General features: G+C 54.6%; 40 protein-coding genes and 5 pseudogenes (1 of these 45 running past the window's edge). 22 read left to right on the top strand and 23 right to left on the bottom strand.

From position 1 onward, the window contains the following. Together PFY00_RS12970 and PFY00_RS12965 are read right to left on the bottom strand one after the other, a co-directional pair. Positions 1 to 716 carry the 5' end (the start) of a winged helix-turn-helix domain-containing tetratricopeptide repeat protein gene (locus tag PFY00_RS12970; protein WP_271432996.1) on the bottom strand. 964 nt of this gene lie to the left of the window's left edge, so 716 of the gene's 1680 nt are visible here — the first part of the coding sequence; its start codon is at positions 714 to 716; the stop codon falls past the left edge of the window. A gap of 146 nt (positions 717 to 862) precedes the next feature. Next, positions 863 to 1501: a hypothetical protein gene (locus PFY00_RS12965; protein WP_271432995.1), complete on the bottom strand. Its 639-nt coding sequence runs from the start codon at positions 1499 to 1501 to the stop codon at positions 863 to 865. A 435-nt stretch (positions 1502 to 1936) separates the two neighbouring features. Between PFY00_RS12965 and PFY00_RS12960 the strand changes: the two genes are divergently transcribed. The 3 genes from PFY00_RS12960 to PFY00_RS12950 all read left to right on the top strand — a co-directional run bounded on the left by PFY00_RS12960 (position 1937) and on the right by PFY00_RS12950 (position 14950). Beyond that, a complete protein-coding gene (locus PFY00_RS12960; protein WP_271432994.1) occupies positions 1937 to 2908 on the top strand; it encodes a hypothetical protein in 972 nt (323 codons plus the stop codon). Between the two features lie 92 nt (positions 2909 to 3000). Beyond that, positions 3001 to 3846 (top strand): hypothetical protein, encoded by an 846-nt coding sequence (locus PFY00_RS12955; protein ID WP_271432993.1) that lies wholly within the window; start codon positions 3001 to 3003, stop codon positions 3844 to 3846. Positions 3847 to 4579: 733 nt separating this feature from the next. Then, positions 4580 to 14950, top strand: coding sequence for a Hint domain-containing protein (locus PFY00_RS12950; RefSeq protein ID WP_271432992.1), 10371 nt, complete (start codon positions 4580 to 4582; stop codon positions 14948 to 14950). A gap of 83 nt (positions 14951 to 15033) precedes the next feature. On the opposite strand, the gene PFY00_RS12945 is transcribed toward PFY00_RS12950, so the two are convergent. After that, positions 15034 to 15495 (bottom strand): Lrp/AsnC family transcriptional regulator, encoded by a 462-nt coding sequence (locus PFY00_RS12945; protein WP_271432991.1) that lies wholly within the window; start codon positions 15493 to 15495, stop codon positions 15034 to 15036. A 104-nt stretch (positions 15496 to 15599) separates the two neighbouring features. On the opposite strand from PFY00_RS12945, the gene PFY00_RS12940 reads away from it, so the two are divergent. The 3 genes from PFY00_RS12940 to PFY00_RS12930 all read left to right on the top strand — a co-directional run bounded on the left by PFY00_RS12940 (position 15600) and on the right by PFY00_RS12930 (position 17512). Then, entirely contained in the window at positions 15600 to 15812 is a 213-nt protein-coding gene (locus PFY00_RS12940; protein ID WP_271432990.1) for a DUF6356 family protein, read from the top strand. Between the two features lie 8 nt (positions 15813 to 15820). Continuing rightward, positions 15821 to 16591 (top strand): class II glutamine amidotransferase, encoded by a 771-nt coding sequence (locus PFY00_RS12935; protein WP_271432989.1) that lies wholly within the window; start codon positions 15821 to 15823, stop codon positions 16589 to 16591. A 261-nt stretch (positions 16592 to 16852) separates the two neighbouring features. Next, on the top strand, positions 16853 to 17512 hold the full coding sequence (locus tag PFY00_RS12930; RefSeq protein ID WP_271433214.1) for a hypothetical protein: 660 nt from the start codon (positions 16853 to 16855) through the stop codon (positions 17510 to 17512). On the opposite strand, the pseudogene PFY00_RS12925 reads toward PFY00_RS12930, so the two are convergent. The 6 genes and pseudogenes from PFY00_RS12925 to PFY00_RS12900 form a co-directional block, all read right to left on the bottom strand. After that, positions 17470 to 17885, bottom strand: a pseudogene (locus PFY00_RS12925) (transposase). The gene PFY00_RS12930 and the pseudogene PFY00_RS12925 overlap by 43 nt on opposite strands. Before the next feature lie 200 nt (positions 17886 to 18085). After that, the gene (locus PFY00_RS12920) at positions 18086 to 18718 is read right to left on the bottom strand and encodes an aspartate/glutamate racemase family protein (protein ID WP_271432988.1); all 633 of its coding nucleotides are present in this window, start codon (positions 18716 to 18718) and stop codon (positions 18086 to 18088) included. 3 nt (positions 18719 to 18721) lie between these two features. Next, positions 18722 to 19558, bottom strand: coding sequence for an ABC transporter permease (locus PFY00_RS12915; protein WP_271432987.1), 837 nt, complete (start codon positions 19556 to 19558; stop codon positions 18722 to 18724). A gap of 1 nt (position 19559) precedes the next feature. Further along, the gene (locus PFY00_RS12910) at positions 19560 to 20408 is read right to left on the bottom strand and encodes an ABC transporter permease (RefSeq protein ID WP_271432986.1); all 849 of its coding nucleotides are present in this window, start codon (positions 20406 to 20408) and stop codon (positions 19560 to 19562) included. A gap of 55 nt (positions 20409 to 20463) precedes the next feature. Beyond that, positions 20464 to 21729, bottom strand: a complete 1266-nt coding sequence (locus PFY00_RS12905; protein ID WP_271433208.1) for an ABC transporter substrate-binding protein — start codon at positions 21727 to 21729, stop codon at positions 20464 to 20466. Positions 21730 to 21774: 45 nt separating this feature from the next. Beyond that, entirely contained in the window at positions 21775 to 22758 is a 984-nt protein-coding gene (locus PFY00_RS12900) for an ABC transporter ATP-binding protein (protein WP_271432985.1), read from the bottom strand. Between the two features lie 274 nt (positions 22759 to 23032). Here PFY00_RS12900 and PFY00_RS12895 point away from each other — a divergent pair, with 274 nt between their 5' ends. Then, entirely contained in the window at positions 23033 to 23704 is a 672-nt protein-coding gene (locus tag PFY00_RS12895) for a GntR family transcriptional regulator (protein ID WP_271433207.1), read from the top strand. A gap of 45 nt (positions 23705 to 23749) precedes the next feature. Here the strand turns inward: PFY00_RS12895 and PFY00_RS12890 are convergent, their stop codons facing one another. The 6 genes and pseudogenes from PFY00_RS12890 to PFY00_RS12865 form a co-directional block, all read right to left on the bottom strand. Then, positions 23750 to 24484, bottom strand: a complete 735-nt coding sequence (locus PFY00_RS12890) for a proteasome-type protease (protein ID WP_271432984.1) — start codon at positions 24482 to 24484, stop codon at positions 23750 to 23752. Positions 24485 to 24491: 7 nt separating this feature from the next. Beyond that, the gene (locus tag PFY00_RS12885; RefSeq protein WP_271432983.1) at positions 24492 to 25289 is read right to left on the bottom strand and encodes a transglutaminase family protein; all 798 of its coding nucleotides are present in this window, start codon (positions 25287 to 25289) and stop codon (positions 24492 to 24494) included. Positions 25290 to 25292: 3 nt separating this feature from the next. Then, positions 25293 to 26234, bottom strand: coding sequence for an alpha-E domain-containing protein (locus PFY00_RS12880; protein WP_271432982.1), 942 nt, complete (start codon positions 26232 to 26234; stop codon positions 25293 to 25295). Between the two features lie 4 nt (positions 26235 to 26238). Further along, positions 26239 to 27663: a circularly permuted type 2 ATP-grasp protein gene (locus PFY00_RS12875; protein ID WP_271432981.1), complete on the bottom strand. Its 1425-nt coding sequence runs from the start codon at positions 27661 to 27663 to the stop codon at positions 26239 to 26241. A gap of 509 nt (positions 27664 to 28172) precedes the next feature. Next, positions 28173 to 28793 (bottom strand): annotated as a pseudogene (locus PFY00_RS12870) (transposase); the annotation flags it as partial. Positions 28794 to 29075: 282 nt separating this feature from the next. Next, the gene (locus PFY00_RS12865) at positions 29076 to 30428 is read right to left on the bottom strand and encodes a GspE/PulE family protein (protein WP_271432980.1); all 1353 of its coding nucleotides are present in this window, start codon (positions 30426 to 30428) and stop codon (positions 29076 to 29078) included. On the opposite strand from PFY00_RS12865, the gene PFY00_RS12860 reads away from it, so the two are divergent. Genes PFY00_RS12860 through PFY00_RS12830 form a run of 7 tightly spaced genes read left to right on the top strand, consistent with a single transcriptional unit; the run spans position 30409 to position 36884 of the window. Beyond that, entirely contained in the window at positions 30409 to 31527 is a 1119-nt protein-coding gene (locus PFY00_RS12860) for a hypothetical protein (RefSeq protein ID WP_271432979.1), read from the top strand. The two genes, PFY00_RS12865 and PFY00_RS12860, sit on opposite strands and share 20 nt — an antisense overlap. Then, positions 31524 to 32063 (top strand): FtsB/FtsL family cell division protein, encoded by a 540-nt coding sequence (locus PFY00_RS12855; protein ID WP_271432978.1) that lies wholly within the window; start codon positions 31524 to 31526, stop codon positions 32061 to 32063. The genes PFY00_RS12860 and PFY00_RS12855 overlap by 4 nt, the downstream gene beginning before the upstream one ends. Beyond that, a complete protein-coding gene (locus tag PFY00_RS12850; protein WP_271432977.1) occupies positions 32060 to 32614 on the top strand; it encodes a hypothetical protein in 555 nt (184 codons plus the stop codon). Before PFY00_RS12855 ends, PFY00_RS12850 begins: the two co-directional genes overlap by 4 nt. A 33-nt stretch (positions 32615 to 32647) precedes the next feature. Continuing rightward, entirely contained in the window at positions 32648 to 34660 is a 2013-nt protein-coding gene (gene gspD, locus PFY00_RS12845) for a type II secretion system secretin GspD (RefSeq protein WP_271432976.1), read from the top strand. A gap of 7 nt (positions 34661 to 34667) precedes the next feature. Next, entirely contained in the window at positions 34668 to 35900 is a 1233-nt protein-coding gene (locus PFY00_RS12840) for a type II secretion system F family protein (RefSeq protein ID WP_271432975.1), read from the top strand. After that, positions 35854 to 36294, top strand: a complete 441-nt coding sequence (locus PFY00_RS12835; protein ID WP_271432974.1) for a prepilin-type N-terminal cleavage/methylation domain-containing protein — start codon at positions 35854 to 35856, stop codon at positions 36292 to 36294. The genes PFY00_RS12840 and PFY00_RS12835 overlap by 47 nt, the downstream gene beginning before the upstream one ends. Then, on the top strand, positions 36291 to 36884 hold the full coding sequence (locus PFY00_RS12830; protein ID WP_271432973.1) for a PulJ/GspJ family protein: 594 nt from the start codon (positions 36291 to 36293) through the stop codon (positions 36882 to 36884). The genes PFY00_RS12835 and PFY00_RS12830 overlap by 4 nt, the downstream gene beginning before the upstream one ends. On the opposite strand, the gene gspG is transcribed toward PFY00_RS12830, so the two are convergent. The 5 genes and pseudogenes from gspG to PFY00_RS12805 form a co-directional block, all read right to left on the bottom strand. After that, positions 36842 to 37267 carry a type II secretion system major pseudopilin GspG gene (gene gspG, locus PFY00_RS12825; RefSeq protein WP_271432972.1) on the bottom strand — a complete coding sequence of 142 codons (426 nt, stop codon included), beginning with the start codon at positions 37265 to 37267 and terminating at the stop codon, positions 36842 to 36844. The genes PFY00_RS12830 and gspG overlap by 43 nt on opposite strands. A gap of 7 nt (positions 37268 to 37274) precedes the next feature. Next, positions 37275 to 37781 (bottom strand): prepilin peptidase, encoded by a 507-nt coding sequence (locus PFY00_RS12820; RefSeq protein WP_271432971.1) that lies wholly within the window; start codon positions 37779 to 37781, stop codon positions 37275 to 37277. 515 nt (positions 37782 to 38296) lie between these two features. Beyond that, positions 38297 to 38425 carry a hypothetical protein gene (locus PFY00_RS12815; protein WP_271432970.1) on the bottom strand — a complete coding sequence of 43 codons (129 nt, stop codon included), beginning with the start codon at positions 38423 to 38425 and terminating at the stop codon, positions 38297 to 38299. 269 nt (positions 38426 to 38694) lie between these two features. Further along, the gene (locus PFY00_RS12810; protein WP_271432969.1) at positions 38695 to 45006 is read right to left on the bottom strand and encodes an RHS repeat-associated core domain-containing protein; all 6312 of its coding nucleotides are present in this window, start codon (positions 45004 to 45006) and stop codon (positions 38695 to 38697) included. 334 nt (positions 45007 to 45340) lie between these two features. Further along, positions 45341 to 45678: pseudogene (locus PFY00_RS12805) on the bottom strand (integrase core domain-containing protein); the annotation flags it as partial. A 155-nt stretch (positions 45679 to 45833) separates the two neighbouring features. On the opposite strand from PFY00_RS12805, the gene PFY00_RS12800 reads away from it, so the two are divergent. The 5 genes and pseudogenes from PFY00_RS12800 to PFY00_RS12780 all read left to right on the top strand — a co-directional run. Continuing rightward, positions 45834 to 46517 carry a tyrosine-type recombinase/integrase gene (locus PFY00_RS12800; protein ID WP_271432968.1) on the top strand — a complete coding sequence of 228 codons (684 nt, stop codon included), beginning with the start codon at positions 45834 to 45836 and terminating at the stop codon, positions 46515 to 46517. 34 nt (positions 46518 to 46551) lie between these two features. Beyond that, complete coding sequence (locus PFY00_RS12795; RefSeq protein WP_271432967.1) at positions 46552 to 46977, top strand: peptidoglycan-binding domain-containing protein; 426 nt, start codon at positions 46552 to 46554, stop codon at positions 46975 to 46977. A gap of 467 nt (positions 46978 to 47444) precedes the next feature. Next, positions 47445 to 48167 (top strand): annotated as a pseudogene (locus tag PFY00_RS12790) (IS256 family transposase); the annotation flags it as partial. A gap of 68 nt (positions 48168 to 48235) precedes the next feature. Next, positions 48236 to 48634, top strand: a complete 399-nt coding sequence (locus tag PFY00_RS12785; protein ID WP_333908212.1) for a transposase — start codon at positions 48236 to 48238, stop codon at positions 48632 to 48634. 18 nt (positions 48635 to 48652) lie between these two features. Then, positions 48653 to 48964: pseudogene (locus PFY00_RS12780) on the top strand (transposase); the annotation flags it as partial. A gap of 125 nt (positions 48965 to 49089) precedes the next feature. Here PFY00_RS12780 and PFY00_RS12775 read toward each other — a convergent pair. The 3 genes from PFY00_RS12775 to PFY00_RS12765 all read right to left on the bottom strand — a co-directional run bounded on the left by PFY00_RS12775 (position 49090) and on the right by PFY00_RS12765 (position 51320). Then, complete coding sequence (locus PFY00_RS12775; RefSeq protein ID WP_271432966.1) at positions 49090 to 49422, bottom strand: hypothetical protein; 333 nt, start codon at positions 49420 to 49422, stop codon at positions 49090 to 49092. Between the two features lie 242 nt (positions 49423 to 49664). Continuing rightward, positions 49665 to 50435, bottom strand: a complete 771-nt coding sequence (locus PFY00_RS12770; RefSeq protein WP_271432965.1) for a polymorphic toxin type 28 domain-containing protein — start codon at positions 50433 to 50435, stop codon at positions 49665 to 49667. Between the two features lie 45 nt (positions 50436 to 50480). Then, positions 50481 to 51320 (bottom strand): transglutaminase family protein, encoded by an 840-nt coding sequence (locus PFY00_RS12765; protein WP_271432964.1) that lies wholly within the window; start codon positions 51318 to 51320, stop codon positions 50481 to 50483. Positions 51321 to 52219: 899 nt separating this feature from the next. Between PFY00_RS12765 and PFY00_RS12760 the strand changes: the two genes are divergently transcribed. From PFY00_RS12760 to PFY00_RS12750, 3 genes are read left to right on the top strand one after another with little or no spacing between them, the layout of a single operon-like run. Continuing rightward, positions 52220 to 53917: a hypothetical protein gene (locus PFY00_RS12760; RefSeq protein WP_271432963.1), complete on the top strand. Its 1698-nt coding sequence runs from the start codon at positions 52220 to 52222 to the stop codon at positions 53915 to 53917. A gap of 4 nt (positions 53918 to 53921) precedes the next feature. After that, complete coding sequence (locus PFY00_RS12755) at positions 53922 to 55094, top strand: hypothetical protein (protein WP_271432962.1); 1173 nt, start codon at positions 53922 to 53924, stop codon at positions 55092 to 55094. After that, positions 55091 to 57385, top strand: coding sequence for a hypothetical protein (locus PFY00_RS12750; protein WP_271432961.1), 2295 nt, complete (start codon positions 55091 to 55093; stop codon positions 57383 to 57385). The genes PFY00_RS12755 and PFY00_RS12750 overlap by 4 nt, the downstream gene beginning before the upstream one ends. Positions 57386 to 57671: the final 286 nt, after the last annotated feature.

The following is a 57671-nucleotide window of genomic DNA, read 5'->3' as shown; positions in this document are numbered from 1 at the left end:
GCAAGAAATCCAGACAATACAAAATCAGCGTTTAACTTGCTGTGGACGTCGGAAAGCGCAAGCGGCTCACCCCCAAGCGTTCCGGTCGACATGCGCGAAATCACATTCACATCGTTGCCCAAACTGAGCAATCTGGAGACTTCGTCAGCCAGAAAGAAGCCGAATACATCCACGGTTTGGGTCGCAATCCCTTTGAACGGAAGCACAGCCAGTGTCGGAAGGACGTCACGCGGATCCAGTTTTGGAACGATTTTCCCCGGCTCGGCACCCGCACCGGCGGCTCTGGCAGGAACCGTGGGCAAAGGGATCTTCAGATCGACTTCGGCCCAGAATTCGGCGGCCTGATCCTGAGGCAACAAAGCACCAAACAGACGGAAGCCCTGCTTTGGAACCGTCATCAGGATTTTTCGGTCCGTGTCGCCCAGCGCCAAACGGATATCCCGGATGCATTGGGTCAAACTCGCATCGGTCACGATGATATCGGGCCAGACTCTTTGGATCAGGTCGTCTTTGGGAACCAACTGGCCCAGCTGTTCCACAAGAATATCTAGGACCAGCGCAGACTGGGCCCTGAGGTAGGTATGCTGACCTTCCGAGGACGTCAGTTGGCCGGTTCCGGCCCCATAAACCACGTCTCCGAACCTGACATAGGCGGGCCGATTAGGCTGGCCTTGCTGGTTCGCCGTGCCCGGCGTGGCGCTTTCATCGCTCGGCATGGCGATCAATCCCTGGACTGCGGAGACTGTCGAATACCCGGGCCGACGCCCTCCCCCCGTTTTTCGCCCACAAATAGTTGCGGACGTTACGTAAGGTTCGCGTAAAACGTGTCCCCTGTCCATAGGATTGTTAACCAATCTTAACATCACGCACTCCCCTGCAAGAACAGGGCAGACGTGTCGATGCGCGCGCAATAAAGGTTGGACAATCCAACGGTCTGCAATGTGCGTGCCGATGTCGCCGAAATTGAAATCTCAGAGGTACCCACAGCGCAGCTCAAAGGAAGTGTCGGATCTTCGATCAGCATCCCCATAAAACCCGGCATTGTCATGGCTGTCATGACCAACCAGCCCTTTTTACCAAGCCGGGCCTGAGACTGTGCATAGGGCGCGCTGGGGGTTGGTAGGGACGCGGAAATATCGGCCAGTTCTTCCAAATAGATCAATTCGGCCTTGGCATCGCTCATCAAGGGAAAGGTCGCCCCCTGACGAGACCAGTCACATATTGCCCCAAAGGCAGGTTTGGCCCCGGACGCCGTACAATACAGCCAATGTGAGGAAATGCGCGCGCCCGCCTCATCCCGGCCAACCCAGCTGAACGCCGCACCAACGCGGACCGCCTCCGCAAGTATTCCGTCGATCAGATCAAGGCGATATATTTGCTGTCCGAGGATAGAGCTGGTGACCAGCGTGCCTTTCCCTTGAACAACTATCGGGGCCACCTCAGTCGTGATGCCGGGATAATACGGATACATCTCAATATCTGTAACGGTCCTGCTTTGCATGTTGGTGCGGCGCTCTCTTAGGCTTGGGCAGCGGAGCGTCTGCCCGCCTGAAACCAGCATTAACGGCAGGTTAAGAAGCTGACCTGAAATCAATATGAAATCTGTCTGAAATTAACCTTTATCCTCTGCGGGAAATTGACAAAGCCCTCGCTCAGAAATGCTGGACTGCGCCAACCGCGCGCAAAGACCACCGCATTGGTTTAGGGCGCGTTAAGCATAGCCAAAGAAACGATATTTCGGGCTAAATGCGACGCCCTTGGCCCGATGCAAAGACCAACGAATGCACCGCTCCTGAACCGAGATTCCCCGAATATTAACTTCATTTAATAAGGCCTTAAGGACCCGGTCCACGGATCAAACCTAGAGTTGTGAGTGTCGATGCCCAAGCAGCCAATACGGGGCATCGGGAAACTCATTAACCCAAGGGAGACTATCATGTCTGCAAATCTGCCAAGCGCCACTGACGGAATGTACAACACGCTCTGTGACGCGCTCAAACTCAGCAACAAGCAATTCCAAATGATCCAGGGTGTTCTGCCCGTTCAATCCAATGCGTCGGGACTCTACAATTTTCTGGATGGCATTCCGCCAGAGTCTGTCGCCGTTCTTTACACCAGCAACCCGGTCAACAGCCTGAACGGCAACGTTCAGATCATGCTGAACGATGCGGTGCCCGGTTTCCTGACCACGTTGGCGACCAACAACTATATGAACTCGGCCTATTGGGTGAATGGCAATGTTGCGGTCGACCCGATCTATGCTCCTTCGTTCGCGGATCTGCAAAATCAGGTCAACGCCGGATCAAGCGCGACATTCTCGTTCGACTCTGAGACGTCAGACACAAATATTTCTGACTCTTGGGCAGACAGCAGCAGTTCGGCCGGCGTCGGTTTCTGGGGCACATCTTCCAGCAGCGTTTCCACCGAACTCAACTCCATGGCGTCATCCTCTCGTATTACGGTCGAAGGCAACTTTAACAAGTTCGCCTATCTGAACACACGCCCCGGCGGCTGGTTCACCCAAGGCTTCTTTACAAACCAGTATCAAAAGCCGAGCGACTGGAAAGAAGGTCAAACCGACTGGGACAAAGTGTTCGGCCCGAACGGTTCGGCGCAGCGGATCGCAAATCAGATCCTCTTGGTTGACGGTTATACAATCACGGTACGCTCTTACGCGAGCTACTCTGAATCCCAGTACTCCGAAGTCCAAAAGAGCTCGGAAACCAATGTCTGGCCGTTCTACACATCGTCTTCGCATTCGACCGCCGTGCAGTCGCATCATTACAACGACGACAAGTCGATCACGACAACGATCACTCAGGCGCCGGGTAGCTTGCAGATCTTTGGTGTCGGTGTCCTCCCCACCTCCGAAGCGATCCAAGGCGATTCTGTCAGCCGCATGATCTAAGGCCCCACCTTGGATCCTCGCCGCCACATGCTCTCTCCCGCGTGTGGCGGCTCCTTTTGCCAGAACTTGGAACGTCTTGATTGGAGGCTCACATGACAACCACATATGAGGAATTACTGGTCAACGGCCTCGCCGATGCGCTGCGCCTTTCCGGAAAGACACTCAAACCCGTGTTCTCAGAACTACCGAAAACCGATGCCGTTCTATTTTCGATATTCGACAGGCTACCGGATGATCAGAACCTGACGGACTTCAGCACAGTGTTTGGCCAAATCCTGACTGCGCAACAGCCGGGCATGATGGTCGACATCGCGGAACAAAACTATGCCAAGCCGCAAAACTGGTTAACCAAGGACGAACACAAGATTGCAAAATATACGCCGGACAGAACGGACATCACCACGGCGCTTCAGAATAGCCCATCCATCAGCTTTCAATCGGATGCGCAGGATATGACAACGGCACAGGCTTTGTCACAGCCACCACTGACAAGTTCCGGGGCTGGTTTGTTGCCGAAAGACGTGAACTGGACCAACACAAAGATCCAATCATTCAGTGTAAAGCTGGCGCATGCGTCCATGATGCCCATCCGGCAAGGCGGCTGGTTCACTCCTGGGGTTTTTGCATCCGCGTACAAAAACAAGGATTGGGTTCCCAACAAGGATGGCGTCACGTGGGACAGCGTTTTTGGCCCCGGTGGTTCGGCGACCAGCCTGTCCACGAATGTGTTGGTGGGCGCAGGGTTGGACATTGAGCTGACTGTTTCATCACGCGACAAAACCAATCTGTCAGACGATGTAGCGTGGCCGTTTTCCCAGCGCGTCGATGGCGGTGTCGCCAGCGCTGATCTGGCGTTGACCATTTCCTTGACCACGCCTGCCGATGTTCCTTTGCTGCTCGCAATCGAAGTGCAGCCCACAGCCGTTTTGTTTGGCTGACACTCAAATAGTGTTTGGCTTCAGGCGCGCGCAAGGTGTTCCACTTTGGCTCGCGCCGGCCGCTGCAAGTCTGGTCGAAGCAACCCCAGAATCGCATGGCCAAGACTGTTTCCCTTGGTTTTGATGCGCTTGTAAAACAGCATAAAATTCTGGCGTCTGAGCTGGAAAAACAGCCCTAGGCCCCGGAGAATGTGACTGGATTGTGAAAACGGCCGCCATATTCACGTTTCATTTTATTACCCGAGTCTACGCTTCCCAATAGGCCGAATACCGTCAGCGGTTGTAGCAATCAGCAATCACTGGCGACAATAAACCGCTTTCCATTTGATTGTTCGCAAAACGTGCAACGGTAGCGAGAGCCGCTCTTAGAACACATTTGGCTGTCGGCCTCCCGTTACCAATCCCAAAATTGCCCAAAGCGCCACCATTTGATGGCGCTTTTCTCCAGCATCTTGTTCCGACGCTCATCTGTTTGAGCGTGAAGAGTCGCACGGAGATAGCGGGTTCGCTCAATCCGTCTCGTGCAGGTCTTGAGTTAAAAAGGATGTCGGCGCATGTGCTTGGCCCGCAAAGAACGAACCAGACTTGAAATCTGGAATGGGGATGCCCCGTTCCAGAGCTTTTGCGTTTTCGGCGTCCCAGTTCTGACGAGTGGGGGACCAGCAGTTGGTTCCAAATTCACCACTTCCACCCCCGCTCCGCTCACACAGCGCTGATTTAAAAGGTTACCGAAATGCCCATCGCAAATGAACTGACGATCAATACCGCCGCAACCGCGGAGGACATGCTCAACGAAATTTTCGGTGACGGCATCACGCTTGTCGCTGGTACCGCAACCTATTCGGGCGATGCAGCCGCGTCGGGCATCTATTCTGACGCGATCACGACACTGGGTGGAATTTCGCCCACTGATTCCGGTGTGATCCTGTCGACCGGTAATGCCGTGGACTTTACCAATTCGGACGGCACGCTCAACACCAACACCGCCCCCGGTACCAGCACCGATTTGGTGGGCGGCATTGACGGCAACGCCAACATGGACGCTGTTTCGGGACAGGCGACTTTTGACGCCGCCATCCTCGAAGGCGATTTCATCCCAACCGGCGACACCATGACGATCCAGTTGGTATTCTCGTCCGAAGAATACCTTGAATACGTCAATGGCGGCGTGAACGATTCCCTCGGCCTGTACATCAACGGTGTCAAAGTCGATTTCGTTCTGGGTACCGGAAACGTTTCGATTGATGAAATCACCAACACTAACAACTCGAATCTGTACATAGACAACCCTGAGGCAACAGACCCCTACAATACCGAAATGGACGGTATGACCGTGGTTCTGACCTACAAGGCTGACGTAAACCCGGGCGTGGTTAACACATTCTTCCTCGGCATCGCCGATGGCGGGGATGCTGCATACGATTCGAACGTTCTGATCATGGCGGATTCCGTCCAGTCTGTTGCGATCGCCAATGACGATACGTTCTCTGTACCGACCAATTCCACTGTACTGATTGCACCCCTTGCGAACGACGACGACCTGAATGGCGGCGGCCTTACGATCACGCAGATCAATGGCGAAGATATTGTGGTTGGTCAGACAGTTACATTGGGCACTGGTGAACAGGTCACACTGAACGCCGACAACACCCTGACTGTCATCACGGACGGTGATGTTGGTGTCTCTTCGCTCACCTACACGGTCGACAATGGTGCGGGCACGACTGACGTTGGCATCATCCAGCTGGATGTCACGGCCACGCCAACCAACGACAACGTTGTCACCGGCACTGCCGGGAATGATGCAATTGGTTCTACCTACACGGATGCCGACGGCACCCAGCAGGACGGAACAGATGCTTTGGGTACGCATGGCGAAGTCGTTTCTTCCAATGACGACTCCATCTTTGCGGCAGGCGGTGACGACGTGGTCAACGCCGGTCTGGGCAACGATACGGTAGACGCCGGCACCGGCAACGACACCGTCTTTGGCGAAGGTGGCAATGACAGCATCATCGGCGGCCTGGGCAATGACAGTCTTGACGGTGATGCGGGCGCGGACTCGCTCTATGGCGGTGACGGATCGGACACCCTGATCGGTGACGCCGGAAACGACGTCATGATCGGTGGCGACGGCGCCGATGAAATCTACGATTCCAATGCGGCTGATGGCGGCCGGGACTACGTCGAACTGGGCGCAGGCAACGACGTCGCCTTTACAGGTGCCGACAACGACACCATCTACTTCGGCGAAGGCAATGACACCGTTAACGCAGGCGACGGCAACGACTTGATCGATGACGTGGCTGGCACCCAGATCCTGGGTGACGATTCGGTCTTTGGTGGCGCCGGGAGCGACACAGTCTTTGCCGGCGATGGCGCCGATACGCTGGACGGTGGCACAGGCGCCGACAGCCTCTGGGGTGAAGACGGCAACGACTCGATCACAGGTGGGGATGGCAACGACACCATCCTCGGCGGCAGTGGCGTTGACACTGTGGACGGCGGAACTGGCGATGACAGCATCACGCTTGGCGACGGGAACGACACCTACCTTGACGGTGCGGGTAACGACATTATCGATGGCGGCGAAGGCAAAGACCGTTTCGACTACACCACGATCACTGGCAACGACACAGTCATCGGCGGTGAACTGAACGACACCACCCCGACCGACAGCGGCGACAAACTGGACGCACACAACAGCGTCGACAACCTGACCGTGGTCTTCACCGGTGACGAAGCCGGCACCATGACGGACGGCACCGACACCGTCACGTTCAGTGAAATCGAACACATCATGGGCGGCCAAGGCACTGATAGCATTGATGCTTCTGCTTCGACCGTTCAGCAAATTCTGGATGGCGGCGAAGGCTCCGACACAATCCAGGGCGGCTCGGGCGATGATATCATCGCAATGGGTCAGACCCAGGATTTCAGCGCGACAGACGGCGACAACGACACGCTTGTTCTTGCCGATGGATTTGGTGACGACTCGATCGAAGGCTTCGAAACCCCGATCGACAACGGTGATGGCACCTTTACCGGACAGGATCAGCTGGATGTCACTGGTCTGACCGATGCAGGCGGGTCTCCGGTCAACGTTCTGGATGTCACCGTAACTGACACAAATGGCGACGGCACGGGTGACGCGATTTTGCAGTTCCCCAATGGCGAAAGCATCACGCTTTGGGGTGTGAATGTCAGCGAAGTCTCCAGCGATGATCAACTGATTGCGATGGGCATCCCGCCGATTGGCCCTGTTGATGGCACCGCAGGCGGCGATCTGATGCAGCCGGGCTATGTGGATGCACAGGGCGACATCATCGACGGCGCCGATGGCGACGTGGACACGATTTTCGGCTACGGCGGTAACGATACAATCGACGGTGGCAACGCTGGTGATACGATTGATGGTGGCGCCGGAGATGACACGCTGCGCGGCCAGCTTGGCGATGACTCCGTCATTGGCGGCGCTGGCAATGACACCATCCGGGTCACCGACGGAAACGACACCGTCGAAGGCGGCGATGATGCTGACCTGATCGTTGTAACCGAAGACGCCGGAACCGTCAGCGTAGACGGCGGCGCTGGTGGAACAGACTCCGATACGTTGGATGTCTCGACTGTTTTGGAAACCTCTGGTTACACAATCACGGCCACAGGCGACGAAAGCGGCACGGCGACACATTCGTCCGGCACATCCATTTCTTATTCAGACATCGAAACCCTACAGGGTTCTTCGAATGACGACCTGTTTGATCTGACAGCCGACACAGACGGCGCATATGCGATCGGCGGCGAAGGTGCAGACACGATGCTCGGCGGTGACGCAGGCGACAACCTGCGCGGTCGGATCGGTGATGACAGTATCGATGGCGGCGCAGGCGACGATACGCTGGATGGTGGAACCGGCTCGGACACTATCATTGGCGGAAGCGGAGCGGACTCAATCACCGCCGACGAAGATGCTGATACGATCATCCTTGAGAATGGTTTTGGCAACGACACCATCTTTGGTGGCGAAGGCGTCACCACTGGGGCGGACGACGACACCCTGGATATGTCCGGCATCACGACGGATACCACCGTCGATCTGACCTCAGTTGACCCCGAAGCGGGCTCTGTATCAAGCGGTTCAGACACGGCAACCTTCAGCGAAATCGAAAACATTGTGCTCGGCGGCGGACGCGACACGATTGTTCTGGCCGATGGCTCCGGTTCCGACACGGTTCAGGCGTTCGACCTGACAGATAGCGGTGACGGCACGACCAATGACCAGCTGGATGTCTCGGGCCTGACCAGCGATGGCGGCACGACCCCCGTTGACACTGACGATGTGACCGTGACCGACGATGGCTCGGGCAACGCCGTTCTGACCTTCCCGGGCGGCGAGAGCATCACACTGCTCGGCGTTGCGCCAACGGATGTGGATGATCGAGAAGAACTGGTCGCAATCGGCATTCCCGGTGCACCAAACTTCATCGTCGATGGCACCTCTGGCAATGACAGCATCAATCTGGGCACATATGTCGATGCTGAAGGCGAAGAAATCGACAACAGTGACCACTCCGATGGATCGAACGATGACTCGGTTCTCGCAGGTGACGGCGACGACTTTGTTCGCTCCCATCTTGGCGACGACACCGTCTTTGGCGGTCTTGGCAACGATACAATCCGGACCGACACAGGTGCAGACAGCATCTTTGGCGAAGACGGCGCCGACTCCATCGACGCGGGCGACGATAACGACTTTATCGACGGCGGCACCGGCAACGACAACATCGACCTTGGCTGGGGTGATGATACGGTTGTTGCGGGCGACGGCAACGACACTGTTTGGGGCGACAACGGCAACGACAGTGTCGATGGCGGCGCGGGCGACGACTCGATCCAGGTCGGCCCCGGCGCTGACACCATCATTGGTGGCGCGGGCAACGACTCCGTGCGCGCTGATGGCGACGAAGACGTTATGGTCTTCGCCGACGGCTATGGAAACGACACTGTTATTGGCGGCGAAAGCGCGACCACAGGAACCGATTTTGACAGCCTCGACTTGTCGCTCGTTACAGCGGGCTCGACCATTGTCTACTCTGGCTTTGAGGCAGGTACTGTAACGACCGGCACCGACAGCGTTCTGTTCTCGCAGATTGAACGGATTGAAACCGGCGCGGGCGACGACACAGTTACCGGCACGTTCAGCCCGGAAAACATCGCAACCGGTGCTGGCAACGATACCCTGAATATGGGTGGCGGTGACGACACCATCGAAGCAGGCGCAGGTGCCGACACAGTCGATGCCGGCGAAGGCGCAGACACGGTCGACCTCGGGACCGACGGCGATCGCGACATCGTGGTATTTTCCGACGGCGACGGCGCCGATACGGTTTCCTCGTTTGACCTGACCGACAGTGGCGATGGCACGACCATCGACCAGTTGGACGTATCGGGCCTGACCAGTGATGGTGGCACGACCCCTGTCAACGTTAGCGATGTCACTGTGACCGACGATGGTTCTGGCAACGCGGTCCTGACATTCCCGGGCGGCGAAAGCATCACTTTGCTTGGTGTTGCACCAACGCAGGTGGATAGCGATGCCGAGCTTGAAGCAATCGGCATTCCGAATGATCCGAACGACAACGTTGTGTCCGGTACAGCCGGCGCCGACAATATCGGCGCAGGATATTCGGACGCGGATGGAACAACCGTCGACGATGGTGATGCTCTCGGCACCCATGGCGAAGTTGTTGGTTCTGACAGCGACTCGATCGCAGCAGGAGCTGGCAATGACACCGTAAATGCGGGCGCTGGCGATGACACTGTCTCTGGCGGCAACGATGACGACCAAATCGATGGTGGCATCGGCGATGACTGGCTGAGCGGCAACGCAGGCAATGACACCGTTCACGGTGGCGATGGTGCGGACAGCATCTTTGGTGCAGAAGGCGACGACAGCCTGACCGGCGGTGCTGGTGACGACAGCATGGAAGGTTGGCTTGGCAACGACACATTGCAAGCTGGCGACGGTAACGACTACCTCGACGGGGCCGATGGCTCGGATTTCCTGACCGGTGGCGCTGGTAACGATACTCTGTTGGGCGGCAATGACGCTGGCGCCGATACTCTTGAAGGTGGCGCAGGACAGGACTCGCTGTCTGCCGGTGACGGCGACGACCAACTGGTTGGTGGTGACGATGCAGACACCATCTTTGCGGGTGGTGGTGACGACACAATCATCATGGAAGATGGCTTCGGCAACGACACTATCGATGGTTGGAGCACCGGTGAGACAACAGGCGACGTTCTGGACGGCAGCAAGATGTCCGAAGACGTTGTTCTGGATTTGTCGGCAGGCGACCCGAGCAATCCCGAAGACGGAACCTTGTCTAACGCAACGGACACGGCGACATTCATCGAAATCGAAGAAGTTTGGCTCGGCGCAGGTGACGATAGTGTTATCGGGTCTGACGGAAACGACAACGTGTCCACCGGCGCGGGCATCGACACAGTCGACGGCGGCGCGGGCAATGACACATTCGATCTTGGCCCGGCGGACAATGCAGTCGACACGGTTGTGTTCGGTGATGGCGATGGTGACGACACCGTCTCCAGCTTTGAAGCGCCGACTGACAACGGCGACGGCACCTTCAGCGGCAATGACCAGCTCGACGTCTCAGGCCTGACCGATGCCGACGGCGCACCGGTCAACACCGGCGATGTCACGGTCACCGATACAAATGGTGATGGAACCGGCGATGCGATCCTGACATTCCCGAATGGGGAAAGCATCACGTTGCTTGGCGTGACGCCATCCGAGGTTGACGATCCGGCCGCACTGGAAGCCATGGGCATCCCTGCCCCCAACTATATTGTGGAAGGCACAGCCGGCGGCGAATTGATCGACGGCAGCTATGTGGGCGATCCCGAAGGCGACCTCGTGGATGCGGGTGACAATCAGACAGGTGGCGACGCCGATGTGATTACAGCTGGCGCCGGTGCTGACACCGTTCTGGGCGAGCTCGGCAACGACACGATCTTTGGCGAAGACGGCAATGACAGCATCGCCGGCGGTGAAGGCCAGGACAGCATTTCCGGTGGCCTGGGCAACGACTACCTTGTTGGCGGAAACGACAGCGGAACATTCGGAACCAGTGGCGACGCACCCGCAGCCCTGGGAGCGGACACCATTGATGGTGGCGACGGCAATGACACGATCATTGGCAACAATGGCGACGACAGCCTGATTGGTGGCGCTGGCAACGATTCAATCAGCGGCCAGAACGACAACGACACGATCCTTGCCGGCGACGGTGCCGACACAGTGGATGGCGGATCCGGGCTTGACTCGATCGACGCGGGCGCAGGCGACGACAGCGTGATTGGTGGCGGCGGCGCTGACACCATCGACGGTGGCATCGGTGTCGATACGATCGATGGCGGCATCGGAAATGACCTGATCTTCGGCAACGAAGACGAAGACCTGCTGTCAGGCGGCGCTGGCAACGACACGCTGGATGGCGGCCTTTCTTCCGATACTCTGATCGGCGGCGACGGCAACGACAGCCTGCTGGGCGGTGGTTTCAACGACTCGCTTGAAGGCGGAACCGGAAACGACACACTGGATGGCGGCATCGAAGACGATACCCTCGCCGGCGGCGCAGGAACCGACAGTCTGATCGGTGGCACTGGCGATGACGTCATGACTGGCGGCAGCGAGGCCGACACATTGGAAGGTGGCGACGGCGCGGACCTTCTCGACGGTGGGCTCGACGACGACAGCATCCTTGGCGGCGCTCAGGACGACACCATTTCGCTGACCGACAATTTCGGCAACGACACCATCGAAGGTGGTGAAGTGGGTGAAACCGCTGGCGACACGCTTGATCTGTCTGGCACGACGACCGGCGTGACTGTTGATCTGACAAGCACTGACCCAGAAGCGGGCAGCGTCAGCAATGGCATCGACACAACGACCTTCATCGAAATCGAGAACATTGTTCTTGGCGGCGGCGACGACACAGTCGCTCTGGCTGATGGATCGGGCAGTGACACGGTCAGTGGTTTTGAAGGGCCCATCGACAACGGCGACGGCACATGGACCGGTCAGGACCAGTTGGATGTTTCCGGACTGAACAACGACAACGGCTTCCCTGTGACCACAGCGGACGTTGTTGTCACCGATGACGGAACCGGCAACGCTGTTCTGACATTCCCGAACGGAGAGAGCATCACGCTCTTCGGAGCGCCGGTAGGCGATCTTCAGGGCAACCCGGTCGCATTGAATGCAATCGGCATCCCGCTTTCTGACGGTATCATTTCCGGCGATGGCACAGCCAACGTTATCAATGCCAGCTATTCCGGCGATCCGGAAGGCGACATGGTCGACGCAGGCGACAATGTTGACGGATCCGGCAACAACGAAGACACGATCGTTGCAGGCGCAGGCGATGATACCATCGACAGTGGCCTTGACGACGACAGCGTCGACGCAGGCGCCGGTGATGACGTCATCTTCCTCGATGGAGCGGTTCAGAACGATACCATCGTTGGCGGCGAAACCGACGAAGACGGCGGTGGTGACCGGATCGAAATGGGCAGCATTGCCACCGATCTGACCATCAACATGTCTGGCCCCGAGGCTGGCACCATCAGCGACGGCACCGGCACAACAACCTTCTCCGAGATCGAACAGCTGACGCTGGGCGCGGGTTCGGACAGCCTGACAGGCAGCACCGGAAACGAATACGTCTTTGGCGGAACCGGCGATGACACGATCCTCGGCGGTGACGGCGACGACACGATCTTCTCGGGTCTCGACAATGACAGCGTCGAAGGCGGCGCGGGCAATGACAGCCTTGTCACATCGTCGGGTGCGGATACTGTCGACGGCGGTGCAGGTGACGACAACATCAACGTCGGTCCAGCCGATGGCGAAGTGGACACTGTTGTTCTGCAAGATGGTTCCGGCAACGACGTTGTGGCCGACTTCGAAGGCCCGATTGACAACGGCGACGGCACATACACGGGTCAGGACCAGTTCGACGTATCAGGTCTGAACGACAATCTCGGCAATCCGGTGAACACCAATGACGTGGTTGTCAGCGATGACGGTAGCGGCAACGCAGTTCTGACCTTCCCGAATGGCGAGAACGTCACTCTGGTCGGTATTGCGCCCGCTGATGTGACCGACCCGCTGGCTCTGAATGCCATGGGCATTCCGTTGGGCTCCGACGGCATCGTTTCCGGCACAGCTGGCGACGATACAATCGGCGGCAGCTATGTTGGCGATCCGGATGGCGATCTTGTTGATGCCAACGACGCACAGTTCGCAGGCCAGACCGGCGATCAGGACATCATTCAGGCTGGCGCGGGCAACGACGTTGTCAATGCAGGCAACGATGCAGACAGCATCGACGGCGGTACCGGCAATGACACGATCAGCGGCGGCGACGGCAACGATACAATCGATGGCGGCGAAGGCGACGACTTCATTCTGTCGAACAATGGCGATGACACCGTCTTTGCCGGCGACGGCAATGACACTGTCACGGCATCGCTGGGCGCAGACTCTGTACTGGGCGGCGCTGGCGATGACAGCCTGACCGGCGGTGGCTTCTCGGGCACCGGCAATGACACGCTGCGCGGTGAAGATGGCTCTGACACGCTTGCGGGTGGTCTGGGTGATGACCTGCTCGACGGTGGCGCGGACAACGATGTCTTTGACCTGAACGGTTCTGCAGACAACGACACCATTATTGGTGGCGAGACAGTCACGACAGGCACCGATCAGGATTTGATCGAAGCTGGTGGTGAAACATTGGATACCACAGTCACCTATACAGGTGACGAAGCGGGTACCTTCACCAACACCGACACGACAGTCACGTTCTCCGAGATCGAGGCGATCAACCTTGGTTCGGGCGCTGACAGTGTTGACGGTACCTCCGACACCGTGGGCATCAACGTCTTCGGCGCTGCCGGCGATGACACCATGACAGGCGGTACCGGCAATGACACATTGCTCGGCGGCGACGACAACGACTCGATCGTTGGCGGCGATGGAGCCGACCAATTGGACGGCGATGCTGGCGACGATACCGTTGAGGGCGGCACCGGCGACGACACCCTTGTCGGTGATCTGGGCAATGACAGCCTCGACGGTGGTGCTGGCGCGGATGAGCTTTACGGCAACGAAGGCTCTGACACGCTGACCGGTGGCGAAGGCGCAGATCTGCTCTTTGGTGGCGAAGGCGCTGACGTTCTGAATGTTGGCTCTGGCGACACGGCGCAGGGCGGCGGGGGCGATGACGTCTTCAACCTGACACCAGGTGATCTGGACGGCAACAATCTGACCATCGTGGGTGGTGAAACCGGCGAAACCGTTGGTGACACGCTGAACGTGACCGGCCCGGCGGAAATCGTCTATGACGATCCAAGCCAGGAAAGCGGGACAATCACCTACTATGATACCGGTGAGGTTGTCACCTTCTCCGAGATCGAGAACCTGAACTACGTGCCATGCTTTACCCCCGGCACAAAGATCAAGACCGCACAGGGCGAAATGCCCGTAGAAGAGATCACTGTCGGAACGCGCGTTCTGACCCGCGACAATGGCTATCAGCCTGTCATTTGGGCCGGATCCCGTTTGGTGGACGAAGCGACGATGGCCAAGGTCGACGGCCTGAAGCCGATCCTGATCAAGAAGGACGCTTTGGCCAAAGGTGTTCCGTCGCGTGATCTGCTGGTTTCGCCTCAGCACCGGGTGCTGATCGGTGGCTCTCGTACGGAACTTTGGTTCGGTGAAGACGAGGTTCTTGTGCCTGCCAAGCATCTGCTTGTGCTGGACGGTGTCGAAGAAGTGGATCTGGACGAAGTGACCTACGTCCACTTCATGTTCGAACACCACGAGGTCGTCATTTCTGACGGGTGCTGGACCGAAAGCTTCCAGCCCGGCGACGTGTCTCTGTCTGCTCTGGATGCCGAAGCCCGTGCCGAGATATTTGCGATCTTCCCTGAGCTCAAGAAGGGCTGCACCGAAAGCGTCTATCCGGCGGCACGTGCAACGCTGAAAGAGTTCCAGATCCGCGTGCTTCTCGCATCTTGATAAAGGAACCGGCCCCCGCTGCATCAGCGGGGGCTGACCACCCTACCCCTCGACAGTCTTCGACCGACCCAAAAGCGATCTTTTCAGATCGGCAGGGCTGTCGTGTCCTTGATGTCTTCCATCACAAAGCTGGCTGACACGTCCGCCAGTTGCACCTTGTCGATCAGGCGCTGATAGAACCTGTCATAGGCCGCGACATCCGCGACCCGCACCCGCAACACATAATCCAGATCGCCTGTCATACGCTGGGCCGAAACAATTTCCGGCATCTGCCGAACAGCATTTCGGAACGACGCCAGCCAATCGGCGCTGTGGTCGCTCGTTCGGATCAGAACAAAGACCTGCAAACCCAGATCAACGGCCGCTGGATCAACAAGGGCGACCCGTTTCTGAATGATCTTTTCAGCCTCAAGACGCTTCACGCGCCGCCAACAAGCATTACGCGACAGATGAACCTGTTCCGCAAGCGCATCTACGCTAAGCGAAGAATCCTGTTGCAGCAGTCGCAACAAGCGCATGTCAATTTCGTCGATCGTATCCAACATTCCTGGGATATTATCCACAAAAAATTCATTATGGAAGTGCATTTTGGGACACATGCCTGCAAATTGATGGCTACTTTCCTGAACAACGAAGGAAAGGAAGCGCCATGATCAAATCCCTGCAGCGAGTTTTTGTGCACCATCCACAGTCTGTTGATGAAACCTACTTCGAACATATGCGCTTTGCCGGCTGGTTTGCCGCACGCCTGCTAGCCGCCGGTTTCGCCGCGTTGATCCATGCCGTTATCCCGTGTCTGTTTGAAAAGACCGCCAGCCGCATGATCCAAGACATGAATGCCCGCATCGTGAGCCGACACTGATGTGTCGAATGGCTGCATACCTGGGCCCGTCACGCGCCCTTTCCGACGTTGTCATTTCGCCCAGCCATTCGCTGCTGGCGCAAAGTCAGGAGGCCAATGAAGCCAAGCTGTCCGTCAACGGAGATGGGTTTGGCATCGCTTGGTACGGAACGCAAAATGAACCCGGATTGTTCAAAGACGTTCTTCCTGCGTGGTCCGACAGCAATCTGCTGAGCTTGTGTCATCACATCTCGGCACCGTTGTTTCTGTCGCATGTGCGCGCCTCAACAGAAGGCGAAACGGCCCGCTCAAATTGCCACCCTTTCGTGTATGGCAACTGGAGCTTTATGCACAACGGGCAAACCGGTTCATTCACCGCACTACGGCGTGATCTCGAAGCCTCTTTGCCTGATGAACTTTATGCATTGCGCCACGGCAGTACGGATTCCGAATTGCTGTTTCTTCTGCTGCTCAATGCCGGGCTTGCAGATCACCCGGAGCAAGCGTGTAAAGCGGTCATCCGCCAGCTGAAGGAAACGGCGAAACGGGTGAAGGTACCTGCCTTTTTCCGTCTGACCTGCATCTTTTCCGATGGCGAACGTCTGTTGTGTTTTCGGCATGCGAGCGACGGAAAATGCCCGACGCTTTATGTATCCCGCACATGGATGGATGACGGCGTCGTGGTTGCATCAGAGCCTCTGGATGGGATCGCAGGGCATTGGGACGAAATACCGCCGGACTGTCTGGTCAGTTTCAACCAATCCGCAACAACGTGGTCGTCGGGATCGATCGCGGCCTGACTCCTGGTCTTGCGGAGCTGGCCCGTGAAGGGCCTAGAACACGCGGCAAAGCCCTTGGGGGGGGGCGCAGTAACGAAATACTCGCCTCACCTTCACAGCCCGTGCGAATTGCGGCCATGAGCCCGCACTCTATTCATGCTCCCGAAATGCAAATTTGCACGGCTGCACACTGATCTTTGAATGCGTTGCGTTCCCGTGAAGCTGTATCCGTTTGAAAAGTAACCTATTTTGCCTTGTTCACTGAGAGGCAGAAAACAATGGATGTATCCGGGCATCTATTGCTTACAGTTGATTATTGAGTTTATGAAACACAGCGCCCCTCAGAAAATATGCCAAGTAGTTTCCACAGATTGCGATAGTCTGAAAGTGGAAAACAAAATAATTCCAAAAGGGCAGGAAAAACTAAATTTTTTACTTGATCCGCGATCCATGCCGGGCGCGCCCAATAAGGATAGTTGGATTTGGCAAGTTGAAGAATTTTCCCTTCCTCCGAAATTCAGTAGTTCGCAGGAGGAAAAGTACGAATTCTTCGAAATAGACCCCAAGCCAACTACCGAAAACAGTTTCCCTATAGCTTTTGGCGCTGTCATAGTTTCTATTCCGGTCGGACTAATCACAGCATTGATTTACATTTACGTTTTGGATGTAAGTCTAATGGGAGTAATAATTGTCTACTTGGTTGGTACTACAAGTTCTATAGTCGCGGTGTTCTTTATTAGATTTATATTTTTGTTTCGGTCTGAAAAAAACGCAGATTGGTTGCTCGCCGGACCTCCCGTTTCCCTTGAGAGTTTCTCCTTTCTGAGGTTGGGACGCCTTTTGTTGGTTTTGTTGCACAAATCGGTTGAAAGGCAGACTTCCCCTTTCCCCGGACGGGCTTATCCCACGGGCTCCGTGACGGGTATGCCTAGAGCGGCGTAGCGGTTGAGCATCGCGATCCGGATTTGTCGCTCGGCAACCTGCCGGTCAAAGTCTCGGGCCATGAGGCTTTGGATGAGGAGTTTGACGCAGTGCATCTTCGTCTCTACGCGGCTTCGGCGGTGATAGCCGGTCAATTTTCGCCAAAGAGCCCGGTCGTCTGGCGAAGAGACATGCCGAACAACACCTTCATTGTGAGGCAAACCTAGATCACCGCATCGCGGAACTCGGGCTGACGCCCCCGCTTGCTGTTCGGTGCTGCGTGCCAGGTCATCTCGGGATCAAACCAGATCGATACCGAACTGCGTTGCTTCAGCGCCGTGTTGTACGAAGGCCAGTTCCTGGTCTTGTACTTCGTAGGGGACCAACGGCTCATGCTCGCCAGCTACCACGCTGGATTCGAACAGGGAATCCCTCACACTATTTGTGCAACAAAGCCCTCTGGATGCGATCGCAGGGCATTGGGACGGAATACCGCCGGACTGTCTGGTCAGTTTTAAACAATCCGCAACAACGTGGTCATCGGGATCGATCGCGGCCTGACTCTTGGTTTTGCGGGGCTGGCCCGCGAAGAGCCTAGAACACGCGGCAAAGCCGTGCAGCGGCACTAACCCCATCAATGACCCGCAGTCGCGTGTTCTTCTGAATACGCGTTTTGATCGACACGGCACCAGAGCATCCAAGGATCAAGGTTGCGGTATCTTGGGGAAGCTCGGCTGCTGCCTGTTCAAAGGCCAGAGCCGCTTGGTCCGGCTCTGTTTCCAGACTGAGCACCGGAACACCAGCCGCAACCACACTTCCGACCACATCCGAAAAGCCTTGGTCGCGGATATTAGCCTCAATAACAGGAACCGCGGCCTCGACTGTCGTCACGACGCTGGCTGGCCCAGACAGCAGGCTGGCCAGTGTGAAACTTGCCTGCCCAATTCCGATAACGGGACAAGCGGCACTGGCGCGTGCTTCATCTAGCCCGGTATCGTCAAAACAAGCGATAATCACAGCCTTTGCGCCCTGATCTGATGCGGTTTTGACCAATGCCAACAACGGCGGCACTGCCCGTGCGCCATCTTCGGCCCCTTCGATTGATGCAGGCCCGGCATGCGATGTAACACCTTCGAACTGGATGTCCGGGGCAGCTTGGCGCGCCGCATTCAACGCACTGCGTGTCATCGCTTCGGTGCTGTTGGGGTTGATCAAAACAACGGTCATTGATCAGACCAGCCCCTTGCCCGCATCAGAGCCTTTGTCCTTACGGCGTGACATGAACCAGACCATCACAAAGAAGACGCCGATGATGCAGAAAGAAAAGACAGTGGTCAGCGTTCCCAGCGCAAAGATCACCGGCGTTGTCACATTGGTTGTCATCCCGAATATCTCAAGCGGCAGCGTATTGTAGCTGCCTGCCGTCAAAAGCGTACGGGCGAATTCGTCATAGCTGAGCGTAAAGCCGAACAGTGCGACCCCAAGCAGCGATGGCGCTATGATCGGCAACACGACATAGGCAAAGGTCTGCCACGCGCTCGCACCCTGATCGCGGGCCGCTTCTTCATAGCTTTTGTCAAACCTGTTGAAGACTGCAAACATGATCAGCAGGCCAAACGGCAAGGTCCAGGTCAACTGACTGCCGTACCCCGAACTCGCCCAGTGAACCGGCAGTCCCAACTGGTTGAAGATCAGACCAACGCCCAGCGAAATCAGGATCGACGGGATCACCAGCGAGGCTATAGCGAGATAGAACAGGATCGTCGCCCCTTTGAAACGTTTGCGAAATGCCAAACCGCCCAACACTGATACGACAACCGTCGTGACCATCACCATGAGACCCAGGGCAAATGATCGGCGGAAACTGCCCCAGATGTCACCGACAGCCTGTTCTTCAAACAGGTCGCGGAACCAGTGCAACGAAACACCGTTCATCGGGAAGGTCAGCCCCCCTTGAGGCCCTTGGAAGCTGAGAATGCCAATGGTCAGGATCGGCCCGTATAGAAACAGCACAAACAGTACAAAAAAGCCGGAAAGCAGGTAAAAGCTGAGACTGCGTTTTTCCATCTCAAAGCTCCTTGCGAATATCGACGAGCCGCAACAACAGCGCGATGACAATCAGCACCGTGATCAGCAAAACCACGGCGGTGGCAGACGCTGACGGATACTGAAGCAAGCTGATGTCATTCGAAATCAATCGGCCGACGTTCGCGCGTTGCGATCCGGACATGAAACGCACCGTGATGAAGTCGCCCATCACCAATGTGCTGACAAAGATCGTCCCGATCATGATGCCCGGCTTGCACAGCGGGATGATAACGTGACGCAAGGTTTGCCAGCCGCTCGCCCCGGCGTCCCGGGCAGCCTCGATCAACGATCGATCAATCCGCATCATCGAATTGAAGATCGGAACGACCATGAACAGCGTGTAGAGGTGCACGAAAGCAAGGATCACACTGAAGTCGCTGAACAGCAGCCACTCCAATGGCTCATCGATCACACCCCATGAAATCAAGGTCGAATTGGCCAGCCCGTTACGCCCCAGAAACGGGATCCATGAAATCATGCGAATGATGTTCGAGGTCCAGAAGGGGATTGTGCACAACAGGAAAAGGGCAATCTGCCACTTCAACGAGCGGACCTCGAATGCGAGAAAATAGGCCACGGTAAAACCGATGACAAAGGTAAAGGCCCAAGTGATCAAGGCGTATTTAAACGTGTTCGCGAACACGGTGTAGGTCACCGGAGATCCAAACAGGAATTCGTAGTTGTCGAATTGAAATGCTGGATAGATCGAGTATTCGGTCGCGCCCCAGAAACTGACGATCACGATCATGATGATCGGGGCGACCAGAAATGCCAGCAACACCAACGCCATCGGTGCGGCCTGTATCCATGCGGTGACTTGTTTGGTCATAGGTCTTCCCAAAAGAAGGGTGCGCGCGGGGACGGATGCCCCCGCGCTGTGGTGCTTAAGCGGCGATGAACTCGTTCCACTTGCGAACCATGTACTGGTTCTCTTCCATGACGGAGTTCCAGCAGGCGACTGCGCCCATACGGTCGTAGAACGATCCGCCGTCGCGCACTTCGCCAGCGCCAGCCAGCTTGTCGCCGAACGGCGATGTGATGTCGCCGGTGCTTTCCTTGCCTTCGAACCAGTAACCCCACTCGTTTTCGGACATGTATTCCTTGGAGGTTTCCGGCACGGCCGAATAGTAACCCTGACGCATCAGGAAGCCGCCGACCCAACCGGACAGGTACCAGTTGATGTATTCGTAGGCTGCATCCAGCTCCATGCCGGACAGGCTGGCCGAGAGACCGATGCCGCCACCCCAGCTGCGATAGCCTTCTTTCAACGGCTGGTAGACGCACGGGATGCCACGCGAACGCACGGCCGTGATCGCCGGCGACCACATGGACTGAATGACGACTTCGCCCGAAGCCATCAGGTTCACGGATTCATCGAAGGTTTTCCAGAAGGCACGGAACTGACCGGCTTTCTTGGCTTCTGTAAAGATCGCAATCGTCTTGTCGATCTCTTCCTTGGTCATGTTGCCTTTGTCGCCATAGGTGATTTCGCCCATCGCTTCGCAGACCATGGCCATGTCCATGATACCGATCGAGGAGATATCCAGGATCGACGCCTTGCCTTTGAACTCGGGGTTCAGCAGTTCGGTCCAGCTGGTGATCGGACGACCAATCAGGTCAGGGCGGATGCCCAGCGTGTCCGCGTTGTAGATAGTGGGGATCAGGGTCATCCAGCCGGATTCGTTGTCCACGAAGGACGTTCCATCCGGGCCTTCCACGAAACCGACCGTGTGCGGCGCGGTGCCCTGCGCGATGGTGCTTTCCGGTGTCAGCTTACCATTGCGGAAAATGCCAACGATCTTGTCGTAGTTGGCGATCTTGGTGGCATCCATCGCCTGAAGGTTGCCAGTTGGCCAAACCTTTTTGGCAACAAAATACTCGATATCGGCGATGTCAAAGCTGTCGGGCTGCGTGGCGGCGCGCTGGGTCACACTGTCGGTGTCCAAGGCCGTCATTTCCAGCGTGATACCAAGGTCTTCCTTAACCTTGGTTGCAACTTCATTGAGGTTGGAAACACCCGTGCCGAACTGGCGCAGTGTGATGTTCTTGGATTCCTGCCCCCAGACCATGGGCGCCGGCAGCGCGGATGCCGCAAGGGCGGCCCCACCGGTTTTCAGCAGCGCACGGCGGCTGTAGCGGATTTTCGAAATTGTCGTCATGTTATTTCCTCTCTGTTGAGCATGGTGGCGATCGTTCTAAGCGGTCAGCGGATGTGCGACCCGGTCCTCCCATTGCAGTCCAATGACCTCGCCAAGATCCTTGGGTGCGTCGAGAAAGCTGGCGTCCGGCATGAGGGCAGTAACCTCTTGGCCCCCAGCGACTTCGGCGGTCAGGGCGATATGCGTGCCCTGATATTCCACTCCGATTACGCGGCCATCGATCCGGCCCTCATCCGGGGTGGTGACAATCATTTCGTCCGAGCGCAGCGCGATATGGCCCTGCGGAAGCTTCAGCACGTTGTGACCGCCCATAAAGCGGGCGACAAAAGCGGTGCGCGGTTTGTTGAAGACATCACGCGCGGGTCCGGCCTGTTCGATTTTGGCGTCATTCATGACGATGATTTCGTCGGCCAATGCCAACGCTTCGTCCTGCCCGTGCGTGACGTGAATAAAGCTGATCCCCAGCTCGCGCTGCAACCGTTTCAGTTCGGCCCGCATCCGGATGCGCAGGAATGGATCAAGCGCCGACAGAGGTTCATCCAAGAGCAAGACCTGCGGGCGCGTGATCAACGCACGCGCAAGGGCGACCCTTTGCTGCTGCCCACCCGAAAGCTGGTCCGGGCGGCGGTCGGCCAGACTGGTCATTTCAACAAGATCAAGCATCTCATCGGCGCGTTTGTAACGTTCAGGTTTGTCGACCCCGGACATGCGCAGACTGAATGCGACATTGTCGCGTACGGACAGGTGCGGAAAGAGCGCGTAGTTCTGGAACATCATTGCCGTCCCGCGCTTGGCAGGTGGCAAATGCGATACGTCGCGACCGCTCAGGACAATGGAGCCATCCGACACGTCTTCATGGCCAGCGATCATGCGCAGCGTAGAAGACTTGCCACACCCCGATGGACCCAGCAAACAGGCGTAGACGCCCGCCTGAAAGTTATGGGAAATGGCATCCACGGCGACGGTGGATCCGTACCGTTTTGTCAAAGAGACAAGTTCAAGCGTCGAGTCGTTGGCCATTGGGCACCTCAGTGAAGTCACCCACACCAAGCGGCACGTCCGACCGATCCGCCAAAGCTTTCGCACAAATTTCGACGCCGGAATCTTAATTCGCCTAAAATTTACGCGCCAAAAACAGCGTCCGCCACATTTTTGCGCACAAGATTGTATACAATTAAGTTTTACGTTGAGTACGATTGGGTGGTGGCTTGCGCTGGATTCGCAAAAACGGCATTGCGGGATTCAGGAGATGCAAATGCCAACGACTGAAAGCCCATCCGACTTCATCCAGCCCATGCTCAAAGGGCCAAGCGCGCAGCTTTTCGCATCGCTGAGTCTGGCCATTCATGAGCACAAGCTGTTGCCCGGCACCAAGCTGGGAGAGGATGAACTGAGCGATATCTACAAAGTTTCTCGCACAGTGGTTCGCACGGCGCTTCAGGCTTTATCGCATTCAGAGCTGGTTGAACTTAAGCGCAACCGCGGTGCCTTTGTCTCACAGCCCACGGTCCGCGAGGCGCGGGAAGTGTTCGAGGCTCGCGCCCTGCTGGAGCCAAGAACCGCCCGATCCGCTGCCGAACGGATGACAGAAGAAGCGCTTGAACGTCTCGAAAAACATATCTCTGCCGAACACGACGCGCTGGCCGCGGGTCAATCCGGACGGGCCCTGCGCCTGTCTGGCCAGTTCCACATCGAAATCTCGCGGATCGCTGACCAGAGCACCATCGCGGGTTTTATCGAACGGCTGGTCGCCCGATCATCGCTGATCATTGCGCTTTACTGGAAGCGTCAGAGCGCACTTTGCGAAAAACACGCCCATCACGCGCTGGTCGATGCCCTGCGAAGAGGCGACGGCGCGGATGCAGAAGAGCTGATGAAAAGCCACCTGCTGGACATCCTGAGCGCCTTGGATCTGCGCGAAGTCGCTCAACCCGCGATCAATCTGAAGGACATTCTGGGGCAATAAACCCCATGAGTTCAAAACCCTACAGGCCAAAAGGCAATGGCACCCCTACTCCAGGGAAAAGTCCGGCAAACTATCGAGCGCGTTTTTCAACGCATCACCCCAGCCTTGAGAGATGAGTTGGAAATACGGGGCCTCGGGTTCAATGCGACCCGTGGTTTCGATCTTCATTGTATCTTTCTCATAGAGATGAAAATCGAACGGGGCACCCACTGATAGATTGGCTTTCACAGTGGAATCAAAGCTGACCAGAAGCAGTTTCATAGCTTCTTTGAAGGACATCTGGGGATCATAGGCGCGCACGAGAATGGGCCGGCCATACTTTGTCTCACCGATCTGGAAGAACGGCGTATCGGCGCTGGCTTCTATGAAGTTGCCTTCCGGGTAGATCATGAACAATCGAGGCGGGCCGCCCTTGATCTGACCACCCAAAATCAAAGTGGCGCCAAATGCACTGTCCGCCTGTTGGCCGGCCTCGGCGTGTTGGGTAATCACCTCGCGCATCGTATCTGCCACAAGCCGCGCGGCCTGAAACATCGAAGGCACCGCCAAAATCGAAGGGTCCCGATCATCATGGGCGCGTGTGCGTTCGTCCAGCAGACTGACAACAGCCTGCGTGGTCGCAAGGTTCCCCGACGACATAAGCGTGATCGCCCTTTCGCCCGGGCTCTCCCAGTTTGTCATCTTTTTGAAAGTCGAAATGTTGTCCAGTCCGGCATTTGTGCGGGTGTCGGACATAAACACGAGGCCAATATCCAGCATCATTCCCACACAATACGTCATTCTAGCCTCACTGCTGCGCCACTTGGATCTGAACGTTCAACGCTTCTCCTGCATCACCCATTCGCATTCCAGATACAGGCGCCGCGTCGGAATAGTCCAGCCCAGTTGCAACACGGACATAACGGGTGTCTGGCGAGATCCCGTTCGAGACATCAAAACCAACCCAGCCCAGCCCTTCGACATGGGCCTCGGCCCAGGCATGCATGGCATCCTGCGTCGTCCGATCATCAAGCAAAAGGTAGCCGGATACGTAGCGCGCGGCGAAACCCATTTGTCGGGCGCAGGCAATGAACACATGAGCATGATCCTGACAAACGCCGCCACCCGCTTTGATCACATCCTCTGCGCTCCAGTCCGGTTGCGACACACCGATCTCGTAGGTCACCTTGCTGCGTATACGCGCCGAAAGTGTATGCAGCATGTCAACGGTATTCCGGTCATCAAGGTCGCGGATCATGTCCCGAACACCGGCACGTGCCTCGGTCAATTGGGTTGGGCGCGCATAAAGCCATAGTGGTGCCGGGCCGCGATGGCGCCCAACCACTCCGTGAGTATCGTTCAGCTCGACCCGGCCTTCGGAAACCAATTCGAGCGTTTCGACACCGGGATCGAAGCTGATCAGCTCGATCACGTTGTTATGGTGATCTTCAAAAACCAGTTCCTTCTGACCGCCGATTATCCGCGTATGCCATTCCAGAATATGCTGATTGGGCGTACTCTTCGGTGTCTTGCGCAACTGCTGAAGCCCAAAAGGAACCGGATTATCAAAACTGTAGCGGGTGGTGTGATGAATGGTCAGGCGCATGGCTTACTCGTAGAACCGATAGTCGAGCTGGATTTGCCCCGCGAGATCACCGAGCAGTTCCAGCATCTTCTCGATAAATTCGTGCAGCCCATACTCGAACACCTGGTCAATGCCATGCGACAGGTAAGCTGTCTCGAGATGGGTTACGAGTTTCTGGGACTGCGAAGGTTTCGACTGACTGGCATTCAGATAGCGAAGATTGTCTTTTATCTTGCCTACGCAAAACGCGAGACTGCGCGGCATGCGTTTGTCGAAAATCAGGAAATGAGCGATTTCCTGCGGTCCCCCTTCTGAACCATACTCCATGCGGAACCCGCCGCGCGCCGAGACCGAGCGCAATATGCTTTCCCACTGAACATTGTCGATTGAGCTGCCAATCGCGCTGACAGAGGGCAAAAGCACGTAGTATTTCACATCCAGAATGCGCGCGGTGTTATCGGCCCGTTCAAGGAACGTCCCAATCCGCAGAAAATCGTAGATGTCGTTGCGCAGCATTGTCCCGTGGATCATGCCACGCACCAAGGCGGTGTTTTGCCGGATTGCCGCCAGAACGGCTGGCAAGTCTCTCTCGCTGACCTTCCGCGCAAGCAGCTCACGCGCCATCATGTACGTTGCGTTGACGGCTTCCCACACCTCGCCGGTTATGGCCGTGCGCACCAGTCTGGCATTCTGCCGGGCCGAAGCGATACAGGCCATGATGGACGATGGATTGTCACGCCCGCGCAGCATCCAATCGACCGCGGCCTCTTGGCCAGGCGTTTCATAGGCGTCGTGAAAGCCATCCAAAGACCCGGCCGATTGCAGTACAGGTATCCATTCCGCTTCGCCACTACCAAGTCTGGTCAATGCGATCCGCTGCCCTGTTTCAATCAGACGCGCCGTGTTCTCCGCGCGCTCCAGATAGCGTGACATCCAAAAGAGGCCGTTTGCGGTTTTGCCTAGCATCGCCTCAGTCCTCCAGAACCCAGGTGTCCTTGGTGCCGCCACCCTGAGAAGAGTTGACCACCAATGAACCCTTCTTGAGCGCCACCCGTGTCAGACCACCGGGGGTGATATCCACCTTTCCCGGGCTGCACAAAACGAACGGCCTGAGATCGACGTGCCGGGGGCTGAGCCCTGCGCGCGAAAAGATCGGAACCGTTGAAAGCGCCAAGGTGGGCTGCGCAATGTAGTTCCCCGGCCTTGCTTTCAGCTTGCGCCGAAAAGCGGCCAGATCCTTTTTCGTGGCCGTAGGCCCAATGAGCATTCCGTAGCCACCTGAGCCATGGACTTCCTTGACCACCAGCTCTTCGAGATTGTCGAGCACATAGGCCAGAGCATCGGGTTCCGAGCACCGCCATGTCTGAACGTTCTGCAACAATGGACGCTCTCCGGTGTAGAACTCAACGATTTCGGGCATATAGCTGTAGATTGCCTTGTCGTCTGAAATCCCCGTGCCAGGCGCATTGGCAATGGTGATCCCACCGGCGCGATAGACATCCATGATCCCCGGAACGCCAAGCGCACTGTCCGGATTGAAGTTCAGAGGATCGAGATACTCGTCATCCACCCGGCGATAGAGCACGTCGATCGGCCTGTATCCGCGCGTGGTGCGCATGGCGACGCGTCCGTCAACCACCCGCAAATCATGGCCTTCGACCAACTCGACGCCCATCTTGTCGGCCAGAAACGCGTGCTCAAAGTAGGCCGAGTTGTAAATTCCGGGTGTAAGAACGGCCACCACGGGCTTGCCTTCACATGCGGGCGGCGCGCAGGCCGCAAGCGAGCGGCGCAAATCTGTTGGGTAATTGGAAACAGGCTGAACCCGGTTCTGACTGAATAGCTCCGGGAACATCTGCAACATGGTTTCGCGGTTTTCCAGCATATAGCTGACACCCGAAGGCGTGCGCGCATTGTCTTCGAGAACGAAGAACTCACCCGGACCCGTTCTCACCAGATCGATGCCAACAATATGGGTATAAACACCCCCCGGCGGCTCGACCCCGATCATGTGGGGTAAAAAGGCCTCGTTCTGGCTGATCATCTCTTTGGGGATGCGGCCAGCCTTCACGATTTCCTGTTTGTGATAGATGTCATGAAGGAAGGCATTGATCGCCCGCACACGCTGTTCGATCCCACGGGACAAACGAAACCATTCACTGCCGGAAATGATCCTAGGAACAATATCAAAGGGGATCAGTCGCTCTTCGGCCTCGGCCTTGCCGTAGACATTGAAGGTGATCCCGGTCAGGCGGAACAGCTCTTCGGCATCGCGCTGTTTTTTTCGCAAACGCGCCGGATCTTCGCTGTCGAACCAAGTTTGAAACTTACGGTATGGCTCCCGAAGGCTATCCTCCGTTCCCCACATTTCGTCGAAGATTTTTTGATTTTCCATGGCCACCCCAAGCCTAGAGTATTGGAAATATTCATAAAAGACGAGTGCTTCATGGAAAGCCTCATCGCGCTTTGAACGCGTGATATCCGCCCTTGGGCAACGGTTTCAGAAAATTCGCCTAAAATTCGGGCAGTTTTGCAGGTATACGCCCTTGATCTCTATGATGCCCGACCAGCTCAGAAGGGCTCCGTTTCAGCCCCTTCGAGCGGCTCTTGTAGAGATATCCCGTCAGCGCATCCCAACATGCAAACTGCCGCCTTCGCCCGAAACGAAAGCAGCTACACGTCGATCAGATTGTCGAAATGTGGCGGAGACGAAGGGATTGCACGTTTCACCCTACTTGACTGCATAGAATAGTTAGAAACATTTTTCGTTCAACATCTTAACCGCCGAACGTCAGTAAATTCGGTCGCGCTGCCGCGCGAAAACGTACCAATATTTGTACCAAGATAGCGTGTCCAGAGCCACGGGGGAACGCGCAATAAAGTATCCTGCATTGGCCAGGGATTGTCCAAAGACCAACATTCGCCAGGTCTCAGAGCTTCGGGCGTCGGCGTCCGCGATCCAACCGCCCGTTTTCGACCCCTTCGCCGCCAGACGCTCAGCTTTTCCTAGGTATGCAACCGATACAGCTTTTTTGTGGTTCATGATGTAACCTTGGCGCTCCAACATCACGCCGATCCGACGGAAGCCAAACCGACGCCGCTTGGCCGCGATCTTCTTCATCTCCTTACGGATGTCAGGATTGTCGGGCGGACGGTCGCGCCGGACAGTCTTCGGGTCGACACCAAAAAACCAGCGCGTACGGCCCTGTGAGATATCTTGCATCACGCGGAGCGCCGCATTCCGTCGGTTTGTTGATTTCGTCAGCTCTCTCCCAGCAGATCCTTCAGAACAACATTAGCCAACATCTGATCAGCCAGATGTCGCTTCAGCTTAGCGTTCTAATCTTCCACCGCATTCAGCTTGGCCGCTTCGGTAACTTCCATGCCCCCGTACTTGGATTTGAATTTGTAGAACGTGCTTTGACTGAGACCGTGCTTGCGGCACACCTCTGCGGTTGGCATCCCAGCTTCCTGCTCTTTGATCATCCCAATGGTCTGAGCTTCCGTAAAACGGCTCTTTCGCATTCGTTTGCTTCTTCAAAAGGTTGAGCAAACTCTACATCAAGTTGCGGGAAGTTTCGAGGGCAGGTCTAGCTCTATAGCCTTTAGAGTGATCGCGTTTTGGCTGATCGCCTTTCCGGCAGCGGTGGAAGTGTCAAGAATTGCTCGTAATTCCTGATCAGAAGGAAGTCCAATTAGCGACCTTGATTGATCCGTGGAAAGTGTCTGCTTAGCGCGTTGCAAACGCAGCAACCGAGCCCTTCTAGTAGCGGCCGATATGGCACTCCCCGCCAAGCCTAAGTCAAATCAAAACTCTGTAACGAGCCTCGCTTCAACTTGCCTACCACCATTCCGGCGAAGCACCAATGTCTGACCCATTGCGCCAAGAAGCACGTCGCGCGACAGAAACTCAGGGACACCAAGATCTACGAGGCGGTGTGACGCGGCCTCTGGCGAAGCGGTGTGCAGGGTTGAGAGGACCAATCGACCTATCATAGCAGAACGGCAGGCGATTTGGGCAGTTTCTTCGTCACGGATTTCGCCAATCATGATCACGTTGGGGTCCTGGCGGAGAAACGCCCGGAGTGCTTTTGCAAACGTGAATCCAATCTCTTCGTGGACCTGAACCTGTTGAACGCCGGGTAAAGAGTACTCTACCGGGTCTTCCACTGTCAGGATTTTTCGATCAGGTTGGTTCAGATGAGACAACGCAGTGTAGAGCGTTGTGGTTTTTCCGGACCCTGTTGGGCCGGTGACAAGAAATAGTCCACTTGGTCTTTCAATGATGTTGATTAGCTGGTCGCGCAGATCGCCGTGAAACCCAAGATTTTGCCAGCCAAGTTGAAGGGCTTTTGGGTCAAGAACCCTGCAAACGATACTCTCCCCTAGGCTGGTCGGCACGGACGAAACCCGAAAATCCACTTTCCGCCCTGCAATAGTTTTGGCAATCCGACCATCCTGCGGCAATCGACGTTCGGACACATTCAAGTTGGCCATGACTTTGACCCGCGCGAGAACCGCGTTTCTGTTCAGTTGGGCGTCGAATGTTTGCGGTGATAGCGTCCCGTCGATTCGAAACCGGATATCGAGACTGTCTACACTGCTTTCTAAATGAATGTCGGAAGCACTAAGCGCGATGGCTTCCGCCATGAGCTGATCTACATAACGAATAGTTGGCCCATCCAGATCTAAGGTTTGCACCGGAATTTTCGGCGCATTATTCCGAAGTTCTTCTGCGTTTTGCGTTTGCGGCCCGCGTGCCTTTTTCAGCGCGGTTCGGATGGTTCTTCCATGTGCTACTTTAAACTCCGGCTCAAAGCCAACATGAAACGCCACCTCGTTGCGAAGGCCATGATCAAGCGGGTCCGCAATTAAGAAGACGACGCCATGTTCCGTTTCAACAGGCGCAATGGTTGCCGACAAACAAAATGAATGTGACAACTCAGAAAGAGTTTGTTCATTCAAGCTGTAAACCACGCCCGGCTCGGAAAACTGCATGCGGCAAGCTTTTGCGGCGAGCGGTAGAAGATCGTCTTCTTCGATCAATCCAAGCGTTAGCAAAGCTTGCACCAGCGTTGACTGGTTTGCTGCGGCGACAGATTGCGCGTGTGCGATCTTTACTTCCTCGATCCGCCCGGATGTGAGCAAGGATTGGCTCAAAAGAGCTCCTGGGTTCGAACTAGCGGTCGCGTTGATCGTGGAACTCACGAGAAATCCTTACTACAAGTGCAATGGTAAGTTTATTTTCAAACTGGCATCGAAAGGCCAGAAAAAAATGTCGCCAATACAGATTGCCCATCGGTTTCGAAGATTAACCAAACTCAGAGACTATTGGCCGCGCTGGGTGTTCCTGCCTGGGTTTCGTTCGCGTTGGGCCAAAGCGATAACTATTGATAACGCTGACGTAAAAGCGCAAGACTTGGCCCCGCTCCGCAAAGGGGATTTGGTTGACGTTCAATTGGGTGGCTCGGCCCTTTTCATCAAAAATTTTCGCTTTCCGAAAGCGGCACTCAGTAAACTGGCAAAGGCCGTTAATTTGAAGGTGAGACAAACATCGCCGAGGCGTGGACAAGATATGGTTTGGCGTCACTCCGTACAAACGACCTCAGGTCCCGAGATTCATGTTGATGTCTATTTTCTCAAATCCAGTTTTCTTTCTAACCTTGAGAAGCAGATAACCAGCAAAGGGGCTCGGCTTCGAACGGTTGCAATCGCTGATTACTCTCAAGCGCACCTCTTTATTGATAACCGTAAGTCGACCGATCGGCCACTGCGCATTTGGAAGATGGCTCTAATAGTGACGGCGCTTGCTTGGATCCTGTCCGGATATTTTGAACATTCTGGTAAACTCGACGCATTGGAGCAAGAGGCGCAGGCTTTAAATGTTCGCTACTCTGAGCTTTCAGATCAAGCTGTTGCGCTGAGCCAGGCAGAAAATTATGCTAGCGGAGAACATCGACGTATCCTGGCGGACCTGAACGTGTTTGCCATGCACACGCAACGCTTACCGCTCTTGCTGAAACTCACCGAAAAATTGCGAGACAGTGTCTGGGTGTCGGACCTGACGATCCAAGGCTCCTCTTTGCGCCTGTCAGTATTCACGGCGGAAAATGTCACTACCGTCATTCAATCCTTGAATGCCTGGCCGGAACTCGAAGATGTGCGATTGGAAGGGCCTATTACGTTTGACTCTATGGCTCGAATCCATCGGGCTGACATTGTAGCGCTCTTGGTCAAAGACGACGGAGAAGCGGAATGAAATTTGCAGGCCAAATCCTCTTTTTGTTGTTCGTAGTCGGGTCCATCTTCGCGAGTGCGACTTACATCAAAGGCACTTACTTGGCCCGTGAAGAACAGGCCGCGGCGGAAGTTAACGATTTGAAGGAAGGCATCGCCGCGTTGGAAGACCGCATCTCGTTTTTGAAAGCCTCAAACCCACAAGTCGGATTTCCAGAGAACATACCGTGGAAAGCTACGGGACGCAGCGAGGCAGAATTGCAGCTGCAAGACGCTGTCATGCGGATCATTGATAAAACCGGGATTGCGTCCCGCATCTTGGGCGGATCAGGTTTCGCCGCTGACGTGTCTCGCGACACGATTGCGTTTGAGTTCGAGGGAAGCGCTACATTGCCTCAAATGTACCGGTTTTTGAACTTTCTCGAGGCACACTCTCCTCGCATCGCGCTTGGTGCTCTTCATGTTCGGCGTGCGGGGCAAAATGCTGCAAACCAAACCGAAATTGACCTCTTGTTGCGAGTTACGCTCTGGGCGATTTGGGAGGAAAGCGCCTCATGAGACTCATTCTCTCTTGTTTACCTCCCCCGGGCTTGATTTGTGTCGCTTTAGCTTGGTTTGCAAGCGAAAAAGTGCCCGGGTTCGGGAAAGACTTGCAGTCGAATGCAACGCCAAACCCTCCTCCAAGGATGACAGAGGCCGCCCCCCAACGCGAAGACGTCGCGCCATATGTCGTGGCCAAGGCGCACGACTACTCGGATGAGATCGCAATGCTCGCATCACGCCCTCTATTCTCACCAACAAGACGTAACCCTGAACCTGTAGCAATAGAAGACCCCGAACCCGAGATAAGTAAAGTGGTCGTCGCCAAACTATCGCCACCCACCGCCCCAGTAGCGGCTGTCGCGCCGGAGCAACCGGAATTGGAATACCGCGGTTTGATTGGATCAGATGGCAAACGCTCTGCATTATTGCATGACAAGTCCAATTCAACAGAATTCTGGGTTGTCGTTTCCGATGGGGTTTCCGATTGGATTGTTGCCGAAATAACCACGTCTTATGTACGTTTTACCCATGGTATTCATGAATTCATTGTTGAATTCAGGCAATAAAGGTAGAATCAAAGAAAAAGTTTTGAGGCAGTAATGCAGTTTCTTCGGTTGGCGCTTTCCGCAAGCGCTTTTTTTCTCTTTGGTTGCACAGAAACAATCACGACGAGTTCTGGCTTATTCGGCGAGGACATAGAGGTCCAGCGCGGGGCAAATTCTGACTTTTCACTTGGCGCCGGCCATCTAGGCGGCACGCACATGCGCGCCGGCGCCTTGTCTCACGGGTCCGATACATTCCTGAATGAGGATGTATTGCGCAATTCCGGCAAACAGCAAGCAGTTGTGGTTCCGCGCGACGGCAAGCTTGTCGAAATCTCACTCATCAATGCAAGCATTCCTTCTGCCGCCAAGGCCATTTTGGGCGACACGCTGAAACAGCAGTATACCGTTAGCGACGCGGTTACAGGGACCGTTACGATTCAATCGACGGGCCTTATCCCCAAGACGGCTCTGCTGGAACTGTTCGAAGCGGCATTGTCCGCCAATGATGCTCGCTTAGAACGGCACGGGAACGTGGTGAAAATCGTCCCAGGCACATCAGGTAACCGGACGTTCAGACTTGCCAAGCACGGCGTCGGATCGGGCGCAAATATAATCGTAGCGCCTTTGGAGTATGTGTCAGCCACCCAAATGTTGGACTTGATGTCGCCGCTAACTGATGAAGGCTTAACCGTGCTCGCTGATAAACGCCGGAACCTGTTGATGATGACAGGGACCCCTGCTCAGTTAGAGGCTGCTCTGGACGCGCTCAATCTTTTTGATGTTGATGTGCTATCTGGCAAGTCGATTGCACTGGTTGAGCTCAACTCTGCCGATCCCGAATCCATTGTCGAAGAGCTCAAGGTGATCTTTGAGAACGAAGAAGGCGGCAATCTGAACGGAGTGATCGAGTTCGTTCCCAATAAGCGTCTCGGCTCGGTCCTGATCATCTCGTCCCGGTCAAAATACCTTCCCAAAGCCCAACGGTGGATCCGAGAATTGGACAGGACCGCCAGCGGTGCGAGCCGGTATATGCGCAGCTATGAACTGCAGAACCGAAACGCCGAGGACGTTACGCCGATTTTGGAAAAGCTATTGGCAACTTCAGGCCAAGAAGGCAACGAGGAAGCCGAAACCTCCCACCTCAACTCCCTGAGTCTCGCCTCAGATACCACGCGAAATGCCATCTTGGCTCGTGCGACGCGAAGTGAACATCGCGAGATTGTAGCGTTGTTGACCCAGATCGATCAAAGCCCGTCTCAAGTGATGTTGGAGGCGACAATTGCCGAAGTGACGTTGAATGACGAGCTGGATCTCGGCGTGAGGTGGTTCTTTGAAGAAGGCAAACTTGGCCTGACCTTCTCGGACGCTTCCAACGGATCGACTGGGAGTAGTTATCCCGGCTTTTCCGCAGTATTTAGCGCGGGCGGAGCCAATGTTGCTCTCAATGCTTTGGCGGGAGTCACGGATGTCAAAATCATTTCCTCGCCAACTCTGATGGTTCTGGACAATGAAGAAGCTATTCTGCAGATCGGTGATCAGGTGCCTATTGCGACGCAAACCTTGACAGACAATTCTTCCGATGATGCACCTACTGTCACGACGATCGACTATCGCGACACTGGTGTGATCTTGCGCGTAAAACCGGATATCAGCCGTACGGGTCGCGTTGTTCTGGATGTCACGCAGGAGGTCAGCAATGTGACCGAGGCACAAACGTCAGGCATTGATTCGCCGACTATTCGACAGCGCAAAATTGCTACGAATGTGCTCTTGAACGACGGAGCCACCCTAGCGCTTGGAGGTTTGGTTCAGGAAAGCGATACCAGAACTGTCGCCAAAGTGCCGGGTCTCGGCGATGTGCCTTTGCTGGGTGCTGCATTTCGGAAAACCAACAGCGGCAAAAAACGCTCGGAACTTCTCATACTGATCCGGCCATCAATCATCAACTCCGATACGGATGCAGCGGCCGTTACAAAGCATTGGCGAACGAAACTATCCGGTGCCGATTCCCTGCTAGAATCGGGTTTGGGCTCGCCTCGCCACACCATCGGATCGGTCTTGCAATAGATGCGCTATGCCTGAATTCTTCTATAAAGGCATCGACCAGGCAGGGCGCAACGAAAACGGCTCGCTAGAGGCTAGTTCCGAAAAACTAGCATTTGATACATTGTCGTCTCGTGGGATCACAGTGTTTGAACTGTCCGAACGCAGCTTGGAAACCGAAACAAAGACATCTTGGCTGTTGCGGGACATTCAATTTGGTTCCGCTCGTCTGCCGCCCGGTGAACAGGCCAACGTTGCCGAGCTTCTGGCTTCGCTTTTCAGGGCTAAATTGGCGGCCACAGAAATCATTCGCATCGTTGCATCGACAACCCACCATGCGGAGGTCAGGCGGCATTTTGAGAGAACCGGGCAAAGGGTGGCCGATGGCGTACAGTTCTCTTATGCCTTTGCCGCAGAGAACCGAAGTTTTTCGCTACTTTTTGTTTCATTTCTAAAGGTCGGTGATACAGCAAATACAGCCCCGCTACTTTTAGATTCGCTTGCGGAACACTTGCGCACACAATCTGCCACGGACCGGAAAATCACTTCCGCTCTGGTCTATCCCATGATTCTGGTTCTGGCGGCCATCGCGCTTACGATGGTGGTTGTCTTTTTTCTTGCGCCAAGTCTGGAGCCGATATTCCTGGCCGCCGGCCAGCAAACGCCAACAATATTGTCCGCCTGTTTGCGCGTTGGAGATTTCCTATCGAATTACTGGCTACACTCCTTGCTTACGACTATTGCTTTTGTTTTTAGTGTAATTGCATTGGTTCAAAGCCCGGCACTCAAGACCTATTTTCGAACCGCCCGATTTCGGTTGCCGCTGGTTGGTCCGATGGCCCGCGACGCTTTAATCGTTCAACTCTGTGTCGCAACCCGCCTGTTACTCCTATCAGGTGAACCGCTCCTCGCCGCCCTTCGCGGTGCCGTCGCAGCAATGGGCGACAATGATCGAATCTCTGAGGCATTTTCCGAGGCCTCAGAGGCCTTGGAACAAGGAGTATCTGCCGCATCCGCTTTTCGTGCGTACCCTGAACTACCCGGCGTTTTTCTTGAACTCTTCGAAGTTGGGGAAACCACCAACACCTTACCGGACGCACTGAATTCAATCCGTGAAGTTTTGTCCGCGCAAACCGAAGTCCGTGCCCAAAGGCTGCTGTCGCTCATCACACCTGTCTTGACGCTCGTCCTTGGCCTTGGGATCGGCACTCTGATCTATGCCATCATGGGCGCGGTTCTGGAGATCAACGAAATTGCGTTTTGACAGCCAACCCAGATCGAACAATCGCGGCTTTTCCCTTCTGGAAACACTTCTGTCGATGGCGGCGGTTTCCGTGGTTTTGGTCAGCGTTTACTCAGTGTCGGCCGGTCTCATTGATCGTCAAGCAGCAGCACAAAGGGACCTGGAGCTGGCGCAAGTCGCGCGCGCCCTGCTTGACGAATATGTTGTCACCTTTCCGCTGTCAGACACGGCCGGGACTTACAAAGGCACTTGGGATTGGTTTATTCGCGAGAAACCATATGTGCCGGATCACAAAACGGAACAAGATCATCTCTTCCGATTTGTCGAAGTAACCGCACAAGTAAACCGCTCCGGCTCGACACGTGCGCCCTATGTTCTCAGCACGATTTTGGCACGACGGGCGCCGGGGATATGAGGCGTTCGTCCAATTCAGGTGTCAGTCAGCTAGAAATGATGATTAGCTTGATCATCATGGCGCTGATTGCCGCGTTGCTGGCCAACGTGCTGGATTTCAACCGTCAGGTGCTCGACCGCTCCACCACTTGGTCCGAGGACACAACTTATCATTTGGCCAGGCACGACCTGCGCAACTTTATTGAAAACCTGCCGATCCGCTACGGAGATCATAACGCGCAGCATTTTTTTGAAGGTACAGACCGCTCGATGACGTTCCGACTTAGTGTAGTTGGCGGTGGTGATGACGAGGAGTTGTTTGCACTAGCCCTGGAGAGCGGAACACTCGCGATCACGCGCCGCTCGCAGAACATTGCGCATCCGGTCCTCTCGAGGACCACGAACAATTTATTGATATCCTATTTCGGACGGGTCACGGGCGAACCAGACAAAAGCTGGCACTCTACGTGGTCTGATCCGACTTTCCTGCCGGACTTAGTCAAGATCGAATGGGACCAAAACGGACAGCCCGCACCGCCCCTCACACTGCAGCCTGCGAAACACGCCCGTCAGAGATATATATCGCTGTCCTCACTGGTCCCGCCCGGATGACCATCACGCCCGTTGGTGTAGAGATCAAAGGGCTTCTCACGCCCGGGATTGCGATAAAGGTAGATGCGGCCCCACGGATCGGTCAGATCTTCCTGCGTATCGACATAAGGTCCTTTCCAACCCCGCGCGCCTTTGGGTTGCTCAATCAAAGCGGTCAGACCTTCGGCCTCAGACGGGTAGCGTTTGGTGTCGATATAGAAAAGCTGCAGCGCACCTTTGATATTGTTCATCTGCACCTCCGCCGCCTGGACATTGGCGCGCCCGAAATTCGCCATCAGGCGAGGCGCGGCCAATCCCACGATCAGCGCTATGATCGCCAGAACGACGAGGACTTCTAGCAGGGAAATGCCGGATTGTGGGTTACGGGATTTGGATGGGCGCATGTCGCTCTCACAGGAAAATCGGATCAATGAAGAACAAGATAAAGATCGCATAGGCGATGAAGGGGCCAAAGGGAATGCCTTTGGGTTGAATTCCGGTCCTGAGCGTCGAAACACCGCCCACAAGCAAACCGCCGAGCGAGGATAGCAAAACGAGGTCTGGGATAAACGGCGGTCCAAGCAGAAAGATCCCGGCTCCGAATAATTTGGCGTCGCCAATTCCCAAGGCTTCATGGCCTTTGGCGCGGAAATAGACCTCTCCCAAAGCCCAGAACAACGCCAGAATTGCCAATCCAGCGACCAGATGCGGCACAATTGGCGTGCTCTGTGAAACGAGGACAATGCAAGCGACAACAACGATGCCAAGAGCCGCAAGGTCAGGGATTTCTTGGCCGTGCAGATCGGTCAGGCTCAGCCAGATCAGCGGCGCAGCCAGCATTGCGGCAAAGACCAACTCTAAGACCGCACTTTGATCCCGGAGCACCAAGCCGGTCAATCCATAAAGACTTGCCAGCATTAGTAAAGCGGGGCTGACAATTCCCCGCCTTTCGCTAGACTTGCCCCATGTCGTCACCGCCAAACACCTCTCGCCATCCGCGCCGTGGGATCGTCCTGATCTCAACGCTTCTCTCCCTGACCTTGATAATTGGGATCGTCAGCCTTGTGCAATCACAGGCGCTGGCAACGGTAAAGGTTTTGAAGCGGTTGGAGGCGGGTGAAGTTGCGGCGCTGGACGAGACAACAGGGCGGGAGGTGCTGAGACCGGTTCTGGTTGGGGCGGTGTTGGAGCTGATAAAACGGGCTCAAAGCGGAGAGTCTATTGCTGTACAAAGCCCGGTCGGAATATCGAATTCATGTTACGAGGTCACGATGGTTCGGCAACAGAGTTTGTTCAGAGTTGACCCGCGGACATATTGTGGAGAAACATAAAACACATTCCGATAAATACCCAATAGCTGCGACCTACTTTCGGCTGTTTCGTTTGTATTCGCGGCATAGCGGATTTCCTGTCTCGATAGCCTCCCATGTATTTTAGTTAAAGTACCATTCTCCAGCTTTGAAACGGGGAGCGGATAGTGAGAGAGCTAGCTCTTCAACAATAGCTTCTTGAATTTCTGCCAGCTTTGCCTTGGCAAACCCTTCGGCCTCGTGAATATCCAATCCACTCTCCGAGGAAATTTATTTTCAGTTAGATGGTGTTTTTGTGACAAACCCTAATATATCCACTTCACTCCAGTCAGGATCAATTCCTTGCCTTTCCATAAATAAGTTGAAATAGTTGAACGTATCGTATCCGATTTCATCTTCCGAAAACCAAGTTGCCTCGCACTCCGGGCAAGCAAAAAAGATCTTTCCGGTCTTCTTTACAGAAGCGCGCCGCACCCAATCTTGTTCACATCTTGGACAAGGAACTTTCATAGTAACAACCTTTAATATGGATAGGCTGTGATTATCATACTTGAATTGGGACGCACAACAATCCTAATCGATGTTTCCCCCATCGTTCCAACCTGTCTCCCCATCGGGACGACAAATGCTCCCGGATCTCCAGGAACATGGCTCCCTCTAGAAGCCCAAGCCTCATCAACGGTGGCCAATACGCCGTCCTGTGTTTTTGTTCTGAATACAGAATGTTTTGGTTTGGATGGGTCGGGCACGGTGTGCGCCATGACGTGGTCAACTCGGTTACCAAATTTTTTGTCTGGACCATATATGAGTCCCTGAGGGGATTCATAGAAGATGTTACCCTTCGCGTCTTTCACGGCTTTAAAACCGGTCGGAGCAGGGATATTTGCGCCAACTCCATGTATGGGGGTCAAATCCCCTGAGGGCTTTTTGGCGCGAGTTCCTCTTAAAAAGTTCCCGACCCTAATTCCAAGCCGCGCGGTTCCAGCCAACATTTTGACGGGTTTACCCATTGTCCCTGCTGTGGAGGCGTCGATACTTGGACCGTAGTAGTCTAAGGCGTCAAGAACAGCTCCATTGGCGCGTCCAATCGCATCTGCGGTGTCATCCAATGCTTGAGCGCTACCTTCACCAAAGGTTCTATCGAAACTCCCTTCCCCAAAAAGAGCATCCCAACCCTCGTCTATCCATGCATTGCCCAATGGATCGTATCTGTTTATGGGATCATTTGCCGAATACGCGTACCTGTTCGTGCCCACCCCCGGCTCTGTGACCTCAAACCAATCCGGCTGCAGGAACAGGCCTAGCTCGGGATCGTAGTAGCGCGCGTTCAGGTATTGCAGTCCGGCGCCTGCATCAAACCGCTCGCCGATAAAGCCCTTGTCCTCTGTTGGGCTTGCCACATCAAAAATCTGATTGACCTGGACGCCAAAGGGCTTGTAGGTCGCGCGGCTGTCGCGTTGAGCGTCAGCTCCGGTGATCAGCCGCACGCTTTGTAGCTGGTCACGGTGCAGGTAGCTGACCTTTTCGGTGAGCACGCCGCCGGTTTTTGTGTGCTCGATCCGCACATCCGGATGCGGATAGGTCAGGATGACCTCGTCTTGCCCCTCGCCAAAGTTGCGGATTTCCACCGGGCCAAAATAGACCGTGACGCTCTGCTGGCCTGTGCCCGCGTCGTCAATGCGTTTCAGGCGTTTGCCGTCAGCGCCGTAGACGTAAGAGGTGGTGACCCCCTGATAGGTGACCGAGAACGGGCGGTTTTCGCCGTCATAGGTCATTTCCTTGCCGTCGAGCCCGTTCTTCATGTTGCCATTGGCATCATAGGTCAACGTCTGGGTCTGGCCGTTGTGAGTGATACTATGCGGGGCCAGCTTGTTAGAGTGATAGGCATAGGTTCCCACCTGGCTGTTGGAGCGCATGGACCCGGAGCGATCATAGGTGAAGGTCTGATCGAACTGCGCCTGCCCACCAAAGTTCGTGGCCGATAAGAGCCGTCCGGCATAGTCGTATTGATAATCAAACCGACCTGTCGGACGCTGGGTATTCTGGCGCATCACACGGCCAGAAGCAGAACGCGTGTAATGGGTAAAGCCAAGGCGCGCCCGCACGCCGCTGGTGTTGTTGCCGTAGCTGTCTATCTGGGTCACCCAGCCACGCTTTGATTGATAAGCGTATGCGCTGGTCGCAGAACTGCCGTAGTCAACATGTGTGGGCTGATCCCAAAGGTTATAGGCCACCGCAGTCACGTAGGACCCGAAGCTCGTGACGCGGCTGGCGGAGTCGTATTGGTAGTCTCCCGACCACTTTACTGCTGTGCTTCCCGGGATATAGGGCAGTTTTGTGCGTAAGATATCGCCGGTCAGACGATAGCGTGTTTGCAGAGCATAAGTCGGGCCACTGGCACCATCAATACGGTGGCTTTCTTCTGCGACCAGACCAGCGGAATTGTAGTCCCGAGTGATGACGTGGTAATTGCCGTCGCTTTCACCGTCGCCGTCAAGATCACCACTAGTCCATGCGACCGATTGGACGAGTTTACCTATGTTATAGAAGCCGGCTCTCTGCCAATCGTAGTTGTAGAGAGTGTCGTGACGATCCAGATTTGGCCCAGTCACCCGCTTCAGCGTTTGACGATTCAGGTCATCATAAGCGAACTCGATGACCTGTCCCTTTGCATCGATCTGGCGGGTCAGGTTGTGGGCCGCGTCGTATTCAAGCGTCCAATTCCCCAGTCCAGGGTCGTTGGCAGCCACGCGATCTCCGAAGGCGTTATAGGTAAAGGACCACGACTTACCGCTGGCATCGGTGACACCCGTCAGACGCCCCAGCCCGTCCCAGAGATACCGAACGCTGCGCCAGATATTGGACGCGTCCACATCGGTGACGAGCCAGTCGGGTCTGTCGGTGATGATTGTGTTGCCAGAAGCATCCTTTACATAGATTACTTCATCACAGATCGTGCTGGCGTCGTTGTCGTGACAGTCTTCGCCGAGCGAGGTGACTTGCGGAAAGATGGCAAGTTGGCCCGAATGAGACCTTTGTTTACTCTCATATACCGCCTTCACATAATTCCCGTCTGCGTGAGTCGTGCGAACAACGCGACCAAGCGGATCATACTTCAGCTGCTTTCTCTCATCGGTAGGGATGTCATGGACAGCACCATAGGCCTGCCAGGTACCGGGGATGCTCTCCCAATCCAGATGACCGCGCTGCGTGAAGCTGCGCAATGTGACAATCCAGTCGTTATCCGCGTTACCACTTCTAGCTTCGCGGTAAACCTCCCCAAAGCCATTGAAGTAGCTATCTACCAGGTGCCATTTCTGGCCGGCGATATTGGATGCAGAACGGGTCTGTGTTCGGACATTCTGCGCGGCCGTACCTAGGTTGCGATAAAATGTGCGCTCTAGCTGTCCATTCGGGTAATCCTTTCGATACTCCCGGCAGAACGCATCATGAGCGATACTCGTCACCAGCCCGTTCGGATCAGTGATAGTCGAAGGTGCCTGGCATGCAGCGTTCCAACTGGTTGTGGTCTGATGCCCCAACGCATTGGTTTCAGAGACCGGGAACAAATGCTTTGCGCTGTCAAAGCTGTAATTTGTTCGGGTATCGGCGCCACGCCCGTTTTGTTCCCAAATCACATTGCCCCGATCGTCATAACCTGACTGAGCCTCAATGCGCCGTGCATCGCTACTAAGTTTGCCGTTCCAAAGCTCGATCTTGGTTACGTTCCCTTTGGTCGGATTGTCCCAGGGGCTTATGTTCCCGTCATAGGAATAGAACTCGGACGACAACCAATTGCCCCTGTTGTTCCAATCCAGGTTAGGACCTTGCACAACAATTTTTCGGAAGGGCTTGATCAGATACTTCCCCGTATTGACTCGGTAGCCAAAGTGAGTGGTGACATCATCAACATCCGCCCCGGCTGACCCGCCAATTCCACGCGCATAAATGCGAACGGGCTTGTTGTAGAGCGAGTATTCATAGTCTGTTATTGTCTCAACAAAATTTTCGCCCCAAAGCTCTCTTTCCCGCGCTTTTGTCTTCACAACCCTGAATGGCCGAGCTTCATTTGTCGCGCCGCTCCAGCCCGGATTAACCGCCCAATCATTCAGTGTCTCGCGATAGGTCTGGTCGTCATAGTCAAACTTCTGCGACTTGACCCGTCCTCTCGTGGCCCATTGATCGTTCTCGTAGATTGTGACCAGAGTCGGATTAGAAACCTCATTCCAGAGTTTCGGCAGAGTAGCCGTGACCTTGCCAAAGCCGAGGGATTTACGCAGATCAAAATCGTATTTGCCATTTTCGTACTCAAACTTGGTCGTACGATCCTGCCAAGCCAGTCCAAGCCCGTTCTTGTTGGTGATTTCCCGCACCACCTGAGACACGCTTGGAATGTCATTGTTGGCAAACCGTGTGGTCGGCCAATACGTAATCTCTGACGTGCTATTGCTCGGATTTTGCACCCGGGTCATCAAGTTTGGGAGCGCAGTGTCATCAAAAAAGACAGCCGCGCCATTTTGCGCACCGCCGCCCTGGCTGACCAAGTCCATCTGACCGTCGCCGTCGAAGTCCCCAACGCCGAGGAAACGACTGATGTGGTATCCGCCACCATTCACTACAGGGACGAATTCTCGTCCATTAGACAGATAAAGCCAGGCGGCGCCAGCGATTTGACGTTCGTGATCGTCTCGGCTCTTGAAGCCCGCATGCGCAATATAGTCCGCAAGCCCATCACCGTTCACATCCACAATCGCGGAACGAATTCCGTCTTTTTCACGTTTCAAATCACGTTCTGTTGCAGGAATGGACGCGCCCCATGTGCAATCCGGCGGCAGATAGCCATCGCCCGTGGACAAGAACACGCAGATATTATCGTTGTTGCGGTCATGCAAAACGCCGTCGGCCAGACCGTCGCCGTTTACGTCCCCAAATCGGATATCGTGATTTTCTTTGTCATTGAAGTCCCAGCGGAAAGGTGAGTTCGCGATAGAACGCTTCTCCCAATTGCCGCCATCGCGCAGTTCAAACAATCTCCCATCGTGTAGGAGTTCGTCTTTACCGTCGCCGTTCAGATCAACAGTCGACGTGTTAATCCGCCAGGGAGCCCGCGGAATACTTCCAAATCCTCCAAAACCTTCGCACAAGTCTTCCAGGAAATTACGTTTACCCGTAGCGAAATATGCACTTCCGTCGTAATCGAAAGTGTTCGACATATCGTTAGTTGGATGAGCCCTCACGACTTCCGTATCGAAATCCCGGTCAAAGTTTCCAAGAAAGAAACCGCAGGCGTTTCCCGAGAGCGTTCCCATCCAAGACCCCGCGCCTGCGTCGCGCATGGGGATTTGCAAATGTTCCTCCGTATCATTCCCGCTCGGACCAGATTTCTTTTCCAATATAGCAGCATAAGGGAAAGAAGAATGGTGGTCTGTATTTTGCAAGTAGCTTGCCCTGCGAAGCGACCCAAGCAGAGAAACCGAACTCGCGAATCCAAGCGAGTCACTTACAGCGGACGTATTTGAACCAACATGGTTTAAATGCAGTTGCGCCGTGCCATTTTCATCAAATGAATAACGAGACCCGGGCAATGTATACCCAAGCCCATAGCTATCCGTATATGAATAGCGATTGAATTGAAGTTCGTCACGGCCATCACCGTCGTAATCACCAATTGACAGCGAGGTGTGGACATAAGGATAGCGTGTCATAGTTGGCAGACCGCTCACGCTATAGGTATCATTGATTGACTGCATGCGGAAAGCCAGAGCCTCCGCCTCGTAGCCAAAAACCCAAGCAGGAAGGCTCGAGCCGGACACGACTTCAGACCCCGACAGGCTGAAGTCTGCCCCATACTCGGACACGCTGCGCAGTCGAAGCCGTCCGGTCAGCTCCGTGTTTTGGTAGCCTAGCTTATAAGCACGGACTTTATTTGTCCCGTCATGTACAGAAATCGTGTCCAAAGCGCGCGAATAGGTCTCAAAATATTGGGAACCTGTCGCAAACTTGATGTCACCATAGGATGTCGCTCCGTAGTGGAACTTGACCGCGTAACCGACATAGTCAATCCGCTCGATCCGAGCGGCATAACCCTGAGAACGAGGCGCTATGTGGTAGCTATAGTTGACGATATTGGGCGTCTGCTGAGTGTCGCGGATCTCGGTCAGAAGCCATTTCCTCTGAAACGCGGGTCCAAACCAATCGTCAGCAGATGATCCCGTTTCGCCGAGCAGGTGCCCGACTGAACGGTATTCCAGCCGCGTGCCGTCTGTTCGATAGACATAAAACCGACTGTCGAGATCAGTATCGTCGCCGATACGGGTGATCTTTAGATAATTGTCACGCAGCGTGGCAAAATCCCCGCCCGCGGTGCAGCTCGCGCTCTCCCGATTGGTTTTGTAGTCTTCTGGATAGGCGCCAACATAAGCCGTCCCATTTGCCACTGCTGTTGCATCACCGCAAGCCAGCAGTTCCATGCCGTCCAGCTGAAAAATATCCTGGGTCGCATCATCGTAATAAGGCGTTCCGCCGCCAATACTGACCCGTTCAATCATGGACAGGCCACCCAAGGACCAGCCAATCCCCAAGTTCGGATCGTAGGCCCGCGGCGCGCGGGCCTGAGAATTGTAATTCAGCGATAGCACTGGTTCCAACCCACGGAACTCCGGCACATTGATGTCGATGCTGTAAGTAAAAGCCCCGTCTGTCCCTACATTGTCAGGCACCTTTACAGCTTTCGCGCGATTATTCTCGGGAGTAGAGACGTCAGGTGTGGTTAAACCGGAATTTGGATACACAAAAGCCAAAGCAGCCAAAATAACCGCAGATACAATACGCATATAAAACAACTCCCAAAAATGCGATTCCAATTTAGGTTAATAGTTCAAATTCGAGTGTCAATTGAGCAATTTTAGAATTTTTTATCCCGCTACTCTTCATGGGAAAAAGGCATTCTCGCTGTTTTGATGTGGTCATAGTCGCTTTATAAGCCCCAACCACCAAATGGCGGGATTGTGCAGAGATGGAAGCCTATTGGACAAGGCGCGTCTCGGGACGCCTACTGCATTCAGCCCTACGGCTCAGCGAATGCGGTTTCCAAGCTATTTTTGCAACTAGCGTCAGTCTTCAGTTCGCCAAAAAGCCAGGCTCTCCCATGAGAAGTGCCACGACATGCATGACCCATTGGGCTTCCTTCAGGGTGTAGAACATTTCGCCGTTGAGCAACTCGTCGCGAAACGGGGCATTATAGCTTTCGCAGTATGCGTTCTCCCAAGGCGATCCCGCTTCGATACAGAGTGTCTTCGCCTCGACCGTCGCAATCTAGTCGCGCACCTTCTGGATGATAAATTCCGGCCCATTGTCCGACCTGACCGACTCAGGCAGACCGCTCAGGATGAACAGGTCCATTAGCGAATTCAAAACACCGGCTAATTGAGCTTGCGTCCGACGCGGATCATAAACGCCTCCTCGGTTTATTCGTCAATGATGCTCAATGACCGATACCCCATACCCCAAAAGCTTCTTCTTCACGAAGACGTAGATAGAGGGGTTCGTTTGGACGCAGAGCTTCATCGGAAAATATCAAGATCAGTGTAACAAGTGAACGGTCGAGACCTTGCGGGAACGCGGGTTATCAAATGCCACCGCGGCCAACCGGCTCGCGGCTTTGTCGAGCCTCTATGCATTTCTGGCCGACAAGCAGCTTTGTGAAACCAACCCCGTGGCCGGGGTCAAGCGGCCTGCCACGGGCGGTGCCGGGGTCGGGGCGGGCAAGACGCACGCTCTGACGGCAGAACAGGCGCGGGCGATGCTCGATGCGCCTTTGGCGCTGAAAGGCCAGCGCGACGTTCCAGAGCTGCAAAAGCTGCGCGACAGCGCCATTCTGCACGTCTTCTTCTACACGGGCGGACGTGTGTCAGAACCGGGTGGCTTGCGGGTGCGGGATTTTCGGCTCGATCGAGAATATTGGGTGCTGGAAATGCGCACCAAGGGCGACCGGGGCAACATCGTTGCCATCCATTCGGACTGTCAGGCGGCGATCCGGCGCTATCTGGCCGCAAGCGGGCATGGCGATCAAGCCGACGCGCCGCTGTTTTTGGCCGCGCGGGCGGGTCAGAACACCGGCCAGCCGCTTGGGAGGGGGACGTTTCGTGATCTGTTTAAAAAATACGCGCGGCTGGTTGGCTTGCCGCCCTCGATCACGCCGCATTCAGCACGGGCGACATTCATCACGCAAAGCCTTGAAGCCGGGGTGCCGATCCGGGACGTGCAGGCGACCGTGAACCACGCCAGCGTGACGACAACAGAGACCTACGCGCATACGGCCGAGTTAAGCCCGGAAAAGTGCTAGTTTGAGAGTGAGTTATTAGGTAGTCTAGTTTGTAATGCATATTTTGTTGGAAGTCATAATAGCGTCTTTGTTTGTATTATCCGGCGGTGGCCTATTAGTGGCCTCCCAAGAAGTGCGAAAGAAATATGCTCTACCTGCAAGTCTTTTCGCTTTGCTTCTAGCGGCAATCACACTTGTTCCGTTAATCCGAAATGTTGATTTAGAATGGCCGCAAGTATCTTTATTCATTGATAAAACTCAAAAAATCAACCGGCGGGTCCCACGATGGGAACTGGACTTGCAGCGTGCTCTAGTCGCTCGTGGATACGATGTTGGTGAAGTCGATGGAGTCTATGGCCTCAAGACTAAATTCGCCATGATTTCTTTCCAAGAAAACAACGGTCTTAAGAGCTCCGCTGAACCGACGTTGGAAACCATGGAGGCGCTAGGGTTTGACTACCGAAAATACATGCATAGGTAATAAGAGATCATTCAGACGCCCGTGACCCATGCCAGTGTCACAACAACTGAAACCTACGCGCATACGGCCAAGAAGCACCGGAACAGCGCAAGTTTGAGGGTGAGTTATGGATTGAAGGTATTGAGCTAACGTGCGGACGCACGCCAGACGCTCCGCCTCTGACTCTTGATGCACATTCAGGCGTGACCATTTTCGTTGGCCCTAACAACTGCGGAAAAAGCGCTTTGTTGGAAGCGATTTATAAGACGATGGCCGAGCACACTCGTGCAAACAATCAGCCAAAACCATCCGCCTTACAAAGTGTTAGGCTGACATCATTTGACAGAAATGTATTGCAAGAGCACCCCAGTTTTCGAGGGCGAAAGACTGGCGAAGTGATCCAGCTTCCGCTTGGAACAATGGAACTAGAAAGTTGGGTTTCGACACTCCAAAACGCATGGGAGACGGATCATCTTGGCGGAAGCTGCAAAGGGAAACTTCTAAGCCCCGCTCGTCGTCGCGCCTGCATTGATCGTGTTCGTGCTGAGCCGAATGTCTCGGAGCGCCGCGCGTGCCGCGTTCTGAGACAACATCGATCTACACAACGCAAAATACCCGTGGGGCGAGCTGATGAGGTCAGCCTGAAGAAACGAGGCCAGACGATGCCGCCCGAGCTGGCCACCGGCGATGGCGCACTTGGGTTCTGGACGGCGCTGCTGGATGTATTTCCCGATACGCGCGAGCAGCGCTGTTGGGTTCACAAGACATCGAATGTGCTGGGCGCGATGCCCAAATCTCTGCATGAGAAAGCCAAGGCTGATTTGCAGGACATCTGGATGGCCGAGATCAAGAAAGAAGCCGATGCCGCCTTCGATCTCTTCATCGACACCTACGGCGTGAAATACGAGAAGGCCGTGGCCAATCTGGTGAAGGACCGCGACGAGTCGCTGGCCTTCTACGACTTCCCGGCAGAACACTGGAAGCACATCCGTACGACCAACCCAATCGAGAGTGTCTTTGCCACCGTCAGAAACCGCACCAAGAAAACCAAGGGATGCCTGAACCGCAAAACCGCCCTTGCAATGGTCTTCAGGTTGATGATGTCGGCCAAGAAAAAGTGGCGAAAGATCTCAGGGCCAAACCGTCTACCCGAGGTCATTCAAGGGGTTGAGTTCAAAGACGGCATCAAGCAAGTTCAAATCGCCGCCTGATCACGCCATCACCAACTTTTGGGCATAGCTCAGCGCAAATTTCGCTGACCGATCCTGACGCAAGGGCAATGCACGCAGGCGCGCGGATCGGCGTGGGCTACAACGCACAGATAGCCGTGGACGCCAAGCGCCACCTGATTGCCGCCCAAGAGGTCTGCAACCATGTCAGCGACCAAGGCTTGCTGGCGGAGACGACCAAGGCCGCAAAAGACAACCTCGACCTTGAGGCCGTCACCGTCGTTGCCGATGGCGGGTACTACCAAGTGGATGATCTGGCAGCCTGCGAAGCGGAGAGCATCACGGCCTACGTTCCCGCCCAGAAACCGCGCGTCTACAAAGACGGCGAACGCTTTGGCAAAGCTGACTTCACTTTTGATGCGGAACGCAATGCCTATCTTTGTCCCGGCGGCTCCCTCCTGACGCCGGTTGCCACTGGCACCGACAAGGGCAAGCGCTTCACCACCTAAGCCAAACGCGCCGCGTGCTCCGCCTGCAAGATCAGGTCTCAATGCACCGCCGCAAAATCTCCCCGGCGGATTTCACGGTACGAGGACGAAGCCGTCCTTGACCGCGCCAAGGCGCGGATGGCTGACTGGCCTGAGGCAATGGCGCTCAGGCGAGAAACAGTCGAACACCCCTTTGGCTCGATCAAACATTGGATGGGCCACCGCGATTTCCTGACTCGCCGCCTCCCGAACGTCCGCGCTGAGTTCAGCCTCACAGACCTCGCCTGCAACATACGCCGCGCAATGGGTGTGGTGGGCATCCCGGCGCTGATTGAGGCGGCACGGGTCTGAATGGCCCCGCTTGTTTTGTATGAAACCCGAAGGTTTGGGGTGGTCTGACGGCGATCTGGTGGGGCGTTTTTACACGGTCTGGGTCGTCCATATGTTACACAAGATTGAAACAAACGGAAACCTGATCAGGTTTCCAGCTCCATATCAAATTGAATAGTATCTAGCATGTTTACATTCAGAAACGGGGTGAGTTCTGACTTTTTAATCCATTTCTGGCCGGTCGCAGCTTTGAGGGCTGCGCTGACAATAGCCTCCCCACGAATAGCGAAGCCATCTTGAAAACTCTTTTGCGCACACGAAATCAAATGATGCAGCAGTTCAGTAGATTTTTTTTCGGCGGCAACCTTAGATAAGCACGAGGCTGAAACGGGAGCACTTTCTTGAAAAACGCTCGCGTCTTCTTCATCTAAGATTTGTTTCGCCAAGTTAACAAAGTCCTCACACACCTCCCAATACATGCAACCGCAGGTCAAGCAAGCCTTTAGTCGGTCATCATCCCAATGTACCTTAAAATACTCGGCGAGCGACAAAAGCCGTTCTACATTCCGTTTCGATGGCTGAGAGACAAGCCCAAAGGCCAAGACTGAATGGTAGCTAATACCGCTCTCAGCCCCAAAAAAATTACCTGACAACGCCTCCCTATCACCTCTGGGCAGAGGGCTACCTGACTTTGCCTTTAGATAGATATTCCTAAAGTCAATCATTCAATAATGCCTTTAGTTTTCTCAGCCACATCTCTCGCCGTATCGAGTGTTTTCTCTACCCGGTCTATGTGGTTAGATGTTGAGGATAGGAGCTCTTGCGCAGCTCGTCTTTGTGCTTCTGTTAGATCATCTCTTGCCAGAATCCTTTGAAGGTCTTGGGCTTGGTTCTTAAGACCTGAAAGAGCATTCTCAACTTCGTTCAAGTGATCATATGTCTTGTTTCCGATAGTAACTGGACTACCTAGAATATCGCCTGCCGCACCGATTAGATCACTTGTTGACAGATGATCCAAGTTGTTCTGAACGCGAGAGGCAATACGATCAGTTGTTTGGGATATTTTTGATCTACTGAATACTTTCCCAAACTTCTGAGCACCATTGCGAACTGCATTACTCGCTGTTGCAATCCTGCCAATTGTAATTGCCGCGCCCGCTCCTCCGGGCACGACCGGAGTAGCTGTTGCAGCTCCATCCACAACCACTCCTGCGGCATCAAGCGCGGCTCCCCAGTAGTTTCCAACAGCAACATTCCCGGCAAATGAAACTGCCCCGAGAGCTACATTAAAAGCATCCCAAATCGTTTCGACTGCATTCCCGCCCGGGTCTCTTTGATTGATCGGATCATTGAAGCTATAGGCATAACGGTTTGTTCCAACACGAGGATCGGTCGGATCGAACCAATCGGGCTGGATGAACATCGCGCTGGCCTGCGAGGCGAACACGGCAAAAAATGTTGTGAGAATGAATTGCTGCAAAATGCGGAGCATCGAATCTCTCCTGAACTAAAACTCCAACTCTGAGTTGAGGCTAACCTATCGCTCTGCCGGTCGCCAACCCAAACCTTCGGCCTGGTCGAAAGTGTTTTGGTTCACGCGCTGAAGATAGGCGAGGTAGTAGCGCTGATCATCTGGCACGTCTTGGGCGGTCGGGTATTCATCGTAGAATTTGGTCTTCAGCAGATAGTAGGCGGCAGTTCCCTTTTTCACCATTGCATAGGCGAAATTCGGATAGTGATTGAGCAAGGTGTCGGCCACGGCCATAGCGTCGTGATACCGCTTTTCCTTGATCAGATACTCCACCACAACAATGGCAATTACGGCCACCGCTTCTTCGTTGCTGAGAGTTGCCAGAAACACCCGATTGGCGATGGCTTTCGCCGTGATCGGCATGTTGTTGACGTAAGGTGCGTTGTCACTGCGCAAGCCGCCATTGGTGGCCTCGATGTTGTGATCTTCACCTTCTTTGGTGGTGAATCTGACCAAAACGTGCTGCGGAGCCAGTGACGGGCGCATATCCAGCCCCAAACGTTGCCCAATGGCGATAAAGAGAAACGGCATGGTCACACAGTTGCCGCGTCGATCCGCGAGATAGTCGGACAAAAAGCGGTTCTCGAATTTCAACCCATAAGGGTCATCCAGATCGTAGGCAAAGGCGCGGTTGCCGTTCCAATAGCCCGGCTCATAGATGTACTGACGGATGGCATCCACCTTGTCCCATTCGGGGGCATCCTTTGGCGTAGCGGTCTGGATGTGGAAGGCCATACGGTCGATCTCGGCCAATATTGCCTCGCCGTCCAAGCGGGGATCTATGATCCGTTCCACGGCGGCCATGACTTCCGCGAAATCCACATCGGTCAAGTCTTGCTCGAACAAGGCTTTCACCTCTGCCCGAACATCAGCGTTGGCCGGTAAAACTCCGGCCAATACGAATATCAGTGATAGGCAACGAAGCAAAAACCGCATAGAAAACCCCACAACTTGAACGGGGGCAAGTTAGGCGCAAACGCCCGTGATGCGCCAGTGGTTTTAAGTTTCAGCTCTTCAGGTGCAGCTCTGGCTGCGCAGCGCTATCAATAACGAACACGATCTCCACGATCTTCTTAGGCTTATTGACGCGGCAAATCATTTTATGGGCTTTGTGGGTCAAGCTGTGCAGGTCTAAAACATTCACTTTGAATTTGGACACTTTCGGTGTTGGTAAGGTGCGCCGCGACCTAGGTTTCAAAGAACCCCGAAAAATCGCAACCCTTTCGAATCCCGGCGGCGGATCTAGGAATTATGCTCCCACCGTAACATCTTATCTTTTAGTTTGTTGTTATTTAAAAAATTTAGAAAGCCCCTCTTCAACGACACTGGAACTCGACCAGCTTTTGTCCAGAAAAGGTGTGACTTGGGTGGACTTTAATGCGCCAGCCGACATCTCAGGTCTATCTGCGGGCGATCATTGCACAGCGTCCCGTTCCGCAATGATCCAAGGCACTGTAAGGGCGTTCTTTCCGTCGTCGTGAACCAGCCATTGTCCTTGTTTCAAATTTAACAATGAGCAAAGGCATTTGGGCTTTTGCGCAGCTTTCGACTGCCTCCAAATGTGCATAACTCTGTTTATAACTTAACTATCTGCCATTTTTTCGCTCCAAGGCGGAAGAAGACGCTCATTATCTGTTGATGGCTGTATCCAGCTTGCCATACTCTCGTGCAATATTTGCCTTAAACTATGGGTTTGGCGCTGAAATGGGGCTAAAGTCCCAAAAAACAAAAGAACAGGGACAGATTTGGAATTTTCTGTGGGGGATGCGCGGAAGTTGGTTTTGGAGCCCGCGCGATTAAGTGAATTAGGGGACTTTGGTTTTTGCATTGGTCCCTATGGTAACAAGGTTGGGTTTGCCTTTCAGCAGAAGCGCGCATTGAACGTTGCATTTGCTGCGCACCAACTGAGTGAGATAGTGAAACCGGGTTCTCGAGTGGCCATTCTCGGAGGTGGTTTGGCTGGAACAACTGCCTGCGTGGCGTTGGCTGGTATGGGTGTGATGGCAGAGGTCTTTGAAACACGTGATCGCGTCCTGAAGTTGCAGCTCCAAGCTCTACATCGACTGCTTCATCCATGCTACAATTCATGGCCGATGACGGCGCGGTTTGCGTCCAGCACAAGTAATCCATTTTTGAATTGGTACGTCGATACGGCAAAACGCGTAACTGATGCGCTGTTCGAGGAATGGGAAACCCAATTTAAACCAGAATTGCCAAAACCCAAAACACGTTGCGCGATCAAGAAGGTTGAAAAGTGCAGCGTCGATAAAGATGGCGTCGTCGTTCACTATGAGCACACGCTTGAGGACAATACCGTTTCTTTGAAGAAGGAGGAATTCGACGCTGTTTTTGTTGCTCTTGGATTCGGGGAAGAAGTCGATCTCGATCTAAGTGATGAATCCACGTACTGGGTGCCGGATGCAATTGGAACGTTCCGGGAAAGAGAGGAAGACGCAAAGTTCATTGTCAGCGGGACCGGTGACGGGGGGCTTATCGACTGCGGGCGTTTCATGTACCGCAAGGTCGAGGGAGGAAAGTTGCTGATCGAGGTGATTGCGGCTCTGCGTCATCGCACGTACCAAAAACCACCAACCACGGTCGCTGGCTTCGACGAATACGTACTGTCCCAAACCGAAGAGAACATCCGCAACTTGGAGCAACGGATAGAGTCGAAGAACATGGAGTTCGATCCTGAATTCGGCGACCCCGATTTGCATTTTGGGACGACGAAACAAAACGCCATCGCCGTTGAGCTTGCAAAGGGCTATGAAAAGATCATTGCCGCGCTTCCCGCGGGATGCCTGGACATTCTAGACGCGGCGCTTTACAAACCTGAACGCGTCACTCTCGTCGGCAACCTTGAAGCGCCGTTTTCTCCCAACGCAGCGCCGATCAACAAGCTCTTGATGGCGCATGCGTTGAGCGTGCGTCCCGAAATCTATGTGCGGGGGAGAGTTGAGGAATTCCGGGGCGAACCCTATATCCGGCACCCGGACGGTCGGCGAAAGAAGATCAAGGCGGATAGAAAAGTCGTGAGGCACGGCACAAAAGCGCCCATCCGAGAGCTTTTTGAGAGCTTCGATATTGAGGTAGCAAGAAAGACACATACGTTGCAAAACGTGATTGATGTGAAGTTACCACCGGCGGCGTTTTCGTCCGCTTTGCCTGATGTTGTGCGCGATCAGCCTGATGATTTTGAGTATGTTAAGGCTCGTCTGGCAAAAGCAGAGTCATTCGCTAAGAAAGTCCTCGGCACTGCTGTTGAGCCTGATTGGGACAACGAAAGCAAGAGTGGTACATTCGTGGTCGAGACTAACGACGCTTACCTTAAGTCTTCTAAGAAGACAGGCGGATTTGACCGCGAATTGTTTGGCATACCCCTGATTTCTCAGAAACGCAGCGACCGAGACACTTACGTGTCTGCCGTCAAGGCACCAGGGTAAAGTAATGCTTGCTTCTGGTAGCATAATCGCCCTCAAGGGCGGCTTCGAGGCAAAGGTGACTTTGATCCTTTCCAATGCTCATGGAGAGCTGTTTGGTTTGACGAGCCGAGACTTTCTTCAAAGCGCTAAAGAGGGTGTTTTTGTTGCTGGCAAGAAATCTTCGAGACAGGTTGGAACGCAAGCCGCACGCTGGCACTCTAATCACGAGGTTTGGCAGGGCGCTCGGGCGATGGGTTGGTTTGCGATCGAAAAGCAGGCGGAAGTGTTATCAGAGAGCTATTCGGTTTGCGAAGTTGCCAACACAAACAGCGTGTTTGCCCAGAACGTCTGGTTCAGAGCTAGCGACGACTCAATTCGCACGGGCTATGTCAGACGAATAAACACCTCCTTGGATATTGAATATTCCGATCAAACCTCGCTGCGCGTCAAGAGCCGCCTTGTTGAAGTGCAAGCCACATCTGACGCAGGATTTGGGGAAGCCGGAGATGCAGGGTCGCTAATCTACACCGATAGCAACAAGCTCCTCGGCTTGCTTATCGGCTTTCGAGACGGGCGAACGCTCATAGCGCCATTACAAGATCTCTTTGCCGCAGAGGAGTTCAAAGTCGCTTCGCTTGAAGAGATTGCGTCGCACAACAAGACCGCAAAAGAAAAGCCTTTTGAAGAACTTATTGTCGAAAAGATCCGCGATTCCCGACGGCCCTGGTGGAAAATTGTAAGGGGTCTTGCCAAGCAAAGCAACTCCGAGTTTTCCAGGCTGCGCCGTATTGGCCTCGACGAAATGGAAACTTGCCAGAACAAGATTGCAGTCGCAATTTTTCAGATTGTTGGTGCTCCGACATATGTCGATGGCTTAATTAAGCTTCACTTTGAAAACGACGCGCCCGGTCGCCACGCCAACGAGAACTGGTTGTGGCGCGCGACATTCGAGCGGATGCATCTACTCTACATCGCTGAGAACAGAGAATGTTTCATAGTACCTGGTACGACAGAAGAAATTTGCCCTGTGCCCAATATTGGAGATTTGCCGGTGGTGTCACCGGTCGCTCAATATGAGGAAGATGGTCCCCTGACCCCTGAAGCATTTGCCGAGATGAGTTTGGCGGACCAGGCGTCTCGTTTGCTGGGGGAAAACAAGATCCCTACCGCGCGCGCCGCTCGGTGGATCAAGGAATGAAGAAAGACTATAGAAACAGACTACTGCGCTACAGCAAAGATATTGGAGAGCTAGCTGAAGAAGTCAGATTGTGTCAGCACGATCTGCAGTCTCAAAGTGAAGGGACTGTCATTCACTATGCTGTGGACACCAACATCCTCTTCTTCGGAGTGTCACCACACCGGCGCGCCGATTTGGGGCACGTGTTCTTTGATGATCGGCTTGAGGACGCACGAACGCTTGCCCTTAGTCTAAGGCGCTTCCTCTTTGAACGTTTGTGCAGTTTCGAGCGACCGTTTTTGATTTCTCACGGCCATGATGCGGAAGCGAGATGGGCATTTGAAACGATGCTCCTACGCGGTGTGCATGAACAAATTGAACTCGAAGAAGAGCTCAATGATATCAGCGAAGACTTTGCCTTTGCTCTTTCAATGGCCAACGAACCAGCTGAGCTGCTCGAGCAAGCTCTTCCAAAGCTCGCGAATTTGCTGGCTCATGATGACGGTCCAGGGCAGGACTATCGAAGGTTTGCTGAGATCGTTGAGACAGGACGCGTTCAGCGTCTTGGTCTGGCCTTTTCAACCGCACCCTATTTCAGCGAGTTGTTCAAAAAAGAACCTGAGCTATACGGAAAGTTCTCGGTACCGCGGACTTTGCGGGACCAGATCAGCGAGACCCGGTACAGGGTCGACTGGGGCAAAGTTTTCGAAACGCAGGGTGTGAGCAAGAACCAATATGCCATGCGGTGTGACGTGTCGGCGCTCGCAAGAATTCAGCTCATAAACGAACGGCTTTCTGGAACCGGTCATAAGGTTGTTTTGATCACGGCGGACGCTGCGTTGATCACGACAAGCAAGTGCGTCGAAATCGGGCCAGACAAGACGTTTCGCGATGAATTCATCCGCCACCCGAAAGCGTTTCTTGCAGCGCAATCAGTTTTGGCGCCGGATCAGGAGGCTAAAGGCGAAGAACTGAGTGTTTCCAATACGGTGAGGCTTCTTGATGGCTGGATCAAGTTGCTTTCTGACATGATGCCTGCACTTGAGGAGATTGAAACCGGCGGGTCAAAAACCAAAGGTGACTCTGAAGACTTCGAAGCACTCGCCTCCAAAATCAAGGCTGGCTGGCGTGACCACGTGGCGAAGCTTGAGGAGGCGCACGCGGCGTCGAGCAACAAATACAAGCGAATGATCCAAGGAATTTCTGAAGCTGGCGATGAAACAGCTGTACTGAAAGCGATGCGGGACGTCGCCCGAAAGAAAGTTGCGGAAGTACATTCGTCATGGTCCGAGTTCTTTGAGCAGGTCCTGAGCACAAGTTACTTTGTGTTCGATCAAGCCAAGCTTCCCATTCGCCCCCGAAGTGTTCCTGCTATCTATTTTGGCCGTTTTCACAACGCCTACGACACTATCAAGAGGATTGCGGGCGATCCCAAAGAGAAAGTGTCTCTAGACGACATTCGTGCTCTGGAGGGTCAAGATGACGGAGGGTACTCCTACTGCCTTAGTTTCGCATCTTTGTTCGCAAGCCTCGGCAAATGGCAAACCGCCGAATTGATCGCCGACCAGGCATTACTGCGCAGGTCCAGTGAGACAGCAACTACCGAGGACCTCAGCGGCCGGGAATCCTACTACGTGAAATCCATAGCACAGCGATTGCAGGCAAAGACGCCGGCACAGCTGACGGGCGCCAGAACGTCGCTGCAGCAATCAGAAGCTTGCCTAGATGGAGAGAAGAACCGGGCCTCGCGAGAGTGGTTGAGAGTGAGGTTTCGTAGCGAAGAAGCGGCTATCGAACTTGCCGAGGTTTTCCTGGAAACCCAGGCTGATGAGAAGCCCAAGAAGGCGGAACTGAAGAGGCGCATCTTGGAAATCAGCGACAAGATCGCCGCGGCATTGGGGCAGACGCACACAATTCCCGATGACTGGATTCGATATCAGGTCACCGAAAGCTTGCTAACCAATCTGTTTATTGGCGCTACAGTTCTGAAGAACAGGGGTGTCAAAGACAGTGAGTTGACCGACAAGGTCAACAAGATCACTCCTGTTTATGCCGAATACATCACGTCGAGCGCTGACTTTGAAGGTGGGTGCAGATCTTTCCTTGGACGAGCCTACTTCCTCTTCGGGAAGGCAACATATTTTCCGACAACCGATGCAGACAAGAGGCGATTTGAAGGCGAATTGACCGAATTGGAGCGACTCTACCAAGACTTCAAATTGCTTAAAGTGATGCCCTATGATGATGATCGCTTCGAACAGCTCTTCGAACTTGTGCGCAAGACAATTGGAGAATCGAAGAAGAAAACCTAAGCGTTGGTCTTAACTCATTAGTGTTCTGACAGGGCATCAGTGGACTGAGCGCATATTCGTGGTCTCACCAGTCGATGAACAGCGTTTCCTAAAATAACTAGTCAATGGGTTCACAGTCGCTCGACACCCGTTCCGCCAGGTTGCGCGGCACCTACAATCGAAATCTGTTGACCCAGCCCCCTGAAATCAGGCCACTGAGGTGTTAGCAATCCGTCCAAGCAAAGGATGGACTATGAAACGCAGATTTAGTGACGAACAGATCATCAGCATGATCAAAGAGTACGAG

This window comes from Thalassococcus lentus, from assembly GCF_028023555.1.
GTDB classification, from domain to species: Bacteria; Pseudomonadota; Alphaproteobacteria; order Rhodobacterales; family Rhodobacteraceae; genus Thalassococcus_A; species Thalassococcus_A lentus.
This window is presented reverse-complemented; position numbering and strand designations above follow the sequence as displayed.

Coding starts and splice junctions, on each gene's coding strand:
- PFY00_RS12900 (WP_271432985.1), bottom strand. CDS start 22,758: ATGGCCAACGACTCGACGCTTGAACTTGTCTCTTTGACAAAACGGTAC.
- PFY00_RS12840 (WP_271432975.1), top strand. CDS start 34,668: ATGCCTGAATTCTTCTATAAAGGCATCGACCAGGCAGGGCGCAACGAA.
- PFY00_RS12755 (WP_271432962.1), top strand. CDS start 53,922: ATGCTTGCTTCTGGTAGCATAATCGCCCTCAAGGGCGGCTTCGAGGCA.
- PFY00_RS12955 (WP_271432993.1), top strand. CDS start 3,001: ATGACAACCACATATGAGGAATTACTGGTCAACGGCCTCGCCGATGCG.
- PFY00_RS12820 (WP_271432971.1), bottom strand. CDS start 37,781: ATGCTGGCAAGTCTTTATGGATTGACCGGCTTGGTGCTCCGGGATCAA.
- PFY00_RS12795 (WP_271432967.1), top strand. CDS start 46,552: ATGCATATTTTGTTGGAAGTCATAATAGCGTCTTTGTTTGTATTATCC.
- PFY00_RS12895 (WP_271433207.1), top strand. CDS start 23,033: ATGCTCAAAGGGCCAAGCGCGCAGCTTTTCGCATCGCTGAGTCTGGCC.
- PFY00_RS12875 (WP_271432981.1), bottom strand. CDS start 27,663: ATGGAAAATCAAAAAATCTTCGACGAAATGTGGGGAACGGAGGATAGC.
- PFY00_RS12855 (WP_271432978.1), top strand. CDS start 31,524: ATGAAATTTGCAGGCCAAATCCTCTTTTTGTTGTTCGTAGTCGGGTCC.
- PFY00_RS12965 (WP_271432995.1), bottom strand. CDS start 1,501: ATGCAAAGCAGGACCGTTACAGATATTGAGATGTATCCGTATTATCCC.
- gspD (WP_271432976.1), top strand. CDS start 32,648: ATGCAGTTTCTTCGGTTGGCGCTTTCCGCAAGCGCTTTTTTTCTCTTT.
- PFY00_RS12770 (WP_271432965.1), bottom strand. CDS start 50,435: ATGCTCCGCATTTTGCAGCAATTCATTCTCACAACATTTTTTGCCGTG.
- PFY00_RS12810 (WP_271432969.1), bottom strand. CDS start 45,006: ATGCGTATTGTATCTGCGGTTATTTTGGCTGCTTTGGCTTTTGTGTAT.
- PFY00_RS12775 (WP_271432966.1), bottom strand. CDS start 49,422: ATGTATTGGGAGGTGTGTGAGGACTTTGTTAACTTGGCGAAACAAATC.
- PFY00_RS12935 (WP_271432989.1), top strand. CDS start 15,821: ATGGCTGCATACCTGGGCCCGTCACGCGCCCTTTCCGACGTTGTCATT.
- gspG (WP_271432972.1), bottom strand. CDS start 37,267: ATGCGCCCATCCAAATCCCGTAACCCACAATCCGGCATTTCCCTGCTA.
- PFY00_RS12835 (WP_271432974.1), top strand. CDS start 35,854: ATGCCATCATGGGCGCGGTTCTGGAGATCAACGAAATTGCGTTTTGAC.
- PFY00_RS12750 (WP_271432961.1), top strand. CDS start 55,091: ATGAAGAAAGACTATAGAAACAGACTACTGCGCTACAGCAAAGATATT.
- PFY00_RS12850 (WP_271432977.1), top strand. CDS start 32,060: ATGAGACTCATTCTCTCTTGTTTACCTCCCCCGGGCTTGATTTGTGTC.
- PFY00_RS12890 (WP_271432984.1), bottom strand. CDS start 24,484: ATGACGTATTGTGTGGGAATGATGCTGGATATTGGCCTCGTGTTTATG.
- PFY00_RS12885 (WP_271432983.1), bottom strand. CDS start 25,289: ATGCGCCTGACCATTCATCACACCACCCGCTACAGTTTTGATAATCCG.
- PFY00_RS12915 (WP_271432987.1), bottom strand. CDS start 19,558: ATGGAAAAACGCAGTCTCAGCTTTTACCTGCTTTCCGGCTTTTTTGTA.
- PFY00_RS12880 (WP_271432982.1), bottom strand. CDS start 26,234: ATGCTAGGCAAAACCGCAAACGGCCTCTTTTGGATGTCACGCTATCTG.
- PFY00_RS12910 (WP_271432986.1), bottom strand. CDS start 20,408: ATGACCAAACAAGTCACCGCATGGATACAGGCCGCACCGATGGCGTTG.
- PFY00_RS12920 (WP_271432988.1), bottom strand. CDS start 18,718: ATGACCGTTGTTTTGATCAACCCCAACAGCACCGAAGCGATGACACGC.
- PFY00_RS12785 (WP_333908212.1), top strand. CDS start 48,236: ATGCACGCAGGCGCGCGGATCGGCGTGGGCTACAACGCACAGATAGCC.
- PFY00_RS12830 (WP_271432973.1), top strand. CDS start 36,291: ATGAGGCGTTCGTCCAATTCAGGTGTCAGTCAGCTAGAAATGATGATT.
- PFY00_RS12950 (WP_271432992.1), top strand. CDS start 4,580: ATGCCCATCGCAAATGAACTGACGATCAATACCGCCGCAACCGCGGAG.
- PFY00_RS12930 (WP_271433214.1), top strand. CDS start 16,853: ATGTATCCGGGCATCTATTGCTTACAGTTGATTATTGAGTTTATGAAA.
- PFY00_RS12940 (WP_271432990.1), top strand. CDS start 15,600: ATGATCAAATCCCTGCAGCGAGTTTTTGTGCACCATCCACAGTCTGTT.
- PFY00_RS12945 (WP_271432991.1), bottom strand. CDS start 15,495: ATGTTGGATACGATCGACGAAATTGACATGCGCTTGTTGCGACTGCTG.
- PFY00_RS12960 (WP_271432994.1), top strand. CDS start 1,937: ATGTCTGCAAATCTGCCAAGCGCCACTGACGGAATGTACAACACGCTC.